This is a genomic window from Thiomicrospira sp., assembly GCF_014859555.1.
In the GTDB taxonomy this organism is placed as follows: Bacteria; Pseudomonadota; Gammaproteobacteria; order Thiomicrospirales; family Thiomicrospiraceae; genus Thiomicrospira.
Map to the genome: position 1 here is coordinate 1 of NZ_JACUTY010000013.1, position 43902 is coordinate 43902.

Below are 43902 nucleotides of genomic sequence, written 5' to 3' on the forward strand. Positions count from 1 at the left end.
TTATTATAGTCCGCCAACTCATTTATTGCAGATTACAAATATGTAATGCATCGGTCAGCTAAGTGTCAGCTCCTATATTAAATAATAATCCTTAAAATTTGTTCTGTTTATGAACCGCACGATTAACCCCCTAAGAGAATCCGCTATGAGATCTAAAATATCCCTCAAAATCACGTTGCTACTGGGCTTCGCGGCTTTTGTTTTATTTGGATTCTATTATCTAAATAGCGCCCCCCAACAGTCCGACTCTGACTGGCCATTAGTCACGGTCTATAAAAATGCCGGTTGCGGCTGCTGCAATGACTGGATAACCCACCTCAAGCAAAACGGATTCGATGTCAAAGCCCATAATGTCGACAATATGTCGCGCTACAAAGATCAAGCCAAGCTGGGGCCGGGCATGGGGTCCTGCCATACGGCATTTGTGGATGGCTACGCGATTGAAGGCCATGTTCCCGCCCAGGATATCAAACGATTATTAACGCAAAGGCCAGATGTTTCCGGCTTAACCGTCCCGGCCATGCCGATTGGCACACCGGGTATGGAAATTCCCGGTCAACCTGCGCAGGCCTACCAGGTTATTAGCTATAAGGATGGGGAAGTAGTGAATGTATTCAGTGATTATCCGGCTGAACAACCTAACAAGCACTAAAGGCAATAGATTACAAAGTTGTAATTGGGCGGTCAGTAAATCGACAGCCCTTATGTTGTATACTGATTTTGAAATTAAACAGGAGAGGTTTAACGATGCAAACACAAATTTCACGACGCCACTTATTAAGAAGCGCGATGGCAGGCGGTGCCGCCGTAGGTTTATCACCTTGGATGAATCATGCTTGGGCAAACCCGAAAATCACCCAACTGGGTAATGCTCCGACTTTATCAGGCACTGAGTTTGATTTAATCGTCGATGAGACGCCGGTCAATATCACAGGTAAAGACCGCGTGGCGGTCACCATTAACGGCTCGTTGCCTGCACCGACTTTACGCTGGCGTGAAGGCGATACCGTCAAAATTCGCGTCACCAACCGACTCAAACAAGACACCTCGATTCACTGGCACGGCATTATTTTGCCGTTCAATATGGATGGCGTACCTGGCGTGAGTTTTCCTGGCATTAGACCAGGCGAAACCTTTACTTATGAATTCACTCTTGAGCAGGCGGGCACCTATTGGTATCACTCGCATTCCGGCATGCAAGAACAACAAGGTATGTATGGCGCGATTATTGTCGAACCGGCGATACCTGAGCCTATTCAATATGATCGCGAACACGTCATTATGCTGTCGGACTGGACGGATGAAAACCCACACCGCATTATTGAAAAACTCAAAATTAAAGGCCATTACTACAACCGTAATGAACCCACCGTATTTGACTTTTTCCGCGATGTAAAACAGTTAGGTTTTGGTGGCGCGATGCAAAAACGTGACATGTGGAATCAAATGCGCATGTCGCCAACCGACTTAGCCGATATTTCGGGTTATACCTATGAGTTTTTGACCAACGGAACACCGCAAAACGCTAACTGGACAGGGCTATTTAAAGCCGGTGAAACCGTACGTTTACGTTATATCAATGCCGGCGCCGCAAGCATTTTTGATGTGCGCATTCCGGGCTTAAAAATGACGGTAGTGCAAGCCGATGGACAGAATGTTCAACCGGTTGAAGTCGACGAATTTCGTTTTGGCCCCGGTGAAACTTATGATGTGTTAGTCACACCTCAACACCAGGCTTACACACTGTTTGCTCAGTCGATTGATCGCAGTGGGTTTGCACGCGGAACCCTCGCCACTCAAATGGGAATGCAAGCCGAGGTGCCTGAAATGGATCCTGTTCAATGGCTCGAAATGCAAGACATGATGGGGGCGATGGATCACAGTGCACATGGTGATCACGCCGGTCACGATATGGCTGGCGATAGTATGGATCATAGTGGTCACAACATGGCAGGCGCAACCGATAGTCAAGCTGATCATAGTGCGCATGGCGGCCATGACGCTCACGCAGGCCACAATATGACCGAGAATCCCTTAGCCAAACCCAGCCAACAGGTTCGTCATTCAAAACACGAATACGGTGCGAGCGTGGATATGCGAGTTGATACGCCTAGAAACAATTTGGACGATCCAGGGATTGGTTTAAGAAATAACGGCCGTCGCGTCTTAACCTATGCGGATTTACGTACTTTAGGTGGGCCTTTAGATCCACGCCAACCAGAACGTGAAATTGAGTTGCATTTAACCGGCAACATGCACCGTTATATTTGGTCAATTGATGGGGTCGAATATGGTAAATCCGAACCGATTCCGTTTCAGTTTGGTGAACGTATCCGCGTGATTATGCACAACGATACGATGATGACCCACCCTATGCATTTACACGGTATGTGGAGTGAGCTGGAGTCGCCTGACGGTGAGTTTCTAGTCAGAAAACATACCATCAGCGTGCAACCGGCCCAACGTGTTTCATTCTTAGTCACCGCCGATGCACTAGGCCGCTGGGTATGGCATTGCCACATTATGTATCACATGGACACCGGCATGTTTAGAGAAGTTGTTGTGTCATAACTTGCGCAGGCTCTGGATGGATTCGGAGCCTACACCAAGCCTATTAACACTACCTTAAGAAACAAAAGGACATTTAGTATGTTTAAAAAAACACTCATTTACAGCGCCTTACTCAGTATCGGGGTTTTAACAAACCACCAGGCCTGGTCACAACAAGACCCTGAACCCATGGTAGATGATCATGGCTCCATGCAAGGCGGATCGGCTCCGGCCGATGCGCGTGATCCGTTAGATTACAGTGGCGATTTACGTTATAACGATGACGATCTGCAACGTCTGCATTTAATGGATCAGCATGTTTATAAAGCCTTTATGGTTGACCATGTTGAACAGGTTTTTACTGATGATACCAACTACACGGCTTATGAACTTAAAGCCTGGATCGGTAAAGACTATAACAAACTGCAGTTCCAAAGCGAGGGCAGTATTAAGGACGGCGAATTTGAAGCGCACTCCGAACTTTACTGGTCTCACGCGATTGCGGCCTATTGGGACAGTCTAATCGGGGTTCGATTTGATAGCGGCGATCATGAACGTCAATGGCTGGCTTTCGGAGTGCAAGGTTTAGCTCCCTATATGATTGATACCAGTGCCAAAGCTTTTATAGATGAAGACGGACGTGTCGCGGCCAAATTAGAATTTAAATACGAAATGATGTTTACCCAAGATCTTGAACTTGAACCTAAGATTAAAGCCAAGTTATTTAGCAGCAAAGACACCGCGTTTGGCGAAGGCGCTGGCTTAGCCGAATTAAAAGCTGGCTTGCGTTTGAAATATCACATCAAACCTGAGTTTGCACCCTATATTGGCGTGGAATGGAAAGGTCTATTTGGTGAAACCAAAGATTTCGCGAACCAAGCCGGACACGCCACCAGTGAAACCCGTTACATGGTGGGTTTGAGTTTTTGGTATTAACCTGCTGAGCAACAAAACCTCAGCTATTTAGATGCACCAACTTTAGGAGAATTAACATGAACATTTCACGTCGTCAGTTTTTAATCGGCTTAAGCGCCACGGCCTTACCGGGTTTTGCGCTGGCTCAGAATCATGGTCACCAAGGTCACATGTCAAGCCAAGCATCCAGTAATGAACAGGGACATAATCACGGGCATGGCCATCAACATAATCAGACTATGTCACAAGGTGATCATGCGGGACACACACCAGGTATGAGTCATGGCACAACCGTGGGGCGTGAAGGCCGACCACAGGATGTGACACAAACCATTCAGGTTGATATGCACGATCAAAATCGATTCACACCCAATCGGATTGAAATTAAAGCTGGAGAAACCGTGCGTTTTTTCGTGCGTAACATGGGACAAATTAAACATGAGTTTGTAATCGGTACCAAACAAGAGCTACTTGAACATGCTGAAATGATGAAAAACATGCCTCACATGGCCCACAATGACCCTAATATGATTAATTTAAAACCACGTCAACGGGGTGGCGTAGTTTGGCATTTTGACAAACCAGGCACCTATTATTTTGGCTGTTTAGAACCTGGCCATTATGAAGGCGGCATGGTTGGCACCATTGTAGTTAAATAGTTGCAAATAGAACCAGTGGGCGTAAAGTAGTGAAAACGTAACCTTTGTTGCGTTTTCACAAATCAAGGAGAAGTAATATGAAAACAAATGTTGGCGGTTTAGACCGCATGCTTCGAATTGCCGTCGGGCTGGTTTTGATCCTGCTCGCAGCGACACAGACCATCGGTTTATGGGGTTATATTGGGGTCATTCCACTATTAACTGGCGCGTTTCGTTTTTGCCCGGTTTATGTTCCATTTGGGCTTTCAAGTTGCCAAACCGGTAAACCCGAAAAAATTAAGTAACAGCCAATACCAGGCCTGGTGCTTTATTACCAGGCCTGGTGATTTAATCTTCGCGTGTCCAATGCCCGCTTTTGCCGCCTTTCTTTTCTAATAACTGCACTTGATCAATCACCATACCTTTATCTACCGCTTTACACATATCATATAAAGTTAATGCCGCCACACTGGCCGCGGTTAAGGCTTCCATCTCTACCCCAGTTTGGCCCACTAGTTTACAGATGGCGAGGATTTCAACACTTGAGTTTTCAAAGTTCGGCGTTAATTCGACCTTAACCGAAGTCAGCATCAACGGATGACACATAGGGATTAAGTCGGGCGTGCGTTTGGCCGCCATAATGCCGGCAATACGAGCGGTGGCGAGCACATCGCCTTTTTTATGTTTGCCTTCGGCAATCATTGTTAAGGTTTCCGGCAACATGCGAATCACCGCCATCGCCCGCGCTTCACGTTCAGTGTGTTGCTTCTCACTCACGTCCACCATACGTGCTTGGCCTTTTTCGTCTAAATGCGTCAATTCTGCCATGTTATTTTCCTTTTTATTTTTTTAAACCACAGACACACGAGGATTTTATCCCCTCTCCCTCAGTGAGAGGGCTGGGGTGGGGGGTGAGAAAGCTCATAAAATGGCGTCATACCTTGGTACTGGTAAGGTGAACTAAAACTCGTTAAATGAAATATATTCGACCCAATCGCCTTTTTGAATCACGCTATCTTCTGGAATCACCACCAGGCCTGCCGCCCAAACCGTTGAGGTCAATACACCGGAACCTTGCTGCGGATAAATTTGTGCCCAAGTCTTAGCGTGCTGGTTTTGCAAACGCGCACGCACAAATTCACGTCGAAAACCGGGTTTTGACCAATCAAAATCCGCCTGCACCCAAACCGACTGGGGTTCTACCTGAGCTTGTCCTTGCAAACGCATTAAAAAAGGTCGTGCAAATAAATTAAAGGTGGTGAAGGCGGATACTGGATTGCCCGGTAAACCAAGGAATGGCTTGCCTAACACCTCACCATAAGCCAAGGGTTTGCCAGGTTTCATTTTGACCTGCCACATATCAAGCTTACCTAAGCTTTCCACCGCTGGCTTAAGATGATCTTCTTCACCGACCGACACACCGCCAGTAGTGATAATCACATCGCCGAGTTGCGCGGCTTTCTCTAAAGCCGCTTGGGTGGCCGCCAAGGTGTCGGCTACCTGGCCAAGATCAACCCATTCAAAACCGAGCTGCATCACCAAAGCCATTAAGTTGGTATGGTTAGAATTATAAATTTTTCCTGGCTGCGGCGCTGCACCCGGTTCTAAAAGTTCGTCACCGGTAGTAAAGGTTACTAGTTTTAAAGGTTTATAAACCGCAACCTGTGCTTGGCCGACAGACGCAATCAACGCTAAATCCTGCGGACGTAGACGTTGGCCTGGCTCTAAAATACAAGCGTTTTGCTTAATATCTTCACCACACTGACGAATATTTTGACCGAATGTTGGCATTTGCTCAAACTTAACACCTGCTTCTGAAGTCTCGGCTTGTTCTTGCATTATTACGGCATTCGCACCCGCTGGAATCGGCGCACCGGTAAAAATACGCGCGACACGGCCAGATTCTAACGGCTCGGGGTTGCTGCCCGCCGGAATCCGCTGGCTAATCGGAAGCACCAGGCCTGGTTGTATGTCTTCAGCTCGAACCGCATACCCATCCATCATCGAATTGTCATGTGGCGGTACATTCACGGGCGACACGACTGACTGGGCTAATACACAGCCCAGTGCTTGGCTTAATGGCCGGGTTTCGATCTCCGATTTGGCTTGGGCTTGCGCCACTAGGTAAGCAATCGCTTCATCTACGGTTTTCATAAATTTTTCCACAAAAAAATCCCCGCAATACGGGGAAAATGACAGATTCAATAGGTTTGTTAAACAACTCAAGCCGCTTAATTTGTTAACCGGTTAAGCCAGCCAGCGTTGCATCGCTTGTTCATCACTTAAGCGTGCATCGACCCAGCGTTCACCTTCCGGCGTCCATTCTTTTTTCCAAAAAGGCGCATTGGTTTTTAGATAATCCATAATATAGTGGCTGGCTTCAAATGCATTGTCACGGTGTCGACTGGCGACCGCGACCAAAACAATTTGATCTTTCGGCTGCATTTTTCCGATGCGGTGAATAATCAAACTAGACTCTAAATGCCAGCGTTTGTGCGCTTCCTGACGGATATTTTCGAGCGCTTTTTCGGTCATGCCTGGGTAGTGTTCAAGCTCTAACTGCTGCACATCATCGCCTTCGTTAATATCGCGAACTGTGCCCACAAACGCGACCACCGCACCCACATCGGTATGGTTTTCGCGCAACCAATTCACTTCGGTAGATAAATCGAAGTCTTCAATTTGCACGCGCACAAATGGGTTATTCATTACTTAGCCCCCGGTAACCGGCGGGAAGAACGCAACTTCATCACCGGCTTTGATCGGTGTATCTCGGTTGGCGATATCGTGATTAACCGCGATTTGTACTTGCGCGTTTTCCAACAAAATTTCGCGCCAGTGCTCACCACGCTCAGCTAGATTATGAATAAGCTCACCCACGTTGGCAAACTGTGCTGGAATTTGTTCTTGTGCTTGGCCAAACACTTCGCGAAAACTAGCAAAATATAAAATATTAACCATGTTGATTGCCTCCTTAACCACCTAACGACACCATTTGTCTAAATTCGATATTGTGTACATTTTCATTGAAAAAATGACGCTCCGGCTTTTGCGCAATGGCATCAATAATAATTTGGCGGAGTGTTTCATCACTCACACCAGCACGTATAGGTGAGCGTAAATCTACGCCATCTTCTTGACCTAAGCACAAAGCTAAAAAGCCGCGTGCCGTTAAACGCACGCGGTTGCAGGTTTCACAAAAGTGCTGAGATACGGCTGAAATTACACCAATTTTGGCATCGGTGCCAGCAATTAAATAGTTACGCGCCGGGCCATCGTGTGAGCGTCCGCTCGATGGAATTAAGTCGGTACCAACATGTTCTCGCACCCGCTTCAAAATCTTTTCAGCGGCATAGTGTTGATCCATCATGCTGACGCCGGCGGGCCCAATCGGCATAGTTTCGATAAAACGTACTTCGACACCTTTTCGGATACCGAAATCGACCATCGCTTCAATTTCATCATCGTTGGTGCCTTTCATCACCACCATATTCAACTTAACCGGCTTCATACCCTGTGCCAAGGCTGCATCGATCCCCGCCATCACTTTTTCTAAGTTGCCACCGCGTGTGATGTGTTCAAACTTGTTGGGATTTAATGAATCAATTGATACATTCACACGATTAATACTTTTGGCTAACGCCTCGGCGTGTTTGTCTAAATGATGCGCGTTGCTAGATAATGCAATATCCTCGATCCCAGGAAGCGCCTTCAGACCCGCAGCAAATTCAGCTAAACCTTTACGCACTAAGGGTTCGCCACCAGTTAAACGTACTTTTTTAACACCCAGTTCACTAAACGCTTTAATAATGCGGGTCAGTTCTTCATAAGACAAATACTCGGTATGCTTGCCTTCGGGATGCACGCCTTGTTCCGGCATACAATAACCACAACGATAGTTACACTTGTCGGTGACCGATACCCGAAGGTATTCAATTTTGCGCTGGAATGGATCGATTAATTCTTTCATAATTTGGACTTTTTTAACCGTTAGGTTCAGTTGGCTATAACGGTTGATTATTCTAGATTAGAATTTGCTGAAATGCAATCAATAGAATAAAGCTTTAGAAAAGGATGCAAGCGAGAGTGTAGATTCCTTATATAAATCTAGGGTACTATCCTCATTATCGACCTTAAATAGTGAAAGGGATCCTATGCAAGTCACGCAAAATTCTGGTCAACTGAGCATCATACAAACTAAAGGTTCACTAGATTGGGCCTATCCGCCCATGATATTGGCCAGTACCGCTCGGGTTATGGATAAAGATGTACATTTGTTTTTTACATTTTACGGTTTACGTTGTTTATTAAAAGACACCAAAAGCTTAAAGGTCTCCCCGGTAGGTAATCCCGGCATGCCGATCCATCTTCCGAATGGCCCGGCTGCACTTCGCCAATTTGACTTTCGTCAACTCATGCCGGATCTGATTTGGGGATTACCAGGCATGACAAGCTTTGCCACTTGGGCCTTTAAAAAACAGCTCAAACAACAGGGGCAACTGTCTTTCGAGGAACTACGTGAGTTGTGCTTAGAAATGGGGGTCAAAATGACCGCTTGTGAGATGAGCATTGAATTAATGGGCTGGCGCCACAGTGACTTTATTGATGGCATTGATTACGCTGGGGCGGCGACCTATTTCGCCAACAGCCCAGAGCAACAAAGTTTATTTATTTAGCTATTCTACCGTCACGGATTTAGCTAAATTACGTGGCTGATCGACATCGGTGCCTTTAATTAAAGCGACATGATAAGCCAACAACTGTAAGGCAATGTTAAACGTAATGGGGGCGGTAATACGGCCGACATTCGTCGTGGTTTTAACGACCGTAAAGGTGCCATCCGAACTGGTATCGGATTTTTCATCTTCAAACACAATCATCTGGCCACCACGTGCATTTACTTCTTGTAAGTTAGATTTAAGTTTTTCTAACAAATCATCGTGTGGAGCGATGGCAATCACCGGAATCGATTCGTCAATTAATGCCAGCGGGCCATGTTTGAGTTCACCGGCTGGATAAGCTTCAGCATGAATATAACTGATCTCTTTAAGTTTTAACGCGCCTTCCAACGCAATTGGGTACATAGTGCCCCGGCCCAAAAACAGCGCATTTTGTTTATCTGCAAAGCCATTCGCAATTTGTATGATAATATTTTCATGACTTAACGCGTTTTGCACCAGGCCTGGTAGTTTTTGTAAACCATGCACAATCACGGTTTCACGACTTTCATCCATCGTGCCTTTAACTTTACCCACAGCCGTTAATAACAAAGCCAAAGAAACCAGTTGAGTGGTAAAAGCTTTGGTGCTGGCCACGCCTATTTCTGGACCAGCATGGGTTAAAAATACCAAGTCCGACTCACGAGTCATTGACGACTCTGGCGCATTACAAATGGTTAAAGTGGGAATAGTTAACGCGTATTTTTTAGCGTAGGCTTTAACTTGTTGCAGGGCGGCCAAGGTATCGGCGGTTTCACCGGATTGCGAAATCGTAACAAATAAGGTTTTGTCCTGAATCACCGGATTGCGATAACGATATTCGCTCGCCACTTCGACTTGGCAAGCCAGTTGAATAATATCTTCAAACCAGTATTTCGCCACCAGGCCTGCATGATAACTGGTACCACAAGCAATAATTTGAACTTGCTGAATATCCTTAAATAAAGCTTCGGCTTGGTTGCCAAACGCGTTGACCAGAACATGATCTTGCGTGATTCGACCCTCTAACGTATCAATAATAGATTGCGGCTGCTCAAAAATTTCTTTATGCATATAATGGCGATGCTCGCCCAATTCTACTGCGGCTGAACTCAGGTTCGATACACGAATTTCTCGCTCAACCGCTTCACCAGCTTGGTTATAAATTTGTAACGAGTCGCGTGTAATATCAGCTACATCACCTTCTTCTAAAAAGATCACATTCTGCGTAACCGGAAGCAAAGCCGACACATCTGAGGCGATAAAATATTCCCCAATGCCCACGCCAATGACTAATGGGCTACCCTTACGTGCCGCAATCAAGCGATTCGGCTCGGTGATTGACATCACACCTAAGGCATAAGCACCCTCAAAATGTTGAATCGCGGTTTGTACCGCATTTAATAAATTTGGCTGGTGCTTGAGTTGTTCTGCAATGCAATGCGCCACCACTTCAGTATCGGTTTCGGAGGTAAAGCGATACCCTAGCTCTAACTGCTTCTTTTTAAGTTGCTGATAGTTTTCAATAATGCCATTGTGTACCACCGCCACTTGGTTATTACAAACATGCGGGTGGGCATTATTTTCAGAAGGTACACCGTGTGTGGCCCAGCGGGTATGCGCAATACCCATGTTGCCTGCGAGCTTATGTTCAGCCTCGTCAATTCGTGCTTCTAAGGCTTTAATTTTTCCAAGTGCTCGTTGGCGACTAATTTGGCCCTGCTCGTCTAACACCGCTACCCCGGATGAATCATAACCTCGATACTCTAGGCGTTTTAGGCCTTCAACTAAAATAGGGACAACATTACGTTCAGCTACGCCGCCAACAATTCCGCACATATTTTTTCCTTAACTGCCAAACACAGTGCCGGACAACTTGTCCAGAAGACTGCATTTTCTTATGATTAAATTCTAAGTCATTTTAACATGATATAAGCCCTAATCGCTCAAAGCTGAATGGATTATTCATGGCTTCTTTGACGGTAATAAACGGCATGTCTTGGCCAACCTTTTTGGGTATAGCCAGAATATTGATAAGTGACTTGGCTACCTATTTTGGGCGGGTTATCGCGTAATTGATCCGTCAGCCCACTGCCGAGTTTTAGGTGTTGATTTTGTGCATTCAAACAAATTAATGCCCCAACTTTACCAGTATATTTTCCTTGACCCTCGGTATATCCGATCACTTTGCATTCGGCATCATATTTGGGTTTAACTTTAAGCGAATCATGACTACGACCTACTTGATAACCTACATTTGGGTCTCTTACCACTAAGCCTTCTGCTCCGTTTTTAACCTCTTTTTCTAGACGTGCCTGCAATTGCTCAGCAGAGCTAATCGTGACTTGTGGGATAATGTTCAAATGTGGAATGTCATGCTCGGTTAAATAATTTTCTAACACACCCAAACGGGCCATTAATCCACCGCTGGCTTGCGGCACATCAAAAATGTGATAACCCACTTTTTTCCAGCCATCATGCGGGGTTTGGGTCATCACAACCGACAGAGTAGCTTCAAACTGTTCGCGTCCTATCCAAAGCTCACCATCCAAAGCAAAAGGTGGAAAATCTTGAGTGAACCAGGCAGGGGTTGCCAAATGATTGCCGCCTCGGCTGATTAAATTTTGACCATCCCAATAGGCCCTCACACCATCCAGCTTTTCACTGACCAACCAACCCGCTATTGATTGGTTTTCATAACGCTCTAATGCCATAATTTCAGGTTGCTTAGCCCAGCTGGAAACCAGCGCTAAGTTCAACAAAATGATCAATATAATAGGCATGAGATTCCTTTTAAGCTAATCGCCAATCCTAAGTTTAATCCATTGTTTTTAAACAATAAACACAAACAAAAAACCCCGAATTTAACGGGGCCTTTTGTTTGAATGGAAATAAGGGCAAATAGGGCACCTAGATTAACGCCGAATAAAATTCTGCGGGGCTTAAAGGTTTATAAACGCATCGGCATAATCACATGTTGACAAGACAGGGTTTCAAACTCGGCCGATACTAAACAACTACTGCTGCTGTCTTTCAAGCTCAAGGTGATGCAATCATCTTTAACCGAGTTAATCACATCAAGTAAGTAACTCACATTAAAACCAATTTCAATTTTATCGCCTTGGTAGTCAATCGCCATATCTTCATGCGACTCATCTTGCTCACTATTTTGCGCATGTACGGTCAATAAATTCTGGTCCAATACCATGCGTACGCCTTTAAAGCGCTCGTTAGACAAAATAGCCGAACGTTGCAAAATCGCTTTCAGTAGTTCATGATCCGTTTGCACAAACACATCATTATTCTGCGGAATGACTCGACGATAATCTGGATAACGACCATCAATTAATTTACAGGTAAACACCGTGTCCAAAAACTGTACCGTTAAATAGTTTTTGGCCAATGAAATCTGAATTTCTTCATCTTGATCAACTAAAAGCTTGGTCAATTCCATAATGGCTTTACGCGGCACAATGGCTTGGGTTGGTGTCAACTCACCAAAATCGGCCTCTAGTGCACAGGTTGATAGGCGGTGGCCATCGGTGGCCACTAAACGTAACCCACTCGAACTAATATCGAACAACATACCGTTTAAATAAAACCGTACATCCTGACTGGCCATAGAAAAACTGCAGTGCTGAATCAATTGTTTAAACTGACCCTGCATCAAACGTAATCCGAGTTGGGCTTGCGTTAAGTCTATATGTGGATAATCTGCACCGGGTAAGGTGGAAAGCTTAAAAGAAGAACGTCCCGCTTTAACTGTACAACGAACCTCATCAAATTCAAGCGTGACTAATACACCATCGGGCAAGGATCGCACAATGGTTAATAACTTCTGAGCCGGTAATGTAATATCAAACACCTCACCTTCGACTTGCTCAAGCTCGGTTTGCGAACGCGTTTCAATTTCTAAGTCCGAGCCCGTCACAATCAAAAAGGATTGTGACACTTGAAATAAAAAATTGCCTAAAATGGGCATGGTTTGACGTTTCTCAACCACACCAGCCACGGTTTGAAGGGCTTTTAGGAGGTTTTCACGTTTCAAGGTCAATTTCATCTTAACAGCCTCAAGAAGTTATAATTCGAATTAGTTTGTTAAAGTCTTCATCCATTCGATGATCGGTTTCGCGCAATTCTTTTATTTTGCGAACCGCATGTAATACGGTGGTATGGTCACGACCACCAAAAGCATCGCCAATTTCGGGCAAACTATGATGGGTTAATTCCTTTGCTAAAGCCATCGCTACCTGGCGGGGTCTGGCTACATTGCGAGTACGGCGTTTAGAAAGCATATCGGCCACACGCAACTTAAAATAATCCGCTACGGTTTTTTGTATATTTTCCAGCGTAACCATTTTTTGTTGCAATGCGAGTAGGTCTTTAAGTGCCTCTTTAACCATTTCCACACTCAAAGATCTCTGAGTAAACTGGGCAAAGGCAACGACGCGCTTAAGTGCGCCTTCGAGTTCACGCACATTTCCACGTAAGCGCTTGGCAATAAAAAAAGCCACGTCTTCAGGTAAAGCAAAACCCGCTTCGTTGGCTTTTTTCATTAATATTGCAACCCGCATCTCAAACTCTGGCGGCTCAACCGCTATCGTCAACCCCCAACCAAAGCGTGATTTCAAGCGGTCTTCTAAACCATCCACTTCTTTTGGAAAACGGTCAGAAGTGAGGATAACCTGCTTATTACCTTCTAGCAAGGTATTAAACGTATGGAAAAACTCTTCTTGAGATTGCTCTTTATTCGCAAAAAACTGGATATCATCGATCAATAAAGCATCCAGTGACCGATAAAACCGTTTGAAATCTTCAATTTTATTATGACGCAGTGCGTTGACCATATCGGCTACAAAACTTTCAGAGTGTAAATAAACGACACGAGCCTGTGGGTTTTTTTCAATCAATGCATTACCAATTGCGTGCATTAAATGCGTTTTACCCAAACCGACGCCACCATAAATAAAGAAGGGGTTGTAGCTACCACCAGGGTTATCGGCTACTTGACGTGCCGCGGCGGCGGCGAGTTGGTTAGCTTTACCTTCAACAAAATTGTCAAACGTGTAATTAGGATTAAGTTTGTGCTTAATGGTTTTTTTATTCGGATCAATTTTAGATGATGTTTCTGATTGAATCGGTTGTTGTAAAGGCTGTGGAACCCTTGGTTCTGGCTCAGGTGCTTGGGTATCGTATTCACCGATTTCTAACCGCACCTGAGGTGGGTTATGTGGCACGACCTTATGAACGGCTTCACGAATATTGCTCATCAGCTTACGATTTACCCAATCCAAAATGAAGGGGGTAGGCGCTAATAAACGAATCACGGATTCTTCTTCAATGACTTTTAAAGGGCGTATCCAGCTGTGAAACTGCTGTTCATTTAGATCATTCTCTAAGAACTTTAGACTTTGCGACCACAAATGACTCAAAACACACACTCCTCAAATTAAGCTTGATCGACCAACCCAAAACACTAATAAATTTAGGGCTTAATCTTATATTTGAACCGATTATACCTGTGAATAACTTTTAAAAACAGAGCAGACCTGTGGATAAGTCCATCTGAAACTCTGTGGATAAGTTGGTTTTAAAAGCTTTATATTATTGATATAAATCACAAAATAATTTCACAATATTTATTTTCTGTTAGTTTGAAAACCATCACTTTACTGGCTAAAAGAAAAACAGCATCTTAATGCCTAGCCCAATTAACAACAGACCAAACATCCGTTTTAAGGCTTTAACAGGCAAACGATGGGCTAACTTGGCCCCCAAGTAGGCGGTAAACATACTCATGCTCACAATCGCAATAAAAGCCGGCCAATATACAAATCCTGTAGTGTAGGCTGGCAAGTTATCTACTTTTAAACCGGCCAGCATATAACCAAGCGTTCCCGCTAATGCAATCGGCAAACCAATTGCCGCTGAAGTGGCAATGGCTCTTTGAATCACAAGGTTGTTCCATTGCAAATAAGGGGTTGAAATCGATCCACCGCCAATACCCAACAAAGCCGATAAGCTACCAATACCAAAACCCACACCGTTGAGTGGTAACAAGCCTGGTAAACATCGGTCAGCGTGCGGCTGTTTTCCCCAAATCATATAAAGCGCGGCCAGAATTTCCATCACCCCGAATAACTTAGCTAACCAGAAGGTTGAGAAAAATTGCGAACTCCATGCGCCAATAAATCCGCCCACTAAAATACCCAACAGCATGGCACGTAACACCTTCCACTGAACAGCACGCTCATAATGATGGCTAATAACAGAAGACAAGCCTGTGATCAAAATAGTGGCCAATGAGGTAGCAATGGCGATATGAACAATGTATTCGGACTGTAGAAATATTAAAAATACCGAGCTTAACACTGGCACCAGAATTAAACCGCCACCAATACCTAATAAACCGGCGATTAAACCGGTAACCATGCCAGTTAAAGCATAAATCAGGAGTTCAATAATCATAGTCTTTCTTTGGAGATTTAAATAAAAAAGCCACGCTAGAGCGTGGCTTTTAAAGTCGAAACTTAACGTTTCTTCGGTTCACTAGGCTCGCTGGTTTCACCCGCTTCAATTTTGCGCGTGATATACCACTGCTGAGATACCGATAGAATGTTGTTCATCAACCAGTAAAGTACTAAGCCGGCTGGGAACCACATAAAGAAGAAGGTGAAGATAAAGGGTAAGAGTTTCATTACCTTCTGCTGCATCTCATCCATCATGGCCGTTGGGTTCAACCTTTGCTGAAGCCACATGGTGAGGCCCATTAACACCGGTAAGATGAAGTAAGGATCTTTAGCTGATAAATCTGTAATCCATAAAATCCATTCAGATTGACGCATTTCTACTGAATAGATCAATACCCAATACAAAGCGATAAACACTGGCATTTGTACCAAAATCGGTAAACAACCACCCAGCGGATTGATCTTCTCTTCTTTGTAGAGCTTCATCATTTTTTGCTGGAACAAGGCTTTATCGTCACCGTAGTTTTCTTTTAACTGTTTCAACTTAGGTTGGAACTTACGCAAACGCGCCATCGAACGATAACTGGTTTCCGAAAGCTTGTAAAAAGCTAATTTAATCAGGATCGTCAAGGCAATAATCGACCAACCCCAGTTACCGATGAAGTTATTAATAATATTCAATAACCAAAATAATGGCTCTGCCAAAATGGTGAACATACCGTAATCAATGGTTTTTTCCAGGCCTGGCGCAATCTTTTTAAGGATATTCTGCTCAGTTGGACCAATGTAAATCTGGCTTCGCAACACATCCGACTGACCCGCGTTAATTGTGACACTGGGTTCAACCACGCCAATCGCATAACGACCTTGGTCTAAGGTCTTAGCAAAGTATGTGTTGGTGGCTTGTTGATTGGGTATCGCGGCAGTTAAGAAATAGTGCTGGATCATCGCTGCCCAACCACCTTGAATTTGGTGGTTTTCTAATGCCTGATCACTAATATTACTAAATGAAATCTTATTGTATTTATTACTATCACTGTGGTCATCGTAATAAACCGGACCGGTATAGGTGTACATCATACGAGATGAATAAGGATCATGCGCCGTGCGCACAAACTGTGAATACAAGCTGCCCGACCAGGCCTGGTCGGTGGTATTACGCACATCGTATTCGACATCAATTAGATAAGAACCTTTGGTAAACACATACGTTTTGACGACTTCAATGCCGTCTTCACGCCATACCATTGGAACCCGCAATTGCTCACCGGTTAATTGATAATCACGCTGTTCAACTTGATACACCGCTCGGTGAGTTGGCGCAGGCAAGTCGGCACTACGTGGCACTGCAATGCCATTCTGAGCAAAATAAATTAACGGACCTTGATCGCCCATTAAGTGAAACGGGGTTCCATGGTCATTTGGCATGCCATGTTTCAACATTTTTGCATCACGAATGTCGCCGCCCATCGTATCAATTTCTAGGGCTAAGGTATCGGTTGTGACCCGAATGCGCTGACCCTTTTCAATTTGACTAATCGCCTGGGGCACGGATTGATCTCCAGACTGAGCACTTGGCGCCGTATCGGTTGAAGGCATATTGGCGAACGGTACATCAGACGGACGCTCTGCGTGAATCTCCGCCGTTGAAGTTACTGGTTGCGGCGCACTAAACTTCATCCACTCAAACCAAATCCACATGGCGGTGAAGGCGAGTGCGATCCACCAAAATGCTCTCATATTCATGCTTATTCCTTAACTCTGTTTGTTTTTTAGATTGCTTGTCTGAATCTTATGAATTAAATGCTGAAAACTGCTGGCCAGTGTCAGGCTATCAATATCTTGCATACCCTTGCGCCCCAGCACCACAATATCATACCCGCATAGCGCCAGCTTATGTTGACGAAATGCCTCACGTGCGATTCTTTTAACCCGGTTTCGCCATACTGCACGTGCCAGTTGTTTTTTAGATACAGCTAAACCTAAACGCGGAATAGGTAAGTTATTTGGGCAGACGATTAAAGTCCAATGTCGATTGGCAAATTTTTGCGCATCGGCAAAAACCAGTTGAAAGTCGTTTGGGGAAAGTAGGCGAAGGGATTTAGGGAAATCTTGGTGGCGCAACAAGCAATCTTGTTGCTCACCAGATAAGGCATCCATGCTTACGCAAGGGGCGCTCATTTAACTCTATACAGTCAAACGTGCGCGACCTTTTGCACGACGCGCCGCCAGAATTTTACGGCCATTTTTAGTCGCCATACGAGCACGGAAACCATGGTTGCGCTTGCGCTTGATTATGCTTGGTTGAAATGTACGTTTCATGTCAGTTACCTATTACAAAATTTCGATCGAAAAAAGAGAACAGCGAATTTTAAAGAAGTCAGCTAAAAATTGCAAGTAAATTAACGACAAACGCGTAAATCAATCCCAAAAGCTTGCCAAGCTCAGCCGTTCGAGCTCGTGGTAGAATGGTTTTTTTTATGATTGAAAATGCATGGCGCGTCTTAAAACACTACAACTCACCCAGTTTCGCAACTTACACCAGGCCTGGTTATCGCTTGCGCCTGGTTTAAATGTCATTATAGGCGATAATGCCGCTGGCAAAACCTCGGTGATTGAAGCCTTATGGGTCATGGCCTCAGGCCGGTCATTTAGAACCACTAAACCTCAGCAATTGATTGAAATTAACCATGCTGATATGACGCTTTATTGTGAAGTGGAGCAAGATGGCCACACCCATAAACTTGGTTTACAGCGTAATGCTAACGGCTTAGAACTGCGTCTTGATGGCCAAAGTCTAAAAAATCAAACGGAACTCGCACGTCACTTACCGGTTCAACTTTTAACGCCAGAAAGCCATCGTCTATTAGAGGAAGGCCCCAAAGCGCGTCGTCAGTTTTTAGATTGGGGCTGCTTTTATCACCATCCCAACTTTATCCAAGCCTGGCGGGTTTATCAACGTGCGTTGAAACAGCGTAACCATAGCTTAAAAAAACAATTGCCCAGCGCGCAAACTCGTTTGTGGGATGCGCAGCTAATTGAAACCTCAGAACAAATAAATCATCTAAGGGCTGACTATTTAAACGCGTTAACGCCTTACTTAACCGATTTTATTCAGCACCTTATGCCCGAATTAAGCCGCCAGGTTGATGTGCGTTTTTATCCAGGCTGGCCTGCTAATCAAGCCAGCTATGCGTCTTGCTTAGATGAACATTACTTGCGTGATTGTCAACTAGGTCACACTCAATACGGTTGTCACCGAGCCGATATAAAGTTTCGTATTCAGCAACAAGAACCTTTGGTCAGCTTGTCGCGTGGTCAGCAAAAGCTGTTTGTTTGTGCTTTATTGCTCGCGCAAGCTCAGTATTTACAAACCCAAACACAAAACTCGGTCGTGATGTTAATTGATGATTTGCCGGCCGAATTGGATAGTCAGCATCGCACCACTTTAATGTCATTATTACAAAACCTTGAGATCCAGCATCTAGTGACCACAACGGCGGCCGACTTAATTCCAATCTTAAACCCAGAAAATACGGCTTGTTTTGAAATTCAGCATGGCAAAATTCAGGCCTTGTAAGCCAACCCAAACTTCGCCTACTCAACAAATGCGGAAATTTTGTGGTAGAATCCGAACACTTAATGGCCTGTAAAAAGTAGCTTAACTATGACTGAACAAACGCTATACGATTCTTCTTCGATTAAAGTCCTTAAAGGTCTGGATGCGGTTCGCAAAAGACCGGGGATGTATATTGGTGACACCGATGATGGTTCCGGTTTACACCACATGGTATTCGAGGTGGTTGATAACGCGATAGATGAATCACTCGCAGGCCATTGTGACACGATCAAAGTGATTATTCACACGGATAACTCGGTTTCGGTATCCGATAATGGCCGTGGTATTCCGGTTGATATTCATGAAGAAGGCGTATCGGCCGCCGAAGTTATCATGACGGTATTGCACGCCGGTGGTAAGTTTGACGATAACTCTTATAAGGTATCGGGCGGCTTGCATGGTGTGGGTGTTTCGGTTGTAAACGCCTTATCCGAAGAGCTCCAGTTAACCATCCACCGCAACGGTAAAGTTTGGAAACAAACCTATCATTTAGGTGTGCCTCAAGCACCCATGACGGCGGTGGCTGATTCTGATAAAACTGGCACTGAAATTCGTTTTAAACCCAGCCCAGATATTTTTGCGATTACCGAGTATAACTTTGACTATTTGTTAAAACGTTTACGCGAACTGTCGTTCCTCAACTCGGGTGTGCACATTGAGCTAATTGATAAACGTGATGATCGTTCACAAGTGTTTCAATATGAAGGTGGTATTCACGCCTTTGTTGATTTTATCAACACCAATAAAACACCGATTAACTCAAAAATCTTCCACTTCAGCACAATGCGTGATGACATTACCGTTGAAGTGGCGATGCAATGGTCTGAGTCTTATCAAGAATCGATTTTTTGCTTTACCAATAACATTCCGCAGCGCGACGGTGGCACACATCTATCCGGTTTCCGTGCGGCTTTAACTCGTACCCTGAATAGCTATATTGAAAAAGAAGGTCTGAATAAGAAATTTAAAATCAATGTATCGGGCGACGATGCACGTGAAGGCTTAGCCGCGGTTATCTCGGTAAAAGTACCGGACCCCAAATTCTCATCACAAACCAAAGATAAATTGGTTTCATCTGAAGTCAAAACCGCGGTTGAAACCGCGATGAACGAAAAATTGGCTGAGTATTTACTCGAAAACCCAAGTGAAGCCAAAGCCGTATTCGCCAAAATTGTCGATGCCGCACGTGCCAGAGAAGCGGCACGTAAAGCACGTGAAATGACACGCCGTAAAGGCGCACTCGACATCGCTGGCCTGCCCGGTAAGTTAGCCGACTGCCAAGAAAAAGATCCGGCGCTTAGCGAACTTTACTTGGTGGAGGGTGACTCAGCCGGTGGTTCGGCCAAACAAGGTCGTGACCGTCGTACCCAAGCAATTTTGCCTTTAAAAGGTAAAATCTTAAACGTTGAACGTGCGCGTTTTGACAAAATGATTGCCTCCGCCGAAGTTGGCACCCTGATCACCGCTTTAGGTTGCGGCATTGGGCCAGACGAATACAATATAGCCAAACTCCGTTATCACCGCATTATTATCATGACGGATGCTGACGTCGATGGTTCGCACATTCGTACTTTACTGTTGACTTTCTTTTATCGTCAAACCCCTGAGTTGATTGAAAATGGCTACATTTACATCGCCCAACCTCCTCTTTATAAGGTTAAAAAAGGCAAACAAGAAGCTTATTTAAAAGATGACGCTGAGCTTGAAAGTTATCTACTTAACAGTGCATTAGACGATGCGGCTTTGTGGGTTTCGGATCAAGGGCCAAGCATCAAAGAAGTGGCGCTTGAGCAATTGGCAAAACAATACCTACAGGTTAACCGAGCTATTCGACGTTTGGCGCGTCGTTATAACCAAACATTCCTAGAGTTAATTACCGATGTAACCAACGTTACACCGCCCATGTTAAATGACTTTGATGCCTTAACTGGCTGGGTTAAGCAGGTAGAACCCCGTTTACAGGCGATTGGCGAATTGCAAAAGGTAACCTATCAACTGCAAGTTGAGCCGGCTTTAGAAGGTGAATCTAAATTCCAAATTCGCTTACAACAACGTGAACATGGTACCTTAAGCTCACAAATTTACAGTGAAGAGTTTTTTATGTCGCCTGAATACGGTTTGTTCAGTAAGTTAAGCGATTCTTTGCACGGTTTGTTAGCTAAAAATGCTTATGTACAACGCGGTGAAAAACAGCAAGCGGTTGACTCGTTTAAAGATGCGCTGGATTGGTTACTAAATGAAGCCAAACGCGGTCAAGGCATTCAGCGTTATAAAGGTCTGGGTGAAATGAACCCAGACCAATTGTGGGAAACCACCATGAACCCTGAAACACGTCGTTTGCTGCAAGTTAGAATCCAAGATGCGATTCAAGCCGATCAGGTATTTACTACACTCATGGGTGAACACGTTGAACCAAGACGTGAATTTATCGAGTCGAATGCGCTCAAAGCTGAAAATATTGATGTTTAAGAAATGACGCTCAAATATGGCGTCATTACAAAAAAGTTTTTAATTTAAATCCTGACCAGGCCTGGTCGAATGAATGCAAACCATTCATTTTTTATAATGGAGGCTGTTTATGTCTGTAGTTCATCCTATTGTTACCGTCACCGGTTCATCTGGTGCTGGTACGTCATTTGTAAAGCGTGCGGTAGAAGAAATCTTTAAGCGCGAAAACCTGAATGCTGCGATTATTGAAGGTGATAGTTTTCACAAGTATGATCGCGCTACCATGAAGCAAAAGGTCGCTGAAAGCAAAGAAAATGGTGGCCGTGTGTTAACCCATTTTTCTGAATATGCGAACGAATTTCAAAAACTTGAACAGTTGTTCAGTGAATACCGTTCAACCGGTAGCGGCAAACGTCGTTACTATATCCACAGTGACGACGAAGCAGCCGAGCTAAACGCGCGTTTAGGTACCAACCTAAGCCCGGGTGAGTTTACACCTTGGGAAGCGATTCCTGAAGGTACCGATATCCTATTCTATGAAGGTCTTCATGGTATGGTTCGTCGTGTCAAAACAGAAAAAGGCGACGCTGGATTTTATGATGTCGCTCAGCATGTTGATCTTGGGATTGGCGTATGCCCGGTAGTAAACATTGAATGGATGCAGAAAATTTATCGTGATACTTCTGAGCGTCCATATAGCGTGGGTCAAGTACGCGATATTATTTTAGAGCGTATGGAAGATTATATTGAATATGTCGTGCCACAATTCCACCGCACTCACATCAACTTCCACCGTGTACCTTTAGTTGACACCTCTGACCCCTTCTCTACATTAGAGGATGAAGCGGCACTGGTTCCAGAGCCTAAAAATTCTTTAATGGTAACGCATGTTCGTCATCAGGATATCAACCTACAGTCGATTGCCGATAAGATTCCTGGTGCTTGGTTACAAACCCCAGAAACCTTGGTATACAACTCTGAACACATGGTTTTAGCGATGGATTTATTAATGTCGCCAATCATTCATAACCTAGTAGAGAAAAAACGCGCGGCTCTAGCAAAAGTCTAAGCTTATTATGCGTTTTTAATGTTAAGCCCTGTTTTGGTTAATTGATCAAAATAGGGCTTTTTACATCAAATCCAACCCTTCACTTACGTCTTCCTTTGCTATAATTCATTTTACTTATCCTCACAGAGTCAGCTTTATTAAACGGATGATGCGCCCCCTATTTTTGCTGATATTTATCTTATACAGCAGCCTAAGTTTTGCGCTTAACCAGCGCGATGAAGCTTATTTGTGGGTGGGAACCGAGGTTTTTCCAACCCTAGTTAAATCCATCGTTAGCACACCAAATACCAACCAAGCCATTACGGTCGTCTACCTACAAAACCGTCACCAAGCTGAAGTCGTCGCTCAACAGCTTAAAAAAACCCTGAGTCATCCCATCCACGTCAGAACTCTTGAACAAACATTCACTGCACACGATAGTCAAATTCTATTTATAAGCCACCCAGATCTGCAAACACTCCGGCTAATTGAGTTTGTGGAGCTAAATCAAATTTTAAGTTTTTCCCCTTTTTATCAGGCCGTATCAAAAGGTGCGGATGCCGGTATTGTTGTTAAGGAACAAGTCCGTCCGCAAATCAACCTGAATCAATTACAACGTAAAAACATCGTCTTAAAACCCTTCTTTGTCAGAGTAGCCGAATCCTATGAATAACCAAAACACCCATAGACTAACCGGGAACTTAGGCTTAATTTTTATTGCCTTATCCATCGGCATCATTTTATTGGTATTTGTGTACTTTTATTACGTCCTCCAGCCCCGGCTTCATGAAGAGGCGCATTCACAAGCGAATTTACTTACTCAGTCATTAAGTCGTGAATTGATGCATAAAACTGTGCTGGATGATGCCTTTCTGTTGCAACGAGAAATTGGAAAAATCCTACTTTATAACGATGAAAATCGTCAAAGACCTTTTGTAAAAGGGATTACAATTGAATTCAATCCGGAATTTTTTCCAAATCACAATCGTTCATTACAGCGTGGCGAAAGTAACTGCCAAGACTGTTTTAAAATCGTTACTCCGCTTTATGATCAACAATCGTTAGATCTTTTGGCAAGTGTGACCTACTATGTTAATCCAGAAAATTACGACATATTATTAGACGAAATTTCGCGTAAATTCTTTTTTATTTTAAGCATCCTAGCGATGCTGTTATTTGTGATTTGGTCCGCCACCCAAAAGCTATGGAAAGCCATGCTTGAGTCACAACAAAAACTGTTTGACTCGAACCGTTACAATCAACAAATCCTCAATACTATGCAAGATATGTTGTTCTTAATCGATCATCAAGGGCGCATTTTAGATGCCAATTTATCGGCTCAAAACCAGCTTAAAGTCAGCCTAGAAACCTTACAAAGCCACTTTATTCAAGAGTATTTTCAAACCAGTCAAAAAAACCAAAGACTGTTAAGCCAGCTTAAAATCCTTGCACAAGAAAGTTTAGAAGTTATCTTTCAACTCAACCCAAACGGCAAACACTTTGGGTTGTTATCGGCTTCAAAATTTGATACCCAAGTTGAAAATGACGGCTTAAAAGATACGGCACGTTATTTGTTAGTGATTAAAGATATTGACGCGTTAAAAACCGCAGAGGCCAAACTGGCTTATCAAGCTCAAATGGCGCATGCGAGTCGTTTAAAGTCGCTAGGTGAAATGGCCACCGGAATTGCGCACGAAATTAATCAACCCTTGGCGGTAATCCGTTTAGGTGCCGAAGGCATCAAACACTCATTACAAGCGCAAACCCCACAGGCTTTCGAGGTAGAAATTGCCCAGGATGTGATTGATCAAGTGGATCGTGCTACCCAAATTATTAATAACATGCGCTCGTTTGCTCGATTACAGCCCTCTCCCAAATGTTGGGTTGAACCACAGCATCCACTAAACTCGGCTTTATCTTTTTTCAAAGAACAACTACGAATTAACTCGATTGAACTGGTCGAACAAATTGATACCAGTTGCCCACAAATATTGATTGAAACCCAGAAGTTCGAACAGGTTATTGTTAACTTAATCACCAATGCCCGTCATGCCTTAAGTGCGCTTAAGGACAATAGGACGAAAAAAATTGGAGTCAAACTCAGCTGCGATCATCAGTTTGTAACTATTGTGATTGAAGACAATGGTATTGGCATGGACGAAATGACACGCCAGCATTGTCTCGACCCCTTCTTTACCACCAAAGAAGCCGGAGAGGGCACCGGGCTAGGCTTGTCAATCGTACATAATATTCTGCAAGAATTTAATATTAATCTCGTGATACAATCTGAAATAGGAAAAGGTACGCGTTTTATAATGCAAATTCCCCATAAACTATCTGAGATTCCATCATGAGCACGATATTACTAGTAGATGACGAACCGGCCATTGTTAAAATGTTGAAGTGGCGATTAGAAACAACGGGTTATAAAGTAATCAGTGCCATCTCTGGGATTGAGGCACTAAAAGTGATTCAGCAAACGCCGGTGGATTTTGTGATTACCGATGTACGCATGCCACGCATGGATGGGTTTACCTTAATTACCAAAATTAAAGCCGTGTTAGCCAATATTCCATGCTTAATCATGAGTGGTCACGGTGATATTGATATGACCGGCCAAGCTACACAGGTAGGCGCTTGCGGTTATATTCACAAGCCTATTAAGTTTGAAGAACTCGAAAATTTGATTCACCAGAATCTTGATGTTAAAAGCCATAGCAATGCTTGGGTATAGCGGGCTAATTCGAGTCAGATTTAAGAATAATCCAACGAATCGATTTTGCGTCTATCGCGTTTAGTGGGTCGCCCCGCACCTCTTTCACGATAACCCACCAATGCCATATCTCCGGTAGGTTTACGTTGCAATAACTCTTCCTTTACCAACTCATATAACCCTAAAGCTTGCTCAGCCGAACCACGCCGATCAGATAACACTAATAGCTTTATTTCAACTTTTCGATGCACTTGAGTGATACGCAAAGTATCACCAATTTGCATGGTTTTGCTAGGCTTGGGTTTTTGGCCGTTAATTTCTACTTTACCGCCTTTTACTGCCTCAGAAGCTAAGGCACGCGTTTTGAAAAAGCGCGCGGCCCATAACCATTTATCAATTCGAAGTTTAGATTCATCTGCTTGCATGATTATCTCTGTCACCACCAGGCCTGGTGGTTATTCGTTTAACCAATCTCGGGGGACTAAATAGTCATATAATTTGGCTTCAGCCGTGCCAGGCTCTGGCTGATAGTCGTATTTCCAACTAGCCAGCGGCGGCATCGACATTAAAATCGATTCGGTTCGGCCACCAGTTTGCAACCCAAACAAGGTGCCTCGGTCAAATACCAAATTAAACTCAGCATAACGCCCACGGCGATAAAGTTGGAATTCACGTTCGCGTTCACTATATTCGATGGATTTTCGTTTGGCTACAATCGGACGATAAGCTTGAATAAAGTGATCACCCACCGAACGCATAAATGCAAAACAGGTATCGAAATCCCATTCATTTAAATCATCATAAAATAGTCCACCCACCCCGCGGGTTTCATCACGATGCTTTAGATAAAAGTATTCATCACACCATTGCTTATATTTTGGGTAAACCGCTTCACCAAAAGGATCACAGGCTTGTTTTGAAGTTTGATGCCAATGTTTAACGTCTTCATCAAAAGGGTAATAAGGCGTTAAATCAAACCCACCACCAAACCACCAAACCGGTTCTTCACCCGGCTTTTCAGCCATAAATAAGCGCACATTGGCATGTGAGGTTGGAATATAAGGATTGTTAGGGTGAATCACCAAAGACACACCTAAGGCTTGAAACGAGCGACCGGCCAATTCAGGTCGATGTGCCGTCGCCGAGGCAGGCAAGGTTTTACCACGTACATGAGAAAAATTGACACCGCCTTTTTCAATCACCGCACCGGCTTCCAGCACCCGCGAACGTCCACCACCAGTTAAACCCATTGCGCCTTCTTCACCCTCACGCTCCCAACTATCCACGATAAAGTCTTTGGCGCCATCTTCTGCGGCTAATTGTGCGCAAATGTCGTCTTGTAAGCCAATTAGGTAGGTTTTAACGGCTTCAATCTTGTCTTCAAATTGTGTCATGAGGTTTCCTTAAATCTTATTCTATTGCATGCTTTTAATTATTCGTCTGGACTTTCTGATAGGGTTGGATAGTCAAACCATTCATCCAATTTCGACCAGGCCTGGTGCAAGCCGTCTCTATTTAAAGATGAAAAAAGCTGGGCACTGGCATGGGGATATTCGTCATTTAAGACTTTTTTAACACCCAATAACGCACTGTTGGCGGGGCCTCGCTTAAATTTATCCGACTTGGTTAATAAGATATGAACCGGCAACGCCAGTTGTTTTGTCCAGCCCAGCATCATTAAGTCTAGCGGCTGTAAAGGATGACGCACATCCATCATCAACATCAGCCCTTTTAAGGCTTTGCGTTTTTCAACATACTCCGCTAAACCAGCTTCCCACAATTTTTTCACATTTATATTAACCTTCGCAAAACCATAACCGGGTAAATCTACCAAGTAGCGTGTTTCATCTAAGGTAAAAAAGTTAATCATTTGGGTTCGGCCCGGCGTTTTACTGGTTCGCGCTAAGCTCTTCTGGGACGTTATAACATTGAGGGCGCTAGACTTTCCAGCGTTTGACCGACCCGCAAATGCGACTTCGTAGCCTTCATCTTCGGGGCAGTGTGACAAGTTGGGCGCACTTTTTAAATAGGTGGCCTTTTGGTACAGAGGGTGTTGAGTAATCACGGGTTTTTTACCTTTAACATTAACAGTGAGAAGTATATACTCATACGCCAATCGATTTTTTTAAATCCGCAAAATTGAAGAAAACACTTATGTCTGAAAATAAAAACATGTCCAAGCCTACTCATCGCAAAACACCTACTATCTGGTTAGAGTTTTTAGGTTCAATGAATTTAGCCATTACTTTATTAGTAATGCTCTCCATTGCCTCTGTGATCGGCACGGTTTTACAGCAAAACCAAGTTATACAAGATTATATTATTAAATTTGGGCCTTTTTGGCATGAAGTATACAGTGGTCTAAATCTGTATGACGTTTATGGAGCGGCTTGGTTTATGCTGGTTTTGCTGTTTTTATTAGTTACCACCGGCGTCTGCGTAACTCGTAATACCCCTGTATTTATTAAAGACATGAAACAATTTAGCGAAAAACTCTCACTGAATGCGCTTAAACACCAGCCAAATCACAGCAGTTTTACACTCGACAATTCAATCGACAACGTCAAACAACACGCCATTGAGTCACTCAAACAAGATAGTTTTCGTCACCGTGTTCATCAAAAAGAGGATGGCAGCGTTACCGTAGCGGGTTTAAAAGGTCACTGGAATCGATTGGGTTATTTCTTCAGCCATGTGTCCATCATCATAATTTGTATCGGTGCACTGATGGACAGTAACCTTTATCTCAAATATCACGAATGGACAGGTAGCCTAGTACCCGAAACACGTAATGTAACGTTAAATGATGTTGATCCGAAAGCTTGGTTATCGGCCGACAACTATTCTTACCGTGGTAATGTCAATATTACCGAAGGAAACAGTGCTGACGTATTGTTTCTACCTTATGGGGATGGTTATTTGGTGCAACAGCTGCCGTTTAGAATTGAGGTGACTGACTTCCGTCTGGATTACTATGACAACGGCATGCCCAAGTCTTATGAAAGTGACATTTTGCTTTACGCAGACGACCTAGATGAACCCCTGGTTAAAACCATTGAGGTTAACCACCCACTTTATTATAAAAATTATGCGATTTATCAATCGTCTTATGCTGATGGCGGTTCGAAGATAAACTTTAATGTGCATGCCTTAGCTTCGCCTCACATTAGCAGTTCTGTGGTTGAATCAGCCGTTAACAAAAATGAATCTTTAACCACGCCGGTGGGTCAGTTCCGCATCGAATTTACCGACTTCAAACTCTACAATATTGTGCCTAGAGATGAAGAAGAAGCCGAACTTACCGGGCGTAAAATGCAAAATAACGGGCCAAGTGTCCTGTTTAAAGTGCGTAATGAACAAGGCACGGCTTGGGAATATGAAAACTTCATGATCCCAACCAAACAGGAAGACCGTTGGTTTTATATGAGTGGCGTGCGTACCTCAGTAGCCGATCCTTTCCGTTACTTATTTATTCCAGCCGATACAAACCGTAGCCGAGATCGGTTCTTTAGGTTTTTAGCTTTAGTAAATAATCCACAAGAGCTTGAAACCATATTAGCTAATATGGCGCCAAAGCCAGAAGATATGACTGAGTCGACTTATCAAACTCAATTACGTTTGTTTAGTCAGTTGATTACACTTTATCGTCAAACCGGATTTGATGGTATTGCACGTTTTGTTGAAACGAATGTACCGCAAGATCAACAAGAGCAAGTACTGGGCTTTTATTACGATCAATTAGCCAGCGCATTGCAAATGCTTTATCTGCATATTTTGGATGAAGAAGGAGTGATCAAGGATGATGCGGGCAATATTACCGAAGCCCATCAAATTTGGTTTGAAGATGCGCTTACCTCTATTGCCAGCTTGCATCGATACGGTCCGCCTTTGTATTTTGAATTAACCAATTTTGAACAAATACAGTCAACCGGCCTTCAAATTACAAAATCTCCTGGTAAAGATGTGGTTTATTTTGGTAGCGCGTTGCTTATAATAGGGGTCTTCTTTATGTTTTATGTACGTCAACGCCGTGTTTGGATACACCTCAAAGCAGTCGGCGACAAAACAGAAGTGACAATTGCGGCTAAAGACAATAAGAAGCTGCCGGAAACGGAAGATGAGTTTGAAAAATTCGTGACACAATTTAAAGCATAGGTCGGGCTCTCATGGAAAATATAAGTAAAAATTCAAATTGGCAACGCTTTTCACTTCGTGATTGGCTTTGGACACTCATTGTTATAACTGGAACAGTGGTGGCATGGCTAATCTACAAAGATAATATGGATATCTATGAGGAAGTCATATTGTTCAGTATCGCTTTACCAACGATATGGCTAGGCTGGTATTGGAAAAGTTTCCAAACCCATGCTTATTCTGTTGCCGTTATCAGTTTATTATCAATTTGGTTTTATCAGCTAAACGGTAATATCTATCAAGCCAATGAAGAAGTATTTTTACTTAAATATTTAATTTCAAGCCAAGCAGCCATTATGTGGATGAGCTTTTTAGTCCTATTAGGCACCGTAACTTACTTCTTTGGCCTATTCAAACAATCGGATTTCGTTTATAAAGTCTCTACTTTTATCACCTGGACGGCCGCCACATTAGGTTTTGCCGGGTTAATGGTTCGTTGGTATGAGTCTTATTTAATCAGTTCTGATTATGGTCATATTCCGGTCAGCACCCTGTATGAAGTGTTTATCCTATTTATCTTTATGACGATTCTTATGTACCTTTATTATGAGCAAAAATTCAAAACCCGTGCGATGGGTGGATTTGTGATGCTCGTTATGAGTGCTTCTGTTTTATTTGTACTTTGGTATGTATTTGACCGTCAATCACACGAAATTCAGCCTTTAATTCCAGCCCTACAAAGCTGGTGGATGAAAATTCATGTTCCAGCTAACTTTGTCGGTTATGGCGGCTTTTCGATTGCCTCCATGGTCGGCGTTGCGATGTTAATTCGTCTGAGCCTAGAAAAACGTCGACCACAAAGTCGTTTGTTAACCAGTCTGCCAAGTTTACGAATTATGGACGACATCATGTATCGTTCAATCGCCATCGGTTTTGCGTTTTTTACGGTCGCCACGGTTTTGGGCGCGATGTGGGCCGCTGAAGCTTGGGGTGGGTACTGGTCTTGGGATCCAAAAGAAACCTGGGCTTTAATTGTTTGGCTTAACTATGCGGCTTGGTTGCATATCCGTATGACCAAAGGTTGGCACGGTGCGCCTATGGCTTGGTGGGCAGTCGTTGGCTTATTTATTACCACTTTTGCGTTTTTAGGTGTGAATATCTTCTTGTCCGGTCTTCATTCTTACGGTGAGTTATAAATAAGGAACCAGATATGTTAAGACGCCGATTATTACAACTTGCGGGCTTGGGTTTATTAACAAGCCTGAGTTCACTGAGCTTAGCCAACACTTTAAGTTTAGGTAAAGACTATAAAAAAGTGCCTAATCCACAGTCGATTGAACCGCACAAAAAACAAGTGGTTGAGGTTTTTTATTATGGCTGTTCACACTGCTATAACTTAGAACCGAGTTTGCATGAATGGTTAACAACCAAACCACGTGATGTGCATTTTGAGCGGGTACCGGCGGTCTTAAATAACCCAAACTGGATATTTATGGCCAAGGTGTTTTTAACCGCACAAGAACTGGGGATTATCGAACAATCGCATTTGCCCTTTTTCCATGCATTACACCGTGATAAATTACCCTTGTTTAATTTAGAAGACATTGCCCAATTTCACAGTCAATTTGGCACCACTAAACAAGCCTTTATCGACATGTTTGAATCCTTTAAAGTTGATCAAGCCATGCGTCGAGCGCAGCGTTTAACCCAATCTTATGGGATTGAAGGCGTACCCAGCATGATTGTCAATGGTCAATATCTAACGGATTTAACCATGACAGGTGGCCACGAACCTCTATGGTTAACCGTTAACCAACTTTTAAAACAATAAATTATTGTTTTAATTGCTCACCATGTAACCACCAGGCCTGGTGGTTTTTTACATTGGAAGAATTTATATGCAAGCGGCTAAATTATTTGTTGAGTGTTTAGAAAACGAAGGTGTGGAATACATTTTTGGTATTCCAGGCGAAGAAAACCTCGATATGATGGATGCCTTGCTGGATTCAAAAATCCAATTTATTACTACCCGCCACGAACAAGGTGCCGCTTTTATGGCGGATGTTTATGGTCGTTTAACCGGTAAAGCTGGCGTATGTGTCTCAACCTTAGGGCCAGGCGCAACTAATCTGGTGACCGGTGTAGCGGATGCCAATATGGATAATGCGCCACTGGTTGCGATTGCTGGCCAAGCCGCCACCACTCGTATGCACAAAGAATCACATCAAGTCGTCGATTTGGTGAGTATGTTTAAACCCATCACCAAATACGCCACCCAAATTTTGGAACCTGGCACCATTCCCGAAGTGGTTCGCAAAGCGTTTAAATTAGCGCAAAGCGAAAAACCGGGTGCATGCTTTATCGATTTTCCTGAAAATATCGCCGAAATGCACACTAATGAACGTCCGTTAAGGGTATTTCAAAACCATTTAACCAGCGCTTCTGAAAACTTAATCAAACAAGCCGCCTTAGCGATTCAACAAGCCAAAAATCCACTTATATTAGTGGGTAACGGTGCGGTTCGTGCCAAAGCCGGTGGAGAGGTTTACGCCTTTAGTAAGCAACTTAATATTGCGGTCGTCAATACATTTATGGCAAAAGGCATTGTGCCTTTTTTCAAAAATACGATAGCCATGGGCACCGCCGGATTACAAAAAGGCGATTATGAGAATGGTGGTTTTTCTAAAGCCGATCTTGTGATTTGTATTGGTTTTGATATGGTTGAATACCATCCCCATTTATGGAATCCGAATCGTAATCACAAAATTATTCATATTGACACCTTAGCGGCTGAAGTTGATTCTAGTTATATGCCTGAAATTGAGTTAGTAGGCGACATTGCCCATAATCTACAAGCTCTACGCAGTCTAATTAATTTAGTCAAACCTCAACCGATAGACCATCCGTTACGTGATGCCACCATGCAAGAAATGAATCGCTGTGCAGATAGTCAGGATTGGCCGTTATTGCCACAAAAAATTATTTGGGATCTCAGAACCGCCATGAAATCGACTGATATAGCGATTTGTGATGTGGGCGCACATAAAATGTGGATGGCACGCATGTTTCGTGCTGAAAAACCCAACACTTGCATTATTTCAAACGGCTTTGCCGGTATGGGCATCGCTGTACCAGGTGCAATTGCCGCAAAACTCGCCTTTCCTAACCAGGCTGTGGTCGCCGTAACAGGTGACGCGGGGTTTATGATGAACTCACAAGAAATTGAAACCGCGATGCGCTGTAATGCACCGATTGTTATCTTAATTTGGAACGATAGCCAATACGGCTTAATAGAGTGGAAACAAAAACGCAAATACGGCCGATCTGCCTTTGTAGACTTTAAAAACCCCGACTTTGTTCAGTATGCCCAATCCTTTGGCGCCAACGCGTATCGTATAGAAAGTGCCGATCAATTATTACCAACCTTAGAACTCGCTTTAAAATCACCAACAGTCACAATTATTGATTGCCCGGTAAACTATTCAGAAAACGATCGTTTAACCGAATTACTCGGTAATGTCATTTCTGAAATGCAATCTTAACCAATTGATTTTAGTTTGAAACTTTATTAAGGATAGGATTTTGTTACTTGAGATAAAGGTTGGCGTTGCGACTCTGGAATGCATTGCGGATAGCCAATATACAAAATCCCAACTAACTCAATTTCAGCTGAATTCAAGCCTAATAACTCATACGTTTCGCAAGCATTAATAACCGGACCAGTACTCCACTGAACACCTAAACCTTGTTCCCAGGCGGCTAATTGAAAGTTTTGAATGGCACAAGCGCAAGCCGCATAATCTTCCTTTGATTTTACTGAATCTATACTACGAACTTGACCTAACATAATGATTTGAGGGTTAGCCTTAAATCGATCACAGGCTTTTAAAAATATCGATTTGTGTTCTTCTGTGCCAGGCAAAGCACGTTTATCAGCGCGAAGCTTGGCATAAAGATGCATTAATTTTTGTTGAGTCTGATGACCTATAATATAAAATCGCCAGGGTTGGGTTAAACCATGGTTAGGCGCCCAAATAGCCGCTTCTAAACACTGATTTAACAACTCAGAATCGACTTTACGATCAATGAATTGATAAATTGTACGTCTTTGTTGCGCAAGTTCTAAAAACATAAAAGCCTCATAAAAATAAGTTTAAAGATTGGGCAGCTCGATTGTCTAACAGATAACATTTGAGCGCAAGCCAACAAGTTGGCTAACAAGGTGTGCACAACTGGGGATAAGTTTAAGGTTTCTATAAAACTAAAATGTTATCCACAATTGGTGCACACCTCATACAAACGAAGCACCCCCAGTTCTTAGACAGCTTAATAACAGATCAACCTATTGTTTTATAAATAAAAATTCAGGTTATACGTTTTATTAGCCTACACAATAAAAACAAAGAAAAAGAAAACAAAAAAAACTAAACACTTTATAGGGATAACTTTATGACGCTTAATGAGCTCAAATATATCGTCGCACTAGCCAAACAACGCCATTTTCGTAAAGCGTCAGAAGTTTGTTTTGTCAGCCAACCTACTTTAAGTATTGCGATAAAAAAATTCGAGCAAGAACTAGGTATTACATTATTCGAACGACATAAATCTGAAATTATCATTACACCAGTTGGTGAAGAAATTATCAGACTAGCAGAAGACATTTTGCAAAAAAGCCAACTCATCAAACAAATAGCGCAAGAAGAACAAGGAGACCATAGTGGTGAACTTAGGGTTGGCGCAATTTATACGATTGCCCCATATTTATTGCCTAAATTGATACCCGAGTTTCATCAACTAGCTCCTAAAATTCCGTTTATTCTGCAAGAAAATTACACCGTAAATTTAATCGATAAACTTAGAAATGGTGAATTAGACGTCGCGATTTTATCGCTGCCTTTTAGTGATCCACATATTGAAACTTTAGAACTCTATGAAGAACCGTTTGTGGTGGCTTTACCAAATGATCATCACCTCGCTAACAAATCTAAACTTAGCCTAGTAGATCTTGAACAAGAAACTCTTTTACTGTTAGGTGCCGGACATTGTTTTAGAGATCAGGTAGTCGATGCGTTTCCAAACTTAAATCACTTAAATTTACAAACCAATCAACTCCAACGAACTTTGGAAGGCAGTTCATTAGAAACCATTCGTTTTATGGTTGGTTCTGGAGCCGGTATCACCATTCTGCCTTGCAGTTCGCTTAATACACACGACGCCGACTTATTTACCGTTAAAGAAATAGAGTCAACTCTATTATCTCGCACAGTTGTGTTAGCTTGGCGTAAGAGTTTTCCACGTAAACAAGTTCTAGAAACCTTAAAATTGGCACTTAACAACATTCAAATTGCTTGTACAATAAAGAAACACTAATTGTACGAATTATTATGAAATACACCAAAACTACCTTATTAGCATGTTTATGCATTTTATTTTCTTCTACTTCATCCGCGCAAATGAATACCGAGGATCCTTATGAATCCTTTAATCGTTCAATGTTTGAATTTAACCTAGCATTTCATGATTTAGTAGGGGAACCAGTCGGTAAATCTTATAAAAAATATGTACCTCGACCAGCAAGAACAGGTATTCATAATTTTTTTATAAATTTAAGAATGCCATTAAACATGACAAATAATTTGCTACAAGGCAAAGTTGAACGCGGTTTAGCTGACTTTATGCGGTTTACGATTAACACCGTATTTGGTTTCGGTGGCTTGTTAGATATTGCAACACCGGCTGGTTTACCTTATGAAAAAGAAGATTTTGGCCAAACACTTTATAAATGGGGTTTATGGAAAGAATCCTCTTTTGTTGTGCTTCCAGTTGTGGGTGGTTTCACATTTCGTGAATTAGCTGGAGCAGGCATTGATGCCAGTTACAATCCAACCTATAGCCATATAATCCAAACCGATTTGGAAGGCCGCACTAAAATTTTGGTCGTTGATCAATTTGATAACTATATCCAATTTATGGATTTGATCGATACCGTCAGGGATTCTTATGATCCGTATATTTTTTATCGTGAAAGTTATTTACAATACCGAAATAACTTAATTTATGATGGCAAACCACCTCAACCTGATCTTGATGATTTTGATTTCAATTAATCTATGACTTATAACTCAACCGACACCATTGCATCCATTGCTACCCCACCTGGTCGAGGAGGCGTTGGTATTGTGCGCGTTTCAGGCCCGCTTGTTGCAAGTATTACAAAAAAGATGCTAGGTAGTTTGCCTGAAATTAGAAAAGCGCATTACGGGGCTTTCTACGGCTCTGAAAATCAAATTTTAGATCAAGGAATCGCGCTTTATTTTAAAGCACCGCATTCTTTTACAGGCGAAGACATCCTAGAACTGCAAGCACATGGCGGGCCTATCATTTTGCAATGGTTACTTACGCGTGTAATAGAACTAGGTGCTCGCTTAGCCCAACCGGGTGAGTTTTCTAAACAAGCCTTTTTAAATGATAAATTAGATTTAGCTCAAGCTGAAGCCATTGCCGATCTTATCGAAGCCTCATCGGATCAAGCTGCACGCAGTGCTTTAAAGTCTTTACAAGGCGATTTTTCACATCAAATTGATGACATGGTTGAGGCGTTAATTCAATTGAGGTTATATGTAGAAGCCGCGATTGATTTTCCAGAAGAAGAAATTGATTTTTTATCAGATGGTCACGTTGCCGGTCAAATACAACATTTGTTACAACGCTTAATCGCGATCCAAAAATCAGCGCAACAAGGTGTATTGTTACGAGAAGGTATGTCAGTGGTGATTTTAGGTCGCCCAAATGCCGGTAAATCAAGTTTACTGAATGCCTTATCAGGACGCGAAAGCGCAATCGTAACCGAAATTGCAGGCACCACTCGTGATGTGCTGAAAGAAGAAATTCATATTGATGGTATGCCATTGCATATTTTAGATACCGCCGGTTTACGAGAATCGACCGATCAAGTTGAAAAAATAGGGATTGAACGTGCTTGGAAAGCACTTGAAAACGCTGATCGGGTTTTGGTTGTATTACAAGCGGGTGAAGCAATACATCCTGAAGATAAAGCCATTTTGGATAAGTTGCCACCAAATCTACCGGTTAGTCTAATTCGCAATAAAATTGATTTAGTAGATGCCCAACCAGGCCTGGTGGAAACCGATAATCATACTGAAATTTGGTTATCAGCCAAACATAAAGTGGGTTTAGACAACCTGACATCACATTTAAAACAGGTGATGGGGTTTCAACAGACATCGGAAGGCGTATTTATGGCCAGAAAACGCCATTTAGATGCGATCCAGCAAGCCTTAGACTCGGTGTATAACGCTCAACATCAATTAGAACACTTTGCTGCGGGCGAGCTGGTGGCAGAAGATTTAAGATTAGCCCAAAATGCTTTGTCCGAAATCACCGGACGTTTCAGTTCAGATGATTTATTGGGTCGGATATTTAGCTCATTTTGTATCGGTAAATAAATTGCCAGAATCAACCAGTGGTTAATTGAGGTGCCCTAACGTCAATCAAGGGTTTTTTTAAGTAAATGCGTTTGTAAATAATAAGCCACGCCATCTTCGGCATTCGATTTAGTTTTAGCCGCTTGCGTTAATTGGGTTTTCAAATCAGGGTGCGCGTTATCCATTAGTACTGGATAACCTACCAACTTCAACATATCGACGTCGTTTAAGCCATCACCAAATGCCATTACTTCAGATGGTTTAATATTTTTCTGAAGTAATACTTTTTTTAGCGCTTGGCCTTTCGACACCCCTTTGTTCATAATTTCTAAATAATTTTCAGTGGTAAAGGTAATGTAAAGTTGATCGCCAAACTTGGCGCTTAAGCGTTGCTGAAGTGGCACTAGTTTTTCATGACTGGCATTAAAGTAAAATTTATCAATATGTTGATAATCGATGATATCGAAGTCGGTAACTTGATATTCAAACCCTGAACTATGATGAATTTTAAGTAAAGGTTCATTCGGCTCTTCTACCAACCATAAATCTTGTTGGTAAAGATTACGATGCACTTCGTAACCCGAAGATAAAACCAGAATATCTTTTACTAGCCCTTGTGGAATGTGGTTTTCATAAATCAGTTTGGCTTGTTTATTGTGAACTCGGGCACCATTTGAAGTAATTAAACGGGTTGGAATTTGCAATTGTTGAGCCAACAAATACACATCTTGATAATGCCGACCCGTAGCTAACATGACTTCAACACCGTGTTGATGGAGCTGTCGCAAGGTTTGTTTAGAAACCTCAGAAATAAAGTGATCTGGATTCAATAAGGTACCATCTAGATCTATAACAACCAGTTTTATCATTGGCTTAACCTAAAAATTATAATGAGGGTCACTTTAGCAAAAATTAACTAAATAAGCTGATTTTCGATTTATTTAGTTTGGGTTTTGTTAAGGTATTGAGAATTAAATCATTTGGAGCAACTTTATGCGTTCGATAAAATTAGCTTGGCCTTCCACCGTCTTAATACCGGTCTTTATTCCGGCCGTTCTAGTTATTTTTCTAATGATTGTCGGCACACTCAGTAATCCTGAACTGGCTGGCCAATTATTTTCCCAAACTTTATCTTACGTCACCGTAAATTTTGGTTGGTTTTATATGCTGTCGGTGGCGATTTTTTTAATTTTTATTGTTTCGATTGCATTTACAAGTTGGGGCAATATTAAATTAGGGCCAGATCATGCCGAACCCGAATACAGTTTTCCAGCTTGGTTTGCGATGTTATTTTCAGCCGGTTATGGGATAGCGCTACTATTTTTTGGTGTCGCCGAGCCAGTTTTACATTACGCTTCGCCACCTGAAGGCACAGCGCAAACGGTGGATGCGGCTAAACAAGCCATGCAAATTGCCTTTTTTCATTGGGGTTTTCATATTTGGGCGATTTATGGTTTGGTGGGTTTAACACTAGCTTATTTTGCATTTCGTCATGGCCTCCCGCTTTCAATGCGTTCAACCCTATACCCTTTAATTGGTGAAAAAATTTACGGTCCGATGGGGCACACGGTCGACACGTTTGCTATTTTAGGGACCACTTTTGGTATTGCCACCACCTTAGGGTTATCGGTTTCTCAAATTAACGCCGGTATGAATTATCTCTGGCCCAGTATTCCGCTAGGTGTGACGACTCAAGTAATTACGATTGCGGTGATTACTGGTTTAGCCATTATTTCAGTTTTAGCTGGTATGGATAAAGGCATTAAACGTTTATCTTTAATTAATATTGCATTGGCGATTTCGATTATGGCGTTTGTGTTTATTGTGGGTCCGACGATTTTCATTTTAGAAACTTTTTTGGAAAATACCGGTAGCTACTTAAGTGGCATTGTTGAACGTACTTTCAGCTTACAAGCTTATACATCAAGTGATTGGATCGGTAACTGGACCTTATTTATTTTTGGTTGGACAATTGCTTGGGCGCCGTTTGTTGGTTTGTTTATTGCCAAAATTAGTCGTGGCCGCACCATTCGACAGTTTGTATTGGGTGTTATGTTAGTGCCGACTATGTTTACGTTTTTATGGTTTTCGGTATTTGGCGATACCGCGCTGCATTTTATTATGGTTGAGGGTTACACAAGCTTAATTGACCAAGTCCAGGCGGATCATTCGATTGCCTTGTTCCAGTTGTTCGAAATTTTACCCTTTAGCAGCATTGTTTCATTCTTAGCGGTATTTTTGATTATTACGTTTTTTATTACCTCCGCCGACTCAGGGGCCTTAGTTATTGATTCATTGGCTTCGGGTGGGGCACTTAATACGCCAGTTTGGCAACGTGTATTCTGGGCCGCTTTACTTGGTGTGGTGGCTTCGGTTTTACTGATTGCGGGTGGTTTAAGCGCGTTACAAACCGCTTCGATTGTAAGTGCGTTGCCATTTTCGGTCATTATGTTGATTGCGGCGTTTGGTATGTGGCGTGCGCTAAGGATTGAAACCCATCGTGATTTAAGTTTACAAAATGCCATGCAAGGTGGACGTGCTCATCAATCGGCTAATGTTTGGCGAAAACGTTTGGCGAGTATGGTTGATTTTCCACCGCGTGCCGAGGTGGAAAAGTTCATTATGAATACGGTTTTACCGAGTATGAAGCAGGTCGAAAAAGAACTAAAAACCCAAGATTGGCCAGCCCAAGTGTTTATTGATGAAGATCAATATCGGGTACGTATAGAGGTATTTAAAGCCGATCAGGTTGAGTTTATCTACGAAATTAGATTACGTAACTACACCTTGCCAGGTTATGCCTACCCAGAAATTAATCGAGCAGATGAAGCTGAAGAAACGCATTATTATCGAGCGGAAGTCTTTTTGCGCCGTGGCAGTCAATCGTATGATGTATACGGTTATGAACAAGCCGATTTGATTTCCGATATTTTGGATCATTTTGAACGTTATTTACAATTCCTCCATACTTCTCCAAATATTTTGCCATGGAACATGGAACATCATGTTGATGAAGAATTACCGCCACAACCTTTGAGTCAGGCTGTCAAAGATGAAGAAAAGTAATCGCCAATTAAATAGAGGTTAAATATGTTTGATAAATGGCTTTTGCAACAAATTAGTGACGCGCGTTTAAGGGTTCAGCAAGGCCGTGTGATTGCTTATCCAACCGAGGCGGTTTATGGTTTAGGTTGTGATCCATTAAATCAACAGGCGGTAACACGCCTGTTGGAACTCAAACAACGTCCCCAGTCAAAAGGTTTAATTTTAATTGCGGCTGAAGTACCAGCCTTGGCGAAGTTTTGTAAACTTAACCACCAGGCCTGGTCACAAAAGATTATGGATTCTTGGAAACAATCCGATCAAGCGATCAGTTGGGTGGTGCCTAAAACCGATATTTGTCCTAACTGGATCAGTGGAGATCATGACAGTGTGGCAGTGAGATTAAGTCACCACCCGATTGTGCAGGCCTTGTGTGGTGATGGCGTATTGGTCTCTACCTCAGCCAATCCGGCGACTCAATCACCAGCGAAAAGTTGCCAACAGGTGGCTGAGTATTTTAACGATCAAGTTTGGTGTTTAGACGCGCACTTAGGCGGATTGGAAAATCCATCCCAAATTTGGGATGCACAAACTAACCAACGAATTCGCTAGCCGTTAGGTTTGGGATCGCGTTTTATTTAGCGCGAATTTTGTAGCGTTTATTGATGCGATGTACCATATAAAGCCCGAGCAAACCAAGCCCTAACAGCATTAGTGAGGGTAAGGCCGCTCGTTCATATAAGCCTTCCGAACTTAATTCATATACCCGAATCGCTAAGGTGTCCCAGCCGTAAGGACGTAATAAATACGTGGCGGGTAATTCTTTCATCACATCTACTGCCACCATAAAACCGGCGACCACCAGGCCTGGTTTAAGCATTGGCAAGTACACATGTGAAACTAAGCGTGATGTATTAGCGCCTAAACTGCGGGCGGCTTCGGTCATCGATGGGGTAATGCTATCAAAACTGCTTTCGACTGGCCCATAAGCGACCGCCAAAAACCGCACCATATAAGCCAATAACAACGCAAAAATGCCACTACTTAACCAGATACCTTGGCCGGGCGAAACCAATTCACCAATATCAATAATTAACAACATAATCCCGACCGCCAACACCGAACCTGGCAAGGCATAACCCAAGTTGGCAAACCGAATACCGGTTTTTAGCGGCCAAGATAAGTGGGTTTGTTGGCGTACACTGTTAACGATGACCGCGAGCCCGACCGTTAATATGGCGGCACCAACCGCCAATACAAAGCTGTTGCTAATCCAATCTAAATAACGGGTATCCCATTCTATATCAATGGTGATTAGCGCCCAGAATAGCAGTTGGGCTACTGGTAATACAAAGGCTAATAACACCACACTGCCAACAAAACCAGTAATCAACCAGGCCTGGTGGCCTTTAAGTTTATAAGGGCGTAACGTCATGCGTTTATTTGAATCGTAGCGTGCGCGCCCGCGACTCCAACGTTCAATAAAAATCAGTAAAACCGCTATTCCAAGCAATAAAGTCGATAATTGTGCGGCGGCTTGTAATGATCGGAAATCTTGCCAAACACTGAATATGCCGCTGGTTAGAGTGGAATAATTAAAAATAGCGACGGTACCAAAATCGGCTAGAGTTTCCATTAAGGCCAGCATTACCCCGGCCGCAATTGCCGGACGCGCCATTGGCACAGAAATTCGCCAAAACACACCAAAGCCCGACATACCCAATAAACGTGCACTTTCTACTAGGGTATTGTTTTGGCTATAAAACGCATTACGCGCCAACATATATACATAAGGATAAAGCACTAATGTCATCACCAGCATTATGCCAAGTTTGCCGTCTCGAATGTCGAGGCCATTCCAACCAAATAGCTCACGCAAAAAACTTTGAACCGGGCCAGGAAAGTCGAATAAACCTAAATACACGAAACCCAGCACATAGGCCGGAATGGCAAACGGCAAAAATAACATCCACTCTAATATTTTGCGACCCGGAAATTCGCACATGGTGACAAACCAAGCCAAACTCACACCCAATAAAGTTACACCGATGCCCACGCCTAGTAATAACCAGAGGGTATTGGTGATCATGCTCCACAAAAGGGTTTCGGAAAGGTGTAGCCAAATTTCAGAACTGGGTTCAAACCAAGCGCTTAATATGCGAAGTAGGGGTAGGCTGATTAAGATGATCAGCCCCCACAAAGCGATGTGCCAAAGGGTTTTAGAATTCATGCGCTTATTTTAGTGCGAAACCCATATGGAATGGTGTGTGTTGCTGGTTTTTTATTCATAATTTGCGCGATTGATTAGTATCGTAGCGGTTTGCTGTAATTCGCCCAGACGTTTTAGATTGGTTTGATCTTGTTTAAACGTACCCCAGGATTCAACTTGTGGGTTAGGGGTCACATTTGAATTAGCCGGATATTCACGATTGAGGGCCCCAAAAATTTGTTGAGCGGGTTTTTCAGATAACCACTCGATCAGCTTTAATGCATTATCGCTGTTTTTAGCGTGTTTCAATAAACCCGCGCCAGAGACATTGATGTGTGTGCCCGTAGTGGATTGATTCGCCCAACCTAAACGTAATGGGGTATCTGGGTTTTCAGCCTGCAAACGGCCAAAATAGTAGGTGTTGACCAAACCTATATCACATTGACCGGCTAAAATAGCTTCCATTACATGGGAATCTTTTGATTGAGGTTTGGCGGCTAAATTATTCACCCAGCCGGCTAAAATTTGCTGGGTTTGTTCTTCACCAAGGTGTTCTATTAAAGAAGCCACTAAAGACTTGTTATAAACCGAACCGGATGTGCGTAAACATAAACGCCCTTGCCATTTTGGATCGGCTAAGTCTTCATAACCAATCACTTGCTCGGCGGATACACGGTCTTGATGATAAACCAAGGTACGGGCCCTGACGGATAAGCCGGTCCAGAGTTGTTGCGGATCTTGTAAGTGAGGCGGAATATTACGTTTAATAAGGTCACTGTTCATTGGTTGAAACAATCCTTGATCGGCCGCATACCAAAGGTTACCGACATCGTTGGTAATTAACATATCGGCCGGAGTATTACGGCCTTCGGCCTTTAAACGTTCAACCAAAGCGTTGGCGTTACCGGTTTGAAACTGTACTTTAATGCCGGTTTGGTTAGTAAATTCATCAAATAAGGGTTTAATCAAATGTTCGGCTCGGGCGCTATAAACCACGACTTTACCGGCATCAACTTGTGCTTGATCGGTTTGCTGATCTTGCGAACAGCCAATAATCAGCAAGGAACTGGCAACAAGCATGGCGGATATAATTTTTTTCATGATTAAACCTCATATCATTAGGTTTTTGTAAAAGAGAATTATTAATATTTACATTGCAAAAAAAACGCCTATTAAGGCGCTTTTTAAAAATTAGATCTAGCGTTTAGGCCGCGTTATTGTGTTGCCATTGGGCGTTTCCCAATAAACAGCTTTCCAGCGTGCCGTAACGATCACACATTAACTCCGCTTCGCGGAAAGTGTGGGTGACCAAGATAGCTGAGGTATTCTGTTGTTTTAATAACTGGCGAATTTCAACTGCCAAATGTTCGCTTAAAGTGGTGTCTAAGTTTGAGAAAGGTTCATCAAACAAAATTAAACTAGGGCGTGGCGCTAATGCACGAGCCAAAGCGACACGTTGTTGCTGGCCTCCCGATAATTCATGCGGGTAACGTTGTTCTAAACCTTGTAATTGAATTAACTCAATTAACTCAGCCACGCGAGATTTACGCTCGGTTTTTGATATTTTGTTTAAGCCAAAAGCAATATTTTCTTCTACGGTTAAGTGTGGAAACAAAGCGTTGTCTTGGAACACCATACCGACGCCGCGTTTTTCGGGCGGGATGGTGCATTGGCAACTGGCCAAACAATCATTATTTAGGCAGATTTCGCCTTTTGCAATTTCAACAAAGCCAGCAATGGCGCGTAGTAAAGTACTTTTACCACACCCGCTTGGCCCAAGAATACCGACAATCTCACCCGCGGCAATGTCCAGATTAAACTGGTCCAGTACCGGCGTATGATTGTAAACAACTTGTATGTCGCTGATCTTTAACATTGCTCTGCCATTTGAAAATGATTTCGTTAGTGCAAATGTAAGCTAAATGATATTAATTTGCAATAGCAGTTAGCATTAAAACTCTTTTAGTTTTTATT

42 protein-coding genes are annotated in these 43902 nt (G+C 43.0%); 21 read left to right on the forward strand and 21 right to left on the reverse strand.

Features of this window, described 5'->3' with window-relative positions; all coding sequences use genetic code 11:
* The first annotated feature begins 145 nt into the window (after positions 1–145).
* From IBX48_RS03745 to IBX48_RS03765, 5 genes are all read left to right on the forward strand, one after another.
* The gene (locus IBX48_RS03745) at positions 146–652 is read left to right on the forward strand and encodes a DUF411 domain-containing protein (RefSeq protein WP_296830881.1); all 507 of its coding nucleotides are present in this window, start codon (positions 146–148) and stop codon (positions 650–652) included.
* 95 nt (positions 653–747) lie between these two features.
* Entirely contained in the window at positions 748–2571 is a 1824-nt protein-coding gene (locus tag IBX48_RS03750) for a copper resistance system multicopper oxidase (protein ID WP_296830885.1), read from the forward strand.
* Positions 2572–2649: 78 nt separating this feature from the next.
* Complete coding sequence (locus IBX48_RS03755; RefSeq protein ID WP_296830888.1) at positions 2650–3486, forward strand: copper resistance protein B; 837 nt, start codon at positions 2650–2652, stop codon at positions 3484–3486.
* Positions 3487–3542: 56 nt separating this feature from the next.
* Positions 3543–4124: a cupredoxin family protein gene (locus IBX48_RS03760; RefSeq protein ID WP_296830891.1), complete on the forward strand. Its 582-nt coding sequence runs from the start codon at positions 3543–3545 to the stop codon at positions 4122–4124.
* Positions 4125–4201: 77 nt separating this feature from the next.
* Complete coding sequence (locus IBX48_RS03765; protein WP_296830893.1) at positions 4202–4408, forward strand: DUF2892 domain-containing protein; 207 nt, start codon at positions 4202–4204, stop codon at positions 4406–4408.
* A gap of 43 nt (positions 4409–4451) precedes the next feature.
* On the opposite strand, the gene moaC is transcribed toward IBX48_RS03765, so the two are convergent.
* The 5 genes from moaC to moaA form a co-directional block, all read right to left on the reverse strand.
* A complete protein-coding gene (gene moaC, locus IBX48_RS03770; protein WP_296830896.1) occupies positions 4452–4931 on the reverse strand; it encodes a cyclic pyranopterin monophosphate synthase MoaC in 480 nt (159 codons plus the stop codon).
* A 132-nt stretch (positions 4932–5063) separates the two neighbouring features.
* A complete protein-coding gene (gene glp / locus IBX48_RS03775) occupies positions 5064–6257 on the reverse strand; it encodes a gephyrin-like molybdotransferase Glp (protein ID WP_296830899.1) in 1194 nt (397 codons plus the stop codon).
* Positions 6258–6350: 93 nt separating this feature from the next.
* A complete protein-coding gene (moaE, locus tag IBX48_RS03780) occupies positions 6351–6812 on the reverse strand; it encodes a molybdopterin synthase catalytic subunit MoaE (RefSeq protein ID WP_296830902.1) in 462 nt (153 codons plus the stop codon).
* Between the two features lie 3 nt (positions 6813–6815).
* Entirely contained in the window at positions 6816–7064 is a 249-nt protein-coding gene (gene moaD, locus IBX48_RS03785) for a molybdopterin converting factor subunit 1 (RefSeq protein WP_296830905.1), read from the reverse strand.
* A gap of 13 nt (positions 7065–7077) precedes the next feature.
* The gene (gene moaA / locus IBX48_RS03790; RefSeq protein ID WP_296830908.1) at positions 7078–8073 is read right to left on the reverse strand and encodes a GTP 3',8-cyclase MoaA; all 996 of its coding nucleotides are present in this window, start codon (positions 8071–8073) and stop codon (positions 7078–7080) included.
* A 184-nt stretch (positions 8074–8257) separates the two neighbouring features.
* Here moaA and IBX48_RS03795 point away from each other — a divergent pair, with 184 nt between their 5' ends.
* On the forward strand, positions 8258–8779 hold the full coding sequence (locus tag IBX48_RS03795; RefSeq protein ID WP_296830910.1) for a DsrE/DsrF/DrsH-like family protein: 522 nt from the start codon (positions 8258–8260) through the stop codon (positions 8777–8779).
* On the opposite strand, the gene glmS is transcribed toward IBX48_RS03795, so the two are convergent.
* The 8 genes from glmS to rpmH all read right to left on the reverse strand — a co-directional run bounded on the left by glmS (position 8780) and on the right by rpmH (position 17592).
* The gene (glmS, locus tag IBX48_RS03800) at positions 8780–10639 is read right to left on the reverse strand and encodes a glutamine--fructose-6-phosphate transaminase (isomerizing) (RefSeq protein WP_296830913.1); all 1860 of its coding nucleotides are present in this window, start codon (positions 10637–10639) and stop codon (positions 8780–8782) included.
* A 122-nt stretch (positions 10640–10761) separates the two neighbouring features.
* A complete protein-coding gene (locus IBX48_RS03805) occupies positions 10762–11583 on the reverse strand; it encodes a DNA ligase (RefSeq protein WP_296830916.1) in 822 nt (273 codons plus the stop codon).
* A gap of 167 nt (positions 11584–11750) precedes the next feature.
* The gene (gene dnaN, locus IBX48_RS03810) at positions 11751–12860 is read right to left on the reverse strand and encodes a DNA polymerase III subunit beta (protein WP_296830919.1); all 1110 of its coding nucleotides are present in this window, start codon (positions 12858–12860) and stop codon (positions 11751–11753) included.
* Positions 12861–12870: 10 nt separating this feature from the next.
* Positions 12871–14232, reverse strand: a complete 1362-nt coding sequence (gene dnaA, locus IBX48_RS03815) for a chromosomal replication initiator protein DnaA (protein WP_296830922.1) — start codon at positions 14230–14232, stop codon at positions 12871–12873.
* 244 nt (positions 14233–14476) lie between these two features.
* Complete coding sequence (locus tag IBX48_RS03820; RefSeq protein ID WP_296830925.1) at positions 14477–15268, reverse strand: sulfite exporter TauE/SafE family protein; 792 nt, start codon at positions 15266–15268, stop codon at positions 14477–14479.
* A 62-nt stretch (positions 15269–15330) separates the two neighbouring features.
* The gene (gene yidC / locus IBX48_RS03825) at positions 15331–17016 is read right to left on the reverse strand and encodes a membrane protein insertase YidC (RefSeq protein WP_296830928.1); all 1686 of its coding nucleotides are present in this window, start codon (positions 17014–17016) and stop codon (positions 15331–15333) included.
* Between the two features lie 9 nt (positions 17017–17025).
* Positions 17026–17451, reverse strand: coding sequence for a ribonuclease P protein component (gene rnpA, locus IBX48_RS03830; RefSeq protein ID WP_296830933.1), 426 nt, complete (start codon positions 17449–17451; stop codon positions 17026–17028).
* A 6-nt stretch (positions 17452–17457) separates the two neighbouring features.
* Positions 17458–17592, reverse strand: coding sequence for a 50S ribosomal protein L34 (rpmH, locus tag IBX48_RS03835; protein WP_296830936.1), 135 nt, complete (start codon positions 17590–17592; stop codon positions 17458–17460).
* A 172-nt stretch (positions 17593–17764) separates the two neighbouring features.
* Here rpmH and recF point away from each other — a divergent pair, with 172 nt between their 5' ends.
* The 6 genes from recF to IBX48_RS03865 all read left to right on the forward strand — a co-directional run bounded on the left by recF (position 17765) and on the right by IBX48_RS03865 (position 25119).
* The gene (gene recF / locus IBX48_RS03840; protein WP_296830939.1) at positions 17765–18850 is read left to right on the forward strand and encodes a DNA replication/repair protein RecF; all 1086 of its coding nucleotides are present in this window, start codon (positions 17765–17767) and stop codon (positions 18848–18850) included.
* An 87-nt stretch (positions 18851–18937) separates the two neighbouring features.
* The gene (gene gyrB, locus IBX48_RS03845; protein WP_296830942.1) at positions 18938–21358 is read left to right on the forward strand and encodes a DNA topoisomerase (ATP-hydrolyzing) subunit B; all 2421 of its coding nucleotides are present in this window, start codon (positions 18938–18940) and stop codon (positions 21356–21358) included.
* A gap of 109 nt (positions 21359–21467) precedes the next feature.
* The gene (locus IBX48_RS03850; protein ID WP_296830945.1) at positions 21468–22406 is read left to right on the forward strand and encodes a phosphoribulokinase; all 939 of its coding nucleotides are present in this window, start codon (positions 21468–21470) and stop codon (positions 22404–22406) included.
* A 163-nt stretch (positions 22407–22569) separates the two neighbouring features.
* The gene (locus IBX48_RS03855; RefSeq protein ID WP_296830948.1) at positions 22570–23058 is read left to right on the forward strand and encodes a YfiR/HmsC family protein; all 489 of its coding nucleotides are present in this window, start codon (positions 22570–22572) and stop codon (positions 23056–23058) included.
* Positions 23051–24739, forward strand: coding sequence for an ATP-binding protein (locus IBX48_RS03860; protein ID WP_296830951.1), 1689 nt, complete (start codon positions 23051–23053; stop codon positions 24737–24739). Before IBX48_RS03855 ends, IBX48_RS03860 begins: the two co-directional genes overlap by 8 nt.
* On the forward strand, positions 24736–25119 hold the full coding sequence (locus IBX48_RS03865; protein WP_296830954.1) for a response regulator: 384 nt from the start codon (positions 24736–24738) through the stop codon (positions 25117–25119). Before IBX48_RS03860 ends, IBX48_RS03865 begins: the two co-directional genes overlap by 4 nt.
* A 20-nt stretch (positions 25120–25139) precedes the next feature.
* Here IBX48_RS03865 and IBX48_RS03870 read toward each other — a convergent pair whose 3' ends face one another.
* Genes IBX48_RS03870 through yihA form a run of 3 tightly spaced genes read right to left on the reverse strand, consistent with a single transcriptional unit; the run spans position 25140 to position 27160 of the window.
* Positions 25140–25523, reverse strand: coding sequence for an RNA-binding S4 domain-containing protein (locus IBX48_RS03870; RefSeq protein WP_296830956.1), 384 nt, complete (start codon positions 25521–25523; stop codon positions 25140–25142).
* Positions 25524–25553: 30 nt separating this feature from the next.
* Complete coding sequence (hemF, locus tag IBX48_RS03875) at positions 25554–26492, reverse strand: oxygen-dependent coproporphyrinogen oxidase (RefSeq protein WP_296830958.1); 939 nt, start codon at positions 26490–26492, stop codon at positions 25554–25556.
* A 38-nt stretch (positions 26493–26530) separates the two neighbouring features.
* The gene (gene yihA / locus IBX48_RS03880; RefSeq protein WP_296831001.1) at positions 26531–27160 is read right to left on the reverse strand and encodes a ribosome biogenesis GTP-binding protein YihA/YsxC; all 630 of its coding nucleotides are present in this window, start codon (positions 27158–27160) and stop codon (positions 26531–26533) included.
* A gap of 92 nt (positions 27161–27252) precedes the next feature.
* Here yihA and IBX48_RS03885 point away from each other — a divergent pair, with 92 nt between their 5' ends.
* The 4 genes from IBX48_RS03885 to IBX48_RS03900 all read left to right on the forward strand — a co-directional run bounded on the left by IBX48_RS03885 (position 27253) and on the right by IBX48_RS03900 (position 32774).
* Complete coding sequence (locus IBX48_RS03885; RefSeq protein WP_296830960.1) at positions 27253–29253, forward strand: cytochrome c biogenesis protein ResB; 2001 nt, start codon at positions 27253–27255, stop codon at positions 29251–29253.
* 11 nt (positions 29254–29264) lie between these two features.
* Positions 29265–30428, forward strand: coding sequence for a c-type cytochrome biogenesis protein CcsB (ccsB, locus tag IBX48_RS03890; protein ID WP_296830962.1), 1164 nt, complete (start codon positions 29265–29267; stop codon positions 30426–30428).
* A gap of 14 nt (positions 30429–30442) precedes the next feature.
* Positions 30443–31063, forward strand: coding sequence for a thiol:disulfide interchange protein DsbA/DsbL (locus IBX48_RS03895; RefSeq protein WP_296830965.1), 621 nt, complete (start codon positions 30443–30445; stop codon positions 31061–31063).
* A gap of 67 nt (positions 31064–31130) precedes the next feature.
* Positions 31131–32774 carry an acetolactate synthase large subunit gene (locus IBX48_RS03900; RefSeq protein ID WP_296830969.1) on the forward strand — a complete coding sequence of 548 codons (1644 nt, stop codon included), beginning with the start codon at positions 31131–31133 and terminating at the stop codon, positions 32772–32774.
* A gap of 26 nt (positions 32775–32800) precedes the next feature.
* Here IBX48_RS03900 and IBX48_RS03905 read toward each other — a convergent pair whose 3' ends face one another.
* Entirely contained in the window at positions 32801–33364 is a 564-nt protein-coding gene (locus IBX48_RS03905) for a nitroreductase (protein WP_296830971.1), read from the reverse strand.
* Between the two features lie 317 nt (positions 33365–33681).
* Here IBX48_RS03905 and IBX48_RS03910 point away from each other — a divergent pair, with 317 nt between their 5' ends.
* The 3 genes from IBX48_RS03910 to mnmE are packed head-to-tail and all read left to right on the forward strand — an operon-like array spanning position 33682 to position 36698.
* A complete protein-coding gene (locus tag IBX48_RS03910) occupies positions 33682–34602 on the forward strand; it encodes a hydrogen peroxide-inducible genes activator (protein ID WP_296830974.1) in 921 nt (306 codons plus the stop codon).
* A gap of 14 nt (positions 34603–34616) precedes the next feature.
* Positions 34617–35339 carry a VacJ family lipoprotein gene (locus IBX48_RS03915; protein WP_296830977.1) on the forward strand — a complete coding sequence of 241 codons (723 nt, stop codon included), beginning with the start codon at positions 34617–34619 and terminating at the stop codon, positions 35337–35339.
* A gap of 3 nt (positions 35340–35342) precedes the next feature.
* The gene (mnmE, locus tag IBX48_RS03920; RefSeq protein ID WP_296830980.1) at positions 35343–36698 is read left to right on the forward strand and encodes a tRNA uridine-5-carboxymethylaminomethyl(34) synthesis GTPase MnmE; all 1356 of its coding nucleotides are present in this window, start codon (positions 35343–35345) and stop codon (positions 36696–36698) included.
* Positions 36699–36739: 41 nt separating this feature from the next.
* On the opposite strand, the gene IBX48_RS03925 is transcribed toward mnmE, so the two are convergent.
* Complete coding sequence (locus IBX48_RS03925) at positions 36740–37546, reverse strand: HAD family hydrolase (RefSeq protein WP_296830983.1); 807 nt, start codon at positions 37544–37546, stop codon at positions 36740–36742.
* Between the two features lie 124 nt (positions 37547–37670).
* On the opposite strand from IBX48_RS03925, the gene IBX48_RS03930 reads away from it, so the two are divergent.
* Positions 37671–39743: a BCCT family transporter gene (locus IBX48_RS03930; protein WP_296830986.1), complete on the forward strand. Its 2073-nt coding sequence runs from the start codon at positions 37671–37673 to the stop codon at positions 39741–39743.
* A gap of 24 nt (positions 39744–39767) precedes the next feature.
* Positions 39768–40331 carry a Sua5/YciO/YrdC/YwlC family protein gene (locus IBX48_RS03935; protein ID WP_296830989.1) on the forward strand — a complete coding sequence of 188 codons (564 nt, stop codon included), beginning with the start codon at positions 39768–39770 and terminating at the stop codon, positions 40329–40331.
* A 22-nt stretch (positions 40332–40353) separates the two neighbouring features.
* Here the strand turns inward: IBX48_RS03935 and IBX48_RS03940 are convergent, their stop codons facing one another.
* The 3 genes from IBX48_RS03940 to IBX48_RS03950 all read right to left on the reverse strand — a co-directional run bounded on the left by IBX48_RS03940 (position 40354) and on the right by IBX48_RS03950 (position 43804).
* The gene (locus tag IBX48_RS03940) at positions 40354–41949 is read right to left on the reverse strand and encodes an iron ABC transporter permease (RefSeq protein WP_296830992.1); all 1596 of its coding nucleotides are present in this window, start codon (positions 41947–41949) and stop codon (positions 40354–40356) included.
* 51 nt (positions 41950–42000) lie between these two features.
* Positions 42001–43029: an extracellular solute-binding protein gene (locus tag IBX48_RS03945; protein WP_296830995.1), complete on the reverse strand. Its 1029-nt coding sequence runs from the start codon at positions 43027–43029 to the stop codon at positions 42001–42003.
* A gap of 103 nt (positions 43030–43132) precedes the next feature.
* Positions 43133–43804 (reverse strand): ABC transporter ATP-binding protein, encoded by a 672-nt coding sequence (locus IBX48_RS03950; RefSeq protein WP_296830998.1) that lies wholly within the window; start codon positions 43802–43804, stop codon positions 43133–43135.
* Positions 43805–43902: the final 98 nt, after the last annotated feature.

Bases quoted from the DNA above. Each gene is read 5' to 3' on its own strand.
- IBX48_RS03745 (WP_296830881.1), top strand. From the start codon at position 146: ATGAGATCTAAAATATCCCTCAAAATCACGTTGCTACTGGGCTTCGCG.
- IBX48_RS03750 (WP_296830885.1), top strand. From the start codon at position 748: ATGCAAACACAAATTTCACGACGCCACTTATTAAGAAGCGCGATGGCA.
- IBX48_RS03755 (WP_296830888.1), top strand. From the start codon at position 2,650: ATGTTTAAAAAAACACTCATTTACAGCGCCTTACTCAGTATCGGGGTT.
- IBX48_RS03760 (WP_296830891.1), top strand. From the start codon at position 3,543: ATGAACATTTCACGTCGTCAGTTTTTAATCGGCTTAAGCGCCACGGCC.
- IBX48_RS03765 (WP_296830893.1), top strand. From the start codon at position 4,202: ATGAAAACAAATGTTGGCGGTTTAGACCGCATGCTTCGAATTGCCGTC.
- moaC (WP_296830896.1), bottom strand. From the start codon at position 4,931: ATGGCAGAATTGACGCATTTAGACGAAAAAGGCCAAGCACGTATGGTG.
- glp (WP_296830899.1), bottom strand. From the start codon at position 6,257: ATGAAAACCGTAGATGAAGCGATTGCTTACCTAGTGGCGCAAGCCCAA.
- moaE (WP_296830902.1), bottom strand. From the start codon at position 6,812: ATGAATAACCCATTTGTGCGCGTGCAAATTGAAGACTTCGATTTATCT.
- moaD (WP_296830905.1), bottom strand. From the start codon at position 7,064: ATGGTTAATATTTTATATTTTGCTAGTTTTCGCGAAGTGTTTGGCCAA.
- moaA (WP_296830908.1), bottom strand. From the start codon at position 8,073: ATGAAAGAATTAATCGATCCATTCCAGCGCAAAATTGAATACCTTCGG.
- IBX48_RS03795 (WP_296830910.1), top strand. From the start codon at position 8,258: ATGCAAGTCACGCAAAATTCTGGTCAACTGAGCATCATACAAACTAAA.
- glmS (WP_296830913.1), bottom strand. From the start codon at position 10,639: ATGTGCGGAATTGTTGGCGGCGTAGCTGAACGTAATGTTGTCCCTATT.
- IBX48_RS03805 (WP_296830916.1), bottom strand. From the start codon at position 11,583: ATGCCTATTATATTGATCATTTTGTTGAACTTAGCGCTGGTTTCCAGC.
- dnaN (WP_296830919.1), bottom strand. From the start codon at position 12,860: ATGAAATTGACCTTGAAACGTGAAAACCTCCTAAAAGCCCTTCAAACC.
- IBX48_RS03820 (WP_296830925.1), bottom strand. From the start codon at position 15,268: ATGATTATTGAACTCCTGATTTATGCTTTAACTGGCATGGTTACCGGT.
- yidC (WP_296830928.1), bottom strand. From the start codon at position 17,016: ATGAATATGAGAGCATTTTGGTGGATCGCACTCGCCTTCACCGCCATG.
- rnpA (WP_296830933.1), bottom strand. From the start codon at position 17,451: ATGAGCGCCCCTTGCGTAAGCATGGATGCCTTATCTGGTGAGCAACAA.
- rpmH (WP_296830936.1), bottom strand. From the start codon at position 17,592: ATGAAACGTACATTTCAACCAAGCATAATCAAGCGCAAGCGCAACCAT.
- recF (WP_296830939.1), top strand. From the start codon at position 17,765: ATGGCGCGTCTTAAAACACTACAACTCACCCAGTTTCGCAACTTACAC.
- gyrB (WP_296830942.1), top strand. From the start codon at position 18,938: ATGACTGAACAAACGCTATACGATTCTTCTTCGATTAAAGTCCTTAAA.
- IBX48_RS03850 (WP_296830945.1), top strand. From the start codon at position 21,468: ATGTCTGTAGTTCATCCTATTGTTACCGTCACCGGTTCATCTGGTGCT.
- IBX48_RS03860 (WP_296830951.1), top strand. From the start codon at position 23,051: ATGAATAACCAAAACACCCATAGACTAACCGGGAACTTAGGCTTAATT.
- IBX48_RS03865 (WP_296830954.1), top strand. From the start codon at position 24,736: ATGAGCACGATATTACTAGTAGATGACGAACCGGCCATTGTTAAAATG.
- IBX48_RS03870 (WP_296830956.1), bottom strand. From the start codon at position 25,523: ATGCAAGCAGATGAATCTAAACTTCGAATTGATAAATGGTTATGGGCC.
- hemF (WP_296830958.1), bottom strand. From the start codon at position 26,492: ATGACACAATTTGAAGACAAGATTGAAGCCGTTAAAACCTACCTAATT.
- IBX48_RS03885 (WP_296830960.1), top strand. From the start codon at position 27,253: ATGTCTGAAAATAAAAACATGTCCAAGCCTACTCATCGCAAAACACCT.
- ccsB (WP_296830962.1), top strand. From the start codon at position 29,265: ATGGAAAATATAAGTAAAAATTCAAATTGGCAACGCTTTTCACTTCGT.
- IBX48_RS03895 (WP_296830965.1), top strand. From the start codon at position 30,443: ATGTTAAGACGCCGATTATTACAACTTGCGGGCTTGGGTTTATTAACA.
- IBX48_RS03900 (WP_296830969.1), top strand. From the start codon at position 31,131: ATGCAAGCGGCTAAATTATTTGTTGAGTGTTTAGAAAACGAAGGTGTG.
- IBX48_RS03905 (WP_296830971.1), bottom strand. From the start codon at position 33,364: ATGTTTTTAGAACTTGCGCAACAAAGACGTACAATTTATCAATTCATT.
- IBX48_RS03910 (WP_296830974.1), top strand. From the start codon at position 33,682: ATGACGCTTAATGAGCTCAAATATATCGTCGCACTAGCCAAACAACGC.
- IBX48_RS03915 (WP_296830977.1), top strand. From the start codon at position 34,617: ATGAAATACACCAAAACTACCTTATTAGCATGTTTATGCATTTTATTT.
- mnmE (WP_296830980.1), top strand. From the start codon at position 35,343: ATGACTTATAACTCAACCGACACCATTGCATCCATTGCTACCCCACCT.
- IBX48_RS03925 (WP_296830983.1), bottom strand. From the start codon at position 37,546: ATGATAAAACTGGTTGTTATAGATCTAGATGGTACCTTATTGAATCCA.
- IBX48_RS03930 (WP_296830986.1), top strand. From the start codon at position 37,671: ATGCGTTCGATAAAATTAGCTTGGCCTTCCACCGTCTTAATACCGGTC.
- IBX48_RS03935 (WP_296830989.1), top strand. From the start codon at position 39,768: ATGTTTGATAAATGGCTTTTGCAACAAATTAGTGACGCGCGTTTAAGG.
- IBX48_RS03940 (WP_296830992.1), bottom strand. From the start codon at position 41,949: ATGAATTCTAAAACCCTTTGGCACATCGCTTTGTGGGGGCTGATCATC.
- IBX48_RS03945 (WP_296830995.1), bottom strand. From the start codon at position 43,029: ATGAAAAAAATTATATCCGCCATGCTTGTTGCCAGTTCCTTGCTGATT.
- IBX48_RS03950 (WP_296830998.1), bottom strand. From the start codon at position 43,804: ATGTTAAAGATCAGCGACATACAAGTTGTTTACAATCATACGCCGGTA.